At 56.4% G+C, this 56,905-nt stretch carries 57 protein-coding genes (1 of these 57 cut by a window edge); 46 read left to right on the top strand and 11 right to left on the bottom strand.

Going from position 1 to position 56,905, the window contains the following annotated elements; translation table 11 throughout:
- The 7 genes from AQ981_RS09060 to AQ981_RS09030 all read left to right on the top strand — a co-directional run.
- A protein-coding gene (locus AQ981_RS09060; RefSeq protein WP_058911426.1) for a hypothetical protein crosses the window boundary here: on the top strand, positions 1-241 show its 3' portion. The gene continues 353 nt to the left of window position 1, outside the view; the window shows 241 of its 594 coding nt (coding positions 354-594); the start codon falls outside the window, past its left edge; the stop codon is at positions 239-241.
- Positions 242-1,198: 957 nt separating this feature from the next.
- On the top strand, positions 1,199-1,795 hold the full coding sequence (locus tag AQ981_RS09055) for a hypothetical protein (protein WP_058911425.1): 597 nt from the start codon (positions 1,199-1,201) through the stop codon (positions 1,793-1,795).
- A gap of 111 nt (positions 1,796-1,906) precedes the next feature.
- On the top strand, positions 1,907-2,446 hold the full coding sequence (locus AQ981_RS09050) for a fimbrial protein (protein WP_476701393.1): 540 nt from the start codon (positions 1,907-1,909) through the stop codon (positions 2,444-2,446).
- 58 nt (positions 2,447-2,504) lie between these two features.
- A complete protein-coding gene (locus tag AQ981_RS09045; RefSeq protein WP_058911424.1) occupies positions 2,505-3,263 on the top strand; it encodes a fimbria/pilus periplasmic chaperone in 759 nt (252 codons plus the stop codon).
- A complete protein-coding gene (locus AQ981_RS09040) occupies positions 3,244-5,826 on the top strand; it encodes a fimbrial outer membrane usher protein (RefSeq protein WP_082683169.1) in 2,583 nt (860 codons plus the stop codon). The genes AQ981_RS09045 and AQ981_RS09040 overlap by 20 nt, the downstream gene beginning before the upstream one ends.
- Positions 5,827-5,831: 5 nt before the next feature.
- Positions 5,832-7,169, top strand: coding sequence for a fimbrial usher protein StbD (gene stbD / locus AQ981_RS09035; RefSeq protein ID WP_058911423.1), 1,338 nt, complete (start codon positions 5,832-5,834; stop codon positions 7,167-7,169).
- Positions 7,135-7,914, top strand: a complete 780-nt coding sequence (locus tag AQ981_RS09030) for a fimbria/pilus periplasmic chaperone (protein ID WP_058911422.1) — start codon at positions 7,135-7,137, stop codon at positions 7,912-7,914. The genes stbD and AQ981_RS09030 overlap by 35 nt, the downstream gene beginning before the upstream one ends.
- Positions 7,915-8,004: 90 nt before the next feature.
- Here the strand turns inward: AQ981_RS09030 and AQ981_RS09025 are convergent, their stop codons facing one another.
- Positions 8,005-8,493 carry a MarR family winged helix-turn-helix transcriptional regulator gene (locus AQ981_RS09025; protein ID WP_058911421.1) on the bottom strand — a complete coding sequence of 163 codons (489 nt, stop codon included), beginning with the start codon at positions 8,491-8,493 and terminating at the stop codon, positions 8,005-8,007.
- A 171-nt stretch (positions 8,494-8,664) separates the two neighbouring features.
- Here AQ981_RS09025 and surE point away from each other — a divergent pair, with 171 nt between their 5' ends.
- From surE to hypT, 5 genes are all read left to right on the top strand, one after another.
- A complete protein-coding gene (gene surE / locus AQ981_RS09020) occupies positions 8,665-9,450 on the top strand; it encodes a 5'/3'-nucleotidase SurE (protein ID WP_058911420.1) in 786 nt (261 codons plus the stop codon).
- Positions 9,451-9,828: 378 nt separating this feature from the next.
- Positions 9,829-10,515, top strand: coding sequence for a nucleoside recognition domain-containing protein (locus tag AQ981_RS09015; RefSeq protein WP_058911419.1), 687 nt, complete (start codon positions 9,829-9,831; stop codon positions 10,513-10,515).
- On the top strand, positions 10,512-10,976 hold the full coding sequence (locus tag AQ981_RS09010) for a YjiG family protein (protein ID WP_058911418.1): 465 nt from the start codon (positions 10,512-10,514) through the stop codon (positions 10,974-10,976). Before AQ981_RS09015 ends, AQ981_RS09010 begins: the two co-directional genes overlap by 4 nt.
- 9 nt (positions 10,977-10,985) lie before the next feature.
- A complete protein-coding gene (gene iadA, locus AQ981_RS09005) occupies positions 10,986-12,152 on the top strand; it encodes a beta-aspartyl-peptidase (RefSeq protein ID WP_058911417.1) in 1,167 nt (388 codons plus the stop codon).
- 71 nt (positions 12,153-12,223) lie between these two features.
- Positions 12,224-13,132, top strand: a complete 909-nt coding sequence (gene hypT, locus AQ981_RS09000; RefSeq protein WP_058911416.1) for a hypochlorite stress DNA-binding transcriptional regulator HypT — start codon at positions 12,224-12,226, stop codon at positions 13,130-13,132.
- Here the strand turns inward: hypT and cuyB are convergent.
- Complete coding sequence (cuyB, locus tag AQ981_RS08995; protein ID WP_082683168.1) at positions 13,117-13,881, bottom strand: cysteate racemase; 765 nt, start codon at positions 13,879-13,881, stop codon at positions 13,117-13,119. The genes hypT and cuyB overlap by 16 nt on opposite strands.
- 236 nt (positions 13,882-14,117) lie before the next feature.
- Here cuyB and AQ981_RS08990 point away from each other — a divergent pair, with 236 nt between their 5' ends.
- From AQ981_RS08990 to AQ981_RS08970, 5 genes are all read left to right on the top strand, one after another.
- Positions 14,118-15,263 (top strand): transglutaminase-like domain-containing protein, encoded by a 1,146-nt coding sequence (locus AQ981_RS08990; protein ID WP_058911415.1) that lies wholly within the window; start codon positions 14,118-14,120, stop codon positions 15,261-15,263.
- The gene (locus AQ981_RS08985; RefSeq protein WP_249226294.1) at positions 15,241-15,597 is read left to right on the top strand and encodes a hypothetical protein; all 357 of its coding nucleotides are present in this window, start codon (positions 15,241-15,243) and stop codon (positions 15,595-15,597) included. Before AQ981_RS08990 ends, AQ981_RS08985 begins: the two co-directional genes overlap by 23 nt.
- Positions 15,594-15,878: a heavy-metal-associated domain-containing protein gene (locus AQ981_RS08980; RefSeq protein WP_058911414.1), complete on the top strand. Its 285-nt coding sequence runs from the start codon at positions 15,594-15,596 to the stop codon at positions 15,876-15,878. The genes AQ981_RS08985 and AQ981_RS08980 overlap by 4 nt, the downstream gene beginning before the upstream one ends.
- A gap of 125 nt (positions 15,879-16,003) precedes the next feature.
- Positions 16,004-17,392: a M24 family metallopeptidase gene (locus AQ981_RS08975; RefSeq protein ID WP_058911413.1), complete on the top strand. Its 1,389-nt coding sequence runs from the start codon at positions 16,004-16,006 to the stop codon at positions 17,390-17,392.
- Between the two features lie 178 nt (positions 17,393-17,570).
- Positions 17,571-17,951: a VOC family protein gene (locus AQ981_RS08970; protein ID WP_058911412.1), complete on the top strand. Its 381-nt coding sequence runs from the start codon at positions 17,571-17,573 to the stop codon at positions 17,949-17,951.
- Here AQ981_RS08970 and AQ981_RS08965 read toward each other — a convergent pair.
- On the bottom strand, positions 17,948-18,592 hold the full coding sequence (locus AQ981_RS08965) for a helix-turn-helix domain-containing protein (RefSeq protein ID WP_058911411.1): 645 nt from the start codon (positions 18,590-18,592) through the stop codon (positions 17,948-17,950). The two genes, AQ981_RS08970 and AQ981_RS08965, sit on opposite strands and share 4 nt — an antisense overlap.
- Positions 18,593-19,334: 742 nt before the next feature.
- Here AQ981_RS08965 and acpS point away from each other — a divergent pair.
- From acpS to AQ981_RS08925, 8 genes are all read left to right on the top strand, one after another.
- Complete coding sequence (acpS, locus tag AQ981_RS08960; RefSeq protein ID WP_058911410.1) at positions 19,335-19,703, top strand: holo-ACP synthase; 369 nt, start codon at positions 19,335-19,337, stop codon at positions 19,701-19,703.
- Between the two features lie 22 nt (positions 19,704-19,725).
- Positions 19,726-20,484 (top strand): SDR family oxidoreductase, encoded by a 759-nt coding sequence (locus tag AQ981_RS08955; RefSeq protein ID WP_058911409.1) that lies wholly within the window; start codon positions 19,726-19,728, stop codon positions 20,482-20,484.
- Between the two features lie 17 nt (positions 20,485-20,501).
- Positions 20,502-21,098, top strand: a complete 597-nt coding sequence (locus tag AQ981_RS08950; RefSeq protein ID WP_071608848.1) for a 3-hydroxyacyl-ACP dehydratase FabZ family protein — start codon at positions 20,502-20,504, stop codon at positions 21,096-21,098.
- Between the two features lie 18 nt (positions 21,099-21,116).
- Positions 21,117-21,440, top strand: coding sequence for a phosphopantetheine-binding protein (locus AQ981_RS08945; protein WP_058911408.1), 324 nt, complete (start codon positions 21,117-21,119; stop codon positions 21,438-21,440).
- Positions 21,437-22,648 carry an aminomethyl transferase family protein gene (locus AQ981_RS08940; protein WP_058911407.1) on the top strand — a complete coding sequence of 404 codons (1,212 nt, stop codon included), beginning with the start codon at positions 21,437-21,439 and terminating at the stop codon, positions 22,646-22,648. Before AQ981_RS08945 ends, AQ981_RS08940 begins: the two co-directional genes overlap by 4 nt.
- Before the next feature lie 84 nt (positions 22,649-22,732).
- Positions 22,733-25,297, top strand: a complete 2,565-nt coding sequence (locus AQ981_RS08935) for a beta-ketoacyl-[acyl-carrier-protein] synthase family protein (protein ID WP_058911406.1) — start codon at positions 22,733-22,735, stop codon at positions 25,295-25,297.
- Entirely contained in the window at positions 25,294-26,511 is a 1,218-nt protein-coding gene (locus AQ981_RS08930; protein WP_058911405.1) for a beta-ketoacyl synthase N-terminal-like domain-containing protein, read from the top strand. Before AQ981_RS08935 ends, AQ981_RS08930 begins: the two co-directional genes overlap by 4 nt.
- Positions 26,501-27,553 carry a hypothetical protein gene (locus AQ981_RS08925; protein ID WP_058911404.1) on the top strand — a complete coding sequence of 351 codons (1,053 nt, stop codon included), beginning with the start codon at positions 26,501-26,503 and terminating at the stop codon, positions 27,551-27,553. Before AQ981_RS08930 ends, AQ981_RS08925 begins: the two co-directional genes overlap by 11 nt.
- 29 nt (positions 27,554-27,582) lie before the next feature.
- Here the strand turns inward: AQ981_RS08925 and AQ981_RS08920 are convergent, their stop codons facing one another.
- Positions 27,583-27,771 carry a hypothetical protein gene (locus AQ981_RS08920; RefSeq protein WP_058911403.1) on the bottom strand — a complete coding sequence of 63 codons (189 nt, stop codon included), beginning with the start codon at positions 27,769-27,771 and terminating at the stop codon, positions 27,583-27,585.
- Positions 27,772-27,800: 29 nt separating this feature from the next.
- Here AQ981_RS08920 and AQ981_RS08915 point away from each other — a divergent pair, with 29 nt between their 5' ends.
- The 8 genes from AQ981_RS08915 to AQ981_RS08880 are packed head-to-tail and all read left to right on the top strand — an operon-like array spanning position 27,801 to position 35,481.
- Positions 27,801-28,511: an ABC transporter ATP-binding protein gene (locus tag AQ981_RS08915; RefSeq protein ID WP_058911402.1), complete on the top strand. Its 711-nt coding sequence runs from the start codon at positions 27,801-27,803 to the stop codon at positions 28,509-28,511.
- Complete coding sequence (locus AQ981_RS08910) at positions 28,492-29,157, top strand: hypothetical protein (protein ID WP_058911401.1); 666 nt, start codon at positions 28,492-28,494, stop codon at positions 29,155-29,157. Before AQ981_RS08915 ends, AQ981_RS08910 begins: the two co-directional genes overlap by 20 nt.
- Complete coding sequence (locus AQ981_RS08905; RefSeq protein WP_058911400.1) at positions 29,154-30,479, top strand: ABC transporter permease; 1,326 nt, start codon at positions 29,154-29,156, stop codon at positions 30,477-30,479. The genes AQ981_RS08910 and AQ981_RS08905 overlap by 4 nt, the downstream gene beginning before the upstream one ends.
- Positions 30,480-30,498: 19 nt before the next feature.
- Positions 30,499-31,251, top strand: a complete 753-nt coding sequence (locus tag AQ981_RS08900; protein WP_058911399.1) for an SDR family oxidoreductase — start codon at positions 30,499-30,501, stop codon at positions 31,249-31,251.
- 19 nt (positions 31,252-31,270) lie between these two features.
- Complete coding sequence (locus tag AQ981_RS08895; RefSeq protein ID WP_058911631.1) at positions 31,271-32,086, top strand: outer membrane lipoprotein-sorting protein; 816 nt, start codon at positions 31,271-31,273, stop codon at positions 32,084-32,086.
- Positions 32,083-33,480 (top strand): hypothetical protein, encoded by a 1,398-nt coding sequence (locus AQ981_RS08890; RefSeq protein WP_058911398.1) that lies wholly within the window; start codon positions 32,083-32,085, stop codon positions 33,478-33,480. The genes AQ981_RS08895 and AQ981_RS08890 overlap by 4 nt, the downstream gene beginning before the upstream one ends.
- Positions 33,455-34,447: an ACP S-malonyltransferase gene (locus tag AQ981_RS08885; RefSeq protein WP_058911397.1), complete on the top strand. Its 993-nt coding sequence runs from the start codon at positions 33,455-33,457 to the stop codon at positions 34,445-34,447. The genes AQ981_RS08890 and AQ981_RS08885 overlap by 26 nt, the downstream gene beginning before the upstream one ends.
- Positions 34,444-35,481 (top strand): hypothetical protein, encoded by a 1,038-nt coding sequence (locus AQ981_RS08880; RefSeq protein ID WP_058911396.1) that lies wholly within the window; start codon positions 34,444-34,446, stop codon positions 35,479-35,481. The genes AQ981_RS08885 and AQ981_RS08880 overlap by 4 nt, the downstream gene beginning before the upstream one ends.
- A gap of 65 nt (positions 35,482-35,546) precedes the next feature.
- On the opposite strand, the gene AQ981_RS08875 is transcribed toward AQ981_RS08880, so the two are convergent.
- Both AQ981_RS08875 and AQ981_RS08870 read right to left on the bottom strand, forming a co-directional pair.
- On the bottom strand, positions 35,547-36,437 hold the full coding sequence (locus AQ981_RS08875) for a siderophore-interacting protein (RefSeq protein ID WP_058911395.1): 891 nt from the start codon (positions 36,435-36,437) through the stop codon (positions 35,547-35,549).
- 8 nt (positions 36,438-36,445) lie between these two features.
- Positions 36,446-37,651, bottom strand: a complete 1,206-nt coding sequence (locus AQ981_RS08870) for an MFS transporter (protein ID WP_121500636.1) — start codon at positions 37,649-37,651, stop codon at positions 36,446-36,448.
- Between the two features lie 132 nt (positions 37,652-37,783).
- Between AQ981_RS08870 and iucA the strand changes: the two genes are divergently transcribed.
- The 6 genes from iucA (at position 37,784) to AQ981_RS08840 (ending at position 47,094) form a co-directional block, all read left to right on the top strand.
- Complete coding sequence (gene iucA, locus AQ981_RS08865; protein ID WP_058911394.1) at positions 37,784-39,505, top strand: aerobactin synthase IucA; 1,722 nt, start codon at positions 37,784-37,786, stop codon at positions 39,503-39,505.
- Positions 39,506-40,453: a GNAT family N-acetyltransferase gene (locus AQ981_RS08860; protein ID WP_058911393.1), complete on the top strand. Its 948-nt coding sequence runs from the start codon at positions 39,506-39,508 to the stop codon at positions 40,451-40,453.
- Positions 40,450-42,186 carry an aerobactin synthase IucC gene (gene iucC, locus AQ981_RS08855; RefSeq protein WP_058911392.1) on the top strand — a complete coding sequence of 579 codons (1,737 nt, stop codon included), beginning with the start codon at positions 40,450-40,452 and terminating at the stop codon, positions 42,184-42,186. The genes AQ981_RS08860 and iucC overlap by 4 nt, the downstream gene beginning before the upstream one ends.
- Positions 42,187-42,189: 3 nt before the next feature.
- Positions 42,190-43,524, top strand: coding sequence for an NADPH-dependent L-lysine N(6)-monooxygenase (gene iucD / locus AQ981_RS08850; protein ID WP_058911391.1), 1,335 nt, complete (start codon positions 42,190-42,192; stop codon positions 43,522-43,524).
- 28 nt (positions 43,525-43,552) lie between these two features.
- Complete coding sequence (gene iutA, locus AQ981_RS08845) at positions 43,553-45,748, top strand: ferric aerobactin receptor IutA (RefSeq protein ID WP_058911390.1); 2,196 nt, start codon at positions 43,553-43,555, stop codon at positions 45,746-45,748.
- A gap of 380 nt (positions 45,749-46,128) precedes the next feature.
- Positions 46,129-47,094, top strand: a complete 966-nt coding sequence (locus AQ981_RS08840; RefSeq protein WP_058911389.1) for a sugar-binding transcriptional regulator — start codon at positions 46,129-46,131, stop codon at positions 47,092-47,094.
- 134 nt (positions 47,095-47,228) lie between these two features.
- Here the strand turns inward: AQ981_RS08840 and AQ981_RS08835 are convergent, their stop codons facing one another.
- The 4 genes from AQ981_RS08835 to AQ981_RS08820 are packed head-to-tail and all read right to left on the bottom strand — an operon-like array spanning position 47,229 to position 49,914.
- The gene (locus AQ981_RS08835) at positions 47,229-47,687 is read right to left on the bottom strand and encodes a PTS sugar transporter subunit IIA (protein WP_058911388.1); all 459 of its coding nucleotides are present in this window, start codon (positions 47,685-47,687) and stop codon (positions 47,229-47,231) included.
- Positions 47,688-47,695: 8 nt separating this feature from the next.
- Positions 47,696-47,980 carry a PTS sugar transporter subunit IIB gene (locus AQ981_RS08830; RefSeq protein ID WP_058911387.1) on the bottom strand — a complete coding sequence of 95 codons (285 nt, stop codon included), beginning with the start codon at positions 47,978-47,980 and terminating at the stop codon, positions 47,696-47,698.
- A 23-nt stretch (positions 47,981-48,003) separates the two neighbouring features.
- On the bottom strand, positions 48,004-49,374 hold the full coding sequence (locus tag AQ981_RS08825) for a PTS galactitol transporter subunit IIC (RefSeq protein ID WP_058911386.1): 1,371 nt from the start codon (positions 49,372-49,374) through the stop codon (positions 48,004-48,006).
- A 3-nt stretch (positions 49,375-49,377) separates the two neighbouring features.
- Positions 49,378-49,914 carry an RpiB/LacA/LacB family sugar-phosphate isomerase gene (locus AQ981_RS08820; RefSeq protein ID WP_058911385.1) on the bottom strand — a complete coding sequence of 179 codons (537 nt, stop codon included), beginning with the start codon at positions 49,912-49,914 and terminating at the stop codon, positions 49,378-49,380.
- Between the two features lie 374 nt (positions 49,915-50,288).
- Between AQ981_RS08820 and AQ981_RS08815 the strand changes: the two genes are divergently transcribed.
- The 7 genes from AQ981_RS08815 (at position 50,289) to hxlB (ending at position 55,563) form a co-directional block, all read left to right on the top strand.
- The gene (locus AQ981_RS08815) at positions 50,289-51,044 is read left to right on the top strand and encodes a DeoR/GlpR family DNA-binding transcription regulator (RefSeq protein ID WP_058911384.1); all 756 of its coding nucleotides are present in this window, start codon (positions 50,289-50,291) and stop codon (positions 51,042-51,044) included.
- A gap of 335 nt (positions 51,045-51,379) precedes the next feature.
- Entirely contained in the window at positions 51,380-51,850 is a 471-nt protein-coding gene (gene gatA, locus AQ981_RS08810) for a PTS galactitol transporter subunit IIA (RefSeq protein WP_058911383.1), read from the top strand.
- A 20-nt stretch (positions 51,851-51,870) separates the two neighbouring features.
- A complete protein-coding gene (locus tag AQ981_RS08805) occupies positions 51,871-52,164 on the top strand; it encodes a PTS sugar transporter subunit IIB (RefSeq protein WP_058911382.1) in 294 nt (97 codons plus the stop codon).
- Positions 52,165-52,190: 26 nt separating this feature from the next.
- Positions 52,191-53,444, top strand: a complete 1,254-nt coding sequence (locus AQ981_RS08800) for a PTS transporter subunit IIC (RefSeq protein ID WP_058911381.1) — start codon at positions 52,191-52,193, stop codon at positions 53,442-53,444.
- Positions 53,445-53,469: 25 nt separating this feature from the next.
- Complete coding sequence (gene rpe / locus AQ981_RS08795) at positions 53,470-54,114, top strand: ribulose-phosphate 3-epimerase (protein ID WP_058911380.1); 645 nt, start codon at positions 53,470-53,472, stop codon at positions 54,112-54,114.
- Between the two features lie 120 nt (positions 54,115-54,234).
- Complete coding sequence (locus AQ981_RS08790; RefSeq protein WP_058911379.1) at positions 54,235-54,987, top strand: SDR family NAD(P)-dependent oxidoreductase; 753 nt, start codon at positions 54,235-54,237, stop codon at positions 54,985-54,987.
- Between the two features lie 15 nt (positions 54,988-55,002).
- The gene (hxlB, locus tag AQ981_RS08785) at positions 55,003-55,563 is read left to right on the top strand and encodes a 6-phospho-3-hexuloisomerase (RefSeq protein ID WP_058911378.1); all 561 of its coding nucleotides are present in this window, start codon (positions 55,003-55,005) and stop codon (positions 55,561-55,563) included.
- 613 nt (positions 55,564-56,176) lie between these two features.
- Here the strand turns inward: hxlB and AQ981_RS08775 are convergent.
- On the bottom strand, positions 56,177-56,905 hold a 729-nt coding region (locus tag AQ981_RS08775), incomplete at its 5' end, for a hypothetical protein (RefSeq protein WP_249226293.1).

Genomic DNA, 56,905 nt, shown 5'->3' with positions numbered 1-56,905 from the left:
GCGTATGAAAGACGAGCATCTGTTTATTATGGAGATTTTATGCCGACCGGATTTCCTTGCCGATCTTCAGTTTATCAAAGAGATGACTACCCGAAATTTATCGCAATTAAAAAGAACATTGTTAAAAAAACATGGTTTAAACGACGCTAACTGCCATGGAACATTGCTGTGCCGGGATATTCTTTTTCTGAGAAAACTGCATCAGGAAAAACAAAAACGCCAGGCCGCCAGTCTCCTGTAAGCGTCGCGGTTCCCTCCGCCGCGACCCACCGCGCCGCGGCCTGTTCGCCTGCCCTGCCTCGCCCTGAGACCTCCCCTGGCGGCGGCAGGTCAGATGCTGGTCATATTGCCGTCGCGCAGCGCTATTCTGACAACCGGAGAAAGTGTTGCTCTTCACGGCGCCGCTTACGCGTTCTGTTACCCGCTATCCCGACGCGAGAAAGCAGTTACATAATGAAACATCTCTAACGATTTTCTCTTTGACTGGCCGGCATCCTCAACAAAGTGGACGCAAGCGTCTAAAACGGCGGTTCAAATGACGATAAATCAGGATTTTTCTCCTAAAAAACAATCGGTATTACCGTATCGTTTTCTGCCCCTCCAGATACCTGACCTCTGCGAATCCCCCCTGAATCCCCCTTGATTACTGGACCGATCAGTCAAAACGCATATCAGACAACTTTCGACGCCAGGCTTAAAACTATCGTTACTCCGAAATGTCCAGGAGAATTTTCTTAATTTATTTTGATCTCGATCACCTTCGATTTTTAGGAATAATTTCTGATTTTTTTCCGGCAAACACTCTGATTTACCAGGAAAAATCCTACGAACATACATACATTCTAAGTATTTTAGCATCGAAACCATAAAGTATTAATGATGAATAATCCGTGCTACCATTCAGTCGTAGAGTATCAATTCAGTCAGTTATTGACTTTTGCTCAAAAAACAGACCCGGCACACATTATGAAGAGTGACACAATTAGCGATTATTCTTAACATTGAATTTCCCGATCAATTATCGATTTACGATAGTCAACAGCTATCGCGATAATCATTTCCGATCGTTTTAAACGATTGTCGGGCGCGTATTTAATCTGTGTAAAATCCAGGTTATAGAAAATATACATCATTAGCTTTCGGGGATGGGGAAGCGTTCTGTACTCAAGTAATAGAGAGTGATGTCAAGGAGGAAAGAATGAAGCATTATCTCATTTCGGATGATAGCTATTTTTTGCTGGGCGCTCAGGCAATACTCAGCAATAACTATATCGCAGCAGAAACCATAAATATTAGCCGTCAACCGGTTCGCTCATTGTCGCGCTCACTGTGCCGTGGCGATATTGTTATCATTGCCGTTGATGATGTTTGCATACGCCGAAAATTAATTGAAGCCGCCTCCAGCGTTTCCTGCCGAATCGTCTTCATGCCCGCGTTCTGCCATGTCACCGCCGCCCTTCGGGAACTCCCATGGGTTGTGCCAAGACAAGTGGATGACCAGGATTTCATGCAGATTATTCACCAACTATCCGCCACACCGCTATTTCCCTGGCGTATGAAAGATGAACACTTAATGATCATGGAAAGTTTCTGTCGCCCGGAACTTCCTGCCGGTATTCTGTTCATTAAAAATATGACTACCCGAAATTTATCCCAGCGCAAAAGAGCATTGTTAAAAAAACACGGACTTAGTGAATCTAACTGCCACGGCACATTACTTTGCCGGGATATTTTATTTTTACGCAAAAAATATCAGGATAAACAGCAATCACCGCAAGCTGCTTATTTTATTTAAATATATCCTATTCCGACACGCTGCCCATATTTATTCTCTGCGGCCTCGTGCATGGGAACAGCCTGCCTGCGCAGGTAACTATCATCGCTATTAAATGAAAATGGAGTTTTTATGAAAATGAATCGCGCGTTAATTTCTGCTGCTCTGGCGTCTGTTATTTTTTCAGGTAATGCACTGGCATCGGATAATACAATTACATTTATGGGTGAAGTGACCGACGAAACCTGCTCAGTATCGGTAAACGGTACTGACGCAGCGCCAGTCGTCCTGTTGCCGACAGTAACCGCCACTGCGCTCAACGGTAGCCAGACAGCCGGCCAGACCACCTTTGATATTGGCGTCACTGGCTGTACCGGTACCTCGGATCCGGCTGGCGTGCAAATCTCCACGGTCTTCGTCGGCAACAACGTTAGCGCCACCACCGGTAACCTGCTGAATTCCGGCGATGCGGATGACGTAGAGATCCAGATTCTCGACACCAGCGACACTGAAATCGACTTCAGAAACGTGTTTAACGGCGGCGGCGACCTGTCACTGGCCACCGACGAAACCTCGGCAACCGCGACCTATACCGCCCAGTACTATTCTGCCGGCACGGCAACAACCGGTACCGTACAGGCTTCCCTGCAGTACGCGGTTTCTTATCAGTAAGTTGTTTTGCGGCGGGGAATTTTCCCCGCCCTGTTTCATTCATCTTCAGGAGAGTCAGATGAATACCCATAGCCATGGAGCTCAGTTTTTTTATTTCTTCCTTTTCCTGATAGTTGCAGGCTATGGCTGGCAGGCAAACGCCAGCGTAACAATGACCGGCACGCGGATTATTTATAACGGCGCCGCCAAATCCACCGATGTGCAGTTAAAAAATAAAGATAATTTCCCGTATGTGATTACCACCTGGTTTGATAACGGCAATATGAGCGACGGCCCGGAAAAATCCGCCGCGGTCCCCTTTGTCGCCACGCCACCAGTTTTCCGCATTCAGCCCAACGACGGGCAGATTATTCGCCTGGTGTTCACGAACAGTAAATCACTGCCCCAGGACCGCGAATCCTTGTTCTGGTTCAATTTTATGCAGGTACCGCCCGCCAATATCAGCCAGGCGCAAAACGCCGGCGACAAGCCAAACAGCATACTGATCATGCTGCGCAACCGGGTAAAGCTGTTTTATCGCCCCCAGGGACTGAGCGCCAACCCACAAAAAATGCTGGAAAACCTCAGAGTTGCCAGAGTCACTCAGGGCCAGAAGGTCGGTATCTCCATCACCAACGATCAGCCTTACTACGTCACCATCGCCGGGTTAACGCTCACCGGAACCGCCGGCGCCTGGCATCGGGAAACCGATATGATCGCCCCTTTTAGCAGCGAAAGCTTCTTTTTCTCAGGGGCCAGGGCCTCGGGCATGAAAAGTGTGCGGATCACACTGGTCAACGATCAGGGAGCGAGAATAAGTGAAGACTATCCGCTATAAACCGCAGACGGCGTTAATCCCCGGGAAACTGCGTGTGCTGGTTATCGCTGCGCTACTTCCCCTGCCGGCCAGCGCTGAATATTATTTCGATCCTTCGCTATTGCAGGGTTCCCGCTACAGCAAAGGTCTGGATCTGAGCCACTTTAACCAGCCGGAAAACACCCTGCTGGCCGGAAAATATGTGCTGGATATCTACCTTAACGGCCAGTTGATCCGCGCCAAAGAGAGCATCACTCTGGACTCCCCGGCCGCGGGGCCGAAAAGCGCCGAACCCTGCCTGACGCCGGAGTTGATCGAAGCCAGCGCTATCCGGATTAAGCCCCGGGACGGCAACGCCGCCGCCTCCTGCCTGTTCATCAGCGAGCTGGGGCAAAAAATCAGTTGGGAAGTCGATACCGCCAGACTGCGTCTTAACATGGTGATCCCCCAGGCCGGGCTGTACCACACGCCGCGCGGCTATATCCCGGTCTCCGAATGGGATGCCGGCGCCAGCGCGCTGTTTGTACGCCACAACACCAATTTTTACCGCACCGAAAATAGCGCATCGCGCTTTCACTACAACTACCTGTGGAGCAACCTTAACGGCGGCGTCAACCTTGGGCTATGGCAACTGCGCCACCAGGGCAACCTGCGCTACGCCGATAACAGCGCTTCCGGCAGTCAGTACAAATACAATGCGGTAAAAACCTGGGTGCAGCGCCCTATTCCGATTATCAATAGCGTCATTTCCGTCGGCGACAACTATACCAACACCAGTCTGTTCGGCAGCCTGTCCTTTAACGGTATCAAACTGAGCACCGACCAGCGCATGTGGCCGCAGGGCAAACGCGGCTACGCGCCGGAAGTGCGCGGCGTGGCGGCAACATCCGCCCATGTTATCGTGCGCCAGCAGGGGAAGGTGGTCTATGAAACCACCGTCGCCCCCGGCGCCTTTGTCATCAACGATCTCTACAGTACCCGCGGCCAGGGCGATCTGCAGGTCGATGTGGTGGAAGCTAACGGCCAGGTTTCCACCTTTACGGTTCCCTATTCGGCGGTACCGGATTCCGTGCGTCCGGGTAACTGGAACTATGAGCTGGCGCTGGGCCACGTACGTCGCTACTACAGCGTCGAAAACAAATTTATTGAAGGGGTGGTACAACGCGGGATTAACAACACGCTGACCGCCAATATCGGCGCCCGCTTTGCCGAGGACTACCAGGCCGGGCTGTTGGGCGGCGTGGTGGCCACGCCGATGGGGGCTTTCGGTCTTAATACCGTCTACTCCCATGCCAAAGTCGCGAATGAACGCAGCGAGCAAGGCTGGCGCGTGGAAGCCAGCTACAGTAAAACCTTTACCACCGGCACCAACCTGGTGCTGGCGGCTTACCGCTATTCCACCAGCGGCTATCGCGATCTGCAGGACGTGCTGGGAGTGCGCCGCCAGGAAAAAAACCATATCACCTACTATTCAGACACCCTGCATCAGCGCAATAACTTTTCCGCCACCCTCAGCCAGCCAATGGGCGACTGGGGAATGCTCAGTTTCAGCGGCAGCACCGCCGACTACTACGGCGATGCCTCGCGTATCACGCAATTGCAGCTCGGTTACAGCAACAGCTGGCGCAATATCAACTTCAATATCAACATGGCGCGCCAGCGCAGCGTCTATTCCAGCCGCTATTACTCCAGCGTCAACGACGCGGACTACGACACCGACAACAAGCGCAAATACACCGAAAACACCCTTTCGCTGGGGATTTCTATTCCGCTGGACTTCGGCAGTCACCGTTCACAGCTCAACTTCGATATCAACCGCAGCCGCGACAGCCGCTCCGCCACCATGGGCATGAGCGGCACTGTCGGGGAGAGAAGTCACGTTTCTTACTCCATGTATGCCGGTATTGAGCATGACAAAAACGACGGCAACAGCGGTACTTTCGGCGGCAACATAGAGCAGCGCACCCCGGTGGGCTCTTTCCGCGCCTCCGCCTCCCGGGGCCGCGACTATCGCCAGTATGGCGTCGGTATGTCCGGCACTCTGGTGGTACACCGCGGCGGCCTGACCGCCGGCCCCTGGACCAGCGACACTTTCGCGCTGATTGAAGCCCCCGGCGCCCGCGGCGCCGAAGTGCGCAACGGCCAGGGCGCGGCCATCGACCGCTTTGGCTACGCGCTGCTGCCGTCCCTGACGCCCTACCGTTACAACAATATCAGCCTCGACAGCCGCAGGATGAACGCCGATGCCGAACTTCAGGGCGGTAGTAAGCGCGTCGTGCCGTACGCCGGCGCCATTTCCCGGGTCAGGTTCGACACCCTCAGCGGTAAGGCGGCGTTAATCAATACCTCGCTGCCCGATGGCAGCCTGCCGCCGATGGGCGCGGAAGTCGCCGACAGCAATGGTCAGTCGCTGGGAATGGTGGGCCAGGGCGGGCAGATCTATGCGCGCCTGCCGGAACAGTCCGGCGTGCTGTTTGTTCAGTGGGGGAAAAATAAAACCCAGCGCTGCCAGGTCTGGTATCAGTTGCCGGGCAAAACGGACGCGCCGCTTTACCAGTTAACTCTTCCCTGCCGCCAGGAGTGATCAAGATGCAATACAAATTCATTATCTGCGGCCTGCTGCTGGCGGGCCTGGCGCCGGACATCGCCAGCGCGACCTGTAATCGGGTCACCGCAATCAGCGCCCTTTCCCAGGCGGCGCGAGACGCCGGCTACACCGCCAGCTCATGGACCGGCACTACCGACGGACAGGTGCAGGGAAAGCTGGGCTTACCAGGAGTGATTACCTTAAGCAATGGCACCGGATTTCAGCCGGAAGGCACCTTACTGGGCAGCGCTTCCGCGACCTTTGTCCCCAGCGCGCGTACCGCCGGATATACCGCCAACCAAATCCTGTTTAAATGCGACATCAGCGATCTCGGCAGCCTTTATGAGTTCTATGCCACCAACGGCGATGATGCCCGTGGCGGTATGAACGTGGTTCCCGGCATCGAGCAGGCCTACTATACCTATGTCAAAAATGTCGCCGTGCGCCTGACCAATCTGAAAACCGGCGAATATTACTCCCGCTACTGGCAAAGCCGGGCCATTCCCGAGAGCGATGTGTTTAACGACGGCAGCAACATTTATGTTCCCGCCAGCGCCTTCAGCGATGTCTTTGTCGAGTTATTCCGGGTCGATGACGCCAGTATGGGGACCAATGGTGATAATCGCTATGCCTACGGCTATGCAGGTCCGGCGGGTTACATCGCCTTTCAGGGCGGCGGGTACAGCGACAGGCTGGCTGATGGCGAAGACAGCCGCTATAACTACGACGGCTGGTATACCGAGTGGGCCGGGGGATGGAGCCTGACTAACCAGACCGTTTTCGTCAGGGGCGCCGCCTGCCGGATCAGCGATTATCCGGCGATAGTCACCCTGCCCTCTATTACCGTCGCCGAACTGTCCAGCGGCAACACCAGTCAGGCGGGCTTTAGCGTTAATGTAGAGTGCGAGTCAGGCGCCAAATCCGGCACCTCCGCCTCCACCACCTCCAACGCCTGGGTGGCGATGGGTTTTCTGGTCAATAACGCCACGGCGGCCAGCGTTGCCGCCGGTATGGGGTTAACCACCAGCGCCGGCGCTTATACCTGGCTGCTGGACAACCACTATGGCGCCAGCGGCGTCGCCTCCGGCGTGGGTATCCGTATCTACAGCGACAAGCTTTCCGGCCAGGCGCTGAATCTGCTGCCGAATCTGACCGCCACCGCCACCGGCAATAACGGCGGCTGGTATGGTTATCAGCAGTTGACCGACGCCTCCTCTTCTGTGGGCTCCATCTATACCTGGACCGGCGACTTTACCGCCTCTCTGGAAGCTATCCCGGGTAAAACCGTGACATCAGGATCTGTTTATGCGCAACTTCAGGTGGTGGTCAGCTTTCAGTAGCTGGCCGACAGTATGGGCATGGGTGCTGGGAGTACCGCTGCTCTGCCAGCCAGCCCGGGCGGTGGTTAACAGTGAAGTCACCCGACTGATCTTCAACGCCGGGGAAAACAGCGTCTCGCTGGCCCTGTCCAACTCAGAACAGCAGCCCACGCTGGTACAGGTGTGGGCCGACGAAGGCGATCCGCGCGTCGCGCCGGATCAGGTCAAAACGCCGGTGGTGGTTATCCCACCGGTATTTAAAATGCAGCCCGGAGAGCTACGCAGCGTGAAGCTGTTATTGACCCAGCGCGCAGGGTTAGCCAGCGATCGCGAAACACTGTACTGGCTGAATATTTTCCAGATCCCGCCGATGACCAGCGCCGATCAGCAACGCCTGCACAAAGTGGTGTTGCCGCTGCGTATCCGTATGAAACTGTTTATCCGCCCGGATGGCGTAGCGCCGCCAGCGGAAAAGGACGGTGAAAAGCTGCGTTTTACCTTTATGGCCGCCGGACAGCAGCTATTGATTGATAATCCGACGCCCTGGTTCCTGACGCTGAGCCGTGTGCAATGCGGCGCTTACCACGCCGCTGGGCTAATGGTGGCACCCAAATCCCGCCTCCCGGTCGATCTTCAGGGCGCCGGCGGCGACTGCCGGGTAGTAAACTATGAATTGATTAACGATAGCGGCAATGGCTGGTCATACGACGGGCGGCCGGTCAGTCAGTCGCTCGCCAAAAACCCCCGGCGCCCGCCGGTGCGATGATAACCTTACTCAGTCGCGCTTCCTGGCCGCCCGCGAGCGCAGCCGCCGCCGGGCAACAGCGCGTCTGGCATGATGCCAACGGTCCGTCATTCACATTTTCCGCCCCTTCGGGCTGGCCGGCAGTGGCTGTTCGTCCACTCCGGGACTACTGAAACCGGCCAGCTTGTCCATCAGAGTACCGGCGCGGGCAAGCAGCTTTTTTTCTTCCTCGCTGAGCAGGGCATCCATTGCCTGGCACAGCCAGGCATCGCGCAACAGGCGGCTCTCTTCCAGCCGCTTCCGGCCGGCCGGCGTGAGAAATAGCCGTACTTTGCGCCGATCCGCCTGGTCCTGGCGGCGAACGATCAACTGCTGCTGCTCCAGTTGGCGCAATATAGCCGCCAGATTGGAGGACTGGATACGCTCCGTCTCCCCCAGCTCGCCCGGCGTTATCCCCTCTCCCAGCCGATCGATTGCGCTCAGTACCAGCATCGGCGCCCAGGAGTGGGGATCATTCTGCGCCTGCTGGCGCAGGCGGCGGGAAAGCCGGGTTAACTGAACGCGCAGCGCCGCGGCGGTTAAAAACGTTTGATTTTTCATGATACCAGGCAAAAAATATCTATATCGATATAGGTATTATACCCGCGAAGCGGCCAGATATCGCCACCTTGTCAAAACGTCGGCCTGGAATCTGCGATTCTTATGACGGGTGTGCCGGAAATAGCGGCGTTTTTGCCATTAACGCCGCAGTTGTATCATGGAGAGAATGCAATGAATGAAGCCTTTGTGTGCCAGCGAATTCTGCTGACCAATGATGATGGGATTAACGCGCCCGGAATGGCGGTGCTGGAAAAGGTTGCCGCCCGGCTGGCGCCGGAAGTCTGGGTAGTGGCGCCGCTGCACGATCAGAGCGGCACCTCTCACTCCCTGAGTCTGCACCATCCGCTGCGCCTGACTCAGACCGGCGAACGGCGCTTCGCGGTTTCCGGCACGCCGGGCGACTGTGTGGCGCTGGCCTGCGGCCACCTGATGAAAGGTACGCCGCCGGATTTACTGCTCTCTGGCATTAACCGGGGGGCCAACCTCGGTGTCGAGACGATGTTTTCCGGCACCGTGGGCGCCGCAATGACCGGTTTGCTTTCCGGGATCCCGTCCATCGCCCTGAGTCAGGCCTATATCAAGAGAAGCCAGGTTCCCTGGGAGACGGCAGCGGCCGCCGCGCCGCAGGTGATTCGCACTCTGGTAGAGACAGGCTGGCGCCACAATGTCTGCCTGAACGTCAACTTCCCGGCGGTGGCGCCGGACCAGCTACAGCCCCTGACGGTGACCCGCCAGGGCCACGGCTACCTTGAAAATGTGCAGGTTACGCCGCGCACCGATCCGCGCGCTAACGACTATTTCTGGCTGTCGCTCCAGCATACCGATCGCCCGGACTCGCCGCACACTGAAGCGATGGCCCTGTCCCGGGGGCAGATAGCGGTCACGCCGCTGCAGTTCGACAGAACTCATGAAGAGTATTTCAGCGAGCTGCAGCAGAAAATCACCGCCGCCGAATAGCCCGCGGCGCCGGCGTCAGGCGGCATCCACTGCCGCTAAAATCTGGCGCCGCCGCTCCCGACGACGCCTGCGGCGCCAGTCTGATATGTGTCAGCAATTCTGCGCCTGCGCGGCGCCAGCCGTGAAAACATCCGCCGTCAATGGCCACACCGGCTTCCTTACCGTCTATTTATAGACTTTTTATTTCTAAATTATTCATACAAAACAAAAAGATAACCTTTATCATGCAGGAAACGCATAGCGCGATACATTCTTGCATTTTTACTGCATCCCTGCGGCTGTTAAGGTTTTTTAGTTTCTGGCGGCCCTTCACCGCCTGTCATTCACAGTACGACGCTGCGCATTTTAATAAATCAAACACAACACACGGGGAAAACAATGGCACAACAGAGCGAGGCGGCCGCCATACCGCTTGAGTCAACACGGGTCGGCTGGAAAGGGTATTTGTCGTTTATCCTGACGATCCTCTTTTTTTCCGGCGCCTTTTCCGCCAGCGAAGGATGGTGGCGCGTCTTTGATTTCACTGTCCTGAACGGCTCCTTCGGCCACATCAATAGCAGCCTCAACCAGGCCAGCCAGACGTTTCGCGGCAGCGGCGGCGCGGGGGCCAAAGACGGTTTTTTGTTCGCCCTTGAGCTGGCCCCTTCGGTGATCCTCTCTCTGGGTATTATCGCCATCACCGATGGCCTGGGCGGCCTGCGGGCGGCGCAGCAGCTCATGACCCCGATACTGAAGCCCCTGCTCGGCATTCCGGGGATCTGCTCACTGGCGCTGATCGCCAACCTGCAAAATACCGATGCGGCGGCGGGGATGACCAAAGAGCTGGCGCAGGAAGGGGCGATCACCGAACGCGATAAAGTGATCTTCGCCGCCTACCAGACCAGCGGCAGCGCGATCATTACCAACTACTTCTCTTCCGGCGTGGCGGTATTCGCCTTTTTGGGGACCTCGGTGATCGTGCCGCTGGCCGTGATTCTGGTGTTCAAATTTATCGGCGCCAACCTGCTACGGATTTATATCAACCTTGTGGAAGGTCGCCACCCACAGCGAGGAGCCCGCGCATGACGGTTCAGGTACGTAAAAATATCATGGATATGTTCATCGATGGCGCCCGCCGCGGCTTCACCATCGCCACAACCAACCTGCTGCCCAATGTGGTAATGGCATTCGTGATTATCCAGGCGCTGAAAATCACCGGGCTGCTCGACTGGGTAGGAACCATTTGCCAGCCGGTAATGGCGCTCTGGGGGCTGCCCGGCGAAGCGGCGACCGTCCTGCTGGCCTCGCTGATGAGCATGGGCGGAGCGGTAGGCGTTTCCGCCAGTCTGCTGGCGGCCGGCGCCCTTAACGGCCACGATGTCACGGTATTGCTGCCCGCCATCTATCTGATGGGCAACCCGGTGCAGAACGTTGGCCGCTGCCTGGGAACCGCTGAAGTGAACGCCAAATACTACCCGCATATTATCGCCATCTGCGCAATCAATGCCCTGTTGTCGATCTGGGTAATGCAACTCATTGTCCGATAAGGAGCCGTTATGCCTGATTTATCTCCCGCCGCCTTTATCCTGTTGCAGGGGGCGCGCGTCTTCGCCCCGGACGATCTGGGTATCTGCGATGTTCTGCTGGCCGGCGGCAAAATTATCGCCATCGACAGCGCGATACCGGCGGATATTGTTCCCGACTGCCAGCTTGTCGACCTGTCCGGCCGCTGGCTGTGCCCGGGGTTTATCGACCAGCATGTACATCTGATCGGCGGCGGCGGCGAGGCCGGCCCCACCACCCGCGCCCCGGAAGTGGTGCTCAGCCGCCTGACCCGGGCGGGTATCACCACCGTGGTCGGCCTGCTGGGCACCGACTCGGTCACCCGCCACCCGGAATCGCTGCTGGCGAAAACCCGGGCGCTGAACGAAGAAGGGATCACCGCCTGGATGCTGACCGGCGCTTACCATGTCCCCTCCCCGACCATTACCGGCTCGGTGGAGAAAGATGTGGCGCTGATCGACCGGATCCTCGGGGTGAAATGCGCAGTCGCCGACCACCGCTCTGCGGCGCCGGAAAAAGGGCAACTGGCGAGTATGGCGGCGCAGTCGCGGGTAGGCGGGCTGCTGGGCGGCAAACCTGGCGTCACGGTATGCCATATGGGCAGCAGTAAAAAAGGCATGCAGCCGCTTTACGACATTCTGGAAACCAGCGATGTGCCGATCGGTAAACTGTTGCCCACCCACGTCAACCGCAGTGAATATCTGTTTGAACAGGCCATCGAATTTACCCGCAAAGGCGGCGTTATCGATATCACCAGCGGTATTCCGGAGCCGATTCCCCCCGCCCAGGCTATCGACCGGGCAGTACGGGCCGGGGTACCGCTGGCGCAGCTCACCCTCAGTTCCGACGGCAACGGCAGCCAGCCGAAGTTCGACGAGGCGGGGAATCTGGTCGGGATCGGCGTCGCCGGGTTCGAAAGCCTGCTGGAAACCGTGGTGGAACTGGTTAATGGCTACCGGTTCACCCTGCCCGACGCGCTGCGTCCGCTGACCAGCAGCGTGGCGGAGTTCCTCGGTTTTGATAACAAAGGCGCCATCGCGCCGGGTAAAGACGCCGATCTGCTGGTGATGACGCCGGACCTGGTCATCGACAGGGTCTACGCCCGGGGCCGGCTGATGGTCAAAGATGGCGTCGCCTGTGTAAAAGGCACGTTTGAATAGCCGTTGACAGGTGTTATCCGCCCATAGTGACGATAGAATGCCGCTTCGGGCGCCGAACGAGATCAATCCCTATGGCGGTGAGTGGTAACAGTTTGCACAACATCGAAACCAAATGGCTGTATGACTTCCTGACACTGGAAAAATGCCGTAACTTCTCCCAGGCGGCGGTGGTGCGCAATGTTTCGCAGCCGGCGTTCAGCCGCCGCATTCGCGCCCTGGAGCAGGCGGTCGGCGTGGAACTGTTTAACCGCCAGGTCTCGCCGCTCCAGCTCACCGAACAGGGCAAAATCTTCCACTCCCAGATACGCCACCTGTTGCAGCAACTGGAGAGCAACCTGACGGAACTGCGCGGCGGCAGCGACTATACCCGGCATAAAATTAAAATCGCCGCCGCCCACTCGCTCTCTCTCGGGCTGCTGCCGGAAGTCGTGAAAGCGATGCCGCCGCATTTTACCTACGCCGTGGAAGCAATTGATGTCGACAAAGCGGTGGATATGCTGCGCGAAGGGCAGAGCGACTTTATCTTCTCTTATCACGACGAAAACCTGCTGCAGACCCCTTTCGATCATATCCGGCTGTTCGAATCGCGGCTGTTTCCGGTCTGCGCCGCCGGCGATCGTCAGGAGGCGCTGTATAGCCTGACGCAATCCACCTTTCCTCTGCTGACCTACAACCAGAACTCCTACATGGGCCGGCTGGTCAACCGTATGCTGGCGCGCTACCCGGCGCTGCGTTTCAACACCTTTTTCGTATCATCGATGAGCGAGCTGCTCAAAAAAGTGGCGCTGGACGGCTGCGGCATTGCCTGGCTGCCGGAATATGCCATCCGCGAGGATCTGGCGCAGGGGCGACTGATTGCCCTTGATGAAGATGAACTGGTGATCCCGATTCAGGCTTACGCCTACCGGATGAACACCCGCATGACCCAGGTGGCGGAAAGCTTCTGGCGCGATCTACGCCAGCGCTATACGGCGCTGTAGCGCCGGGTGGTGGTCGCACGAGGCGTACTGTGGCGCAGCCAGTCGGCCGGATCGGATAAGCGCCGGGATTCATACCAGCCGATGGCGGCCCGCACCAGTGCGGCGGTGGAGTCGATAAACCGGCAATCCGCCCGGGCCTCTTCACCGGCGACAATCAGTGGAATCTCGGTACAGCCCATAATAATTGCCTGCGCTCCACGATTGATCAGCGCGTGGATCTGCGGAAACAGCAGTTCCACCGCCCGCGGTTTATCGCCGGCCTTCAGGGCATAGATAGCCTGCATGACGCTGGCCTGCCCGGCGCCTTGCGGGTACAGCAGTTCGCGGCCGCGCGCCCGGGCTTTGTGCTGGTACAGACCGGTCGCCAGCGTCGCGTCGGTCGCCAGCAGCCCAACCCGACAAACCGCATCAGGAATTTCGCCGAGCGCGGCATCCAGAATACTGATCATCTCCGCGCGGGCGACGGCGCGCAGATCGTCGAACCAGTAATGGGCGGTATTGCAGGGGATCACGATGCACTCCGCGCCGGCCTGCTCCAGCATGCGCAGGTAGCGTGCCAGATACCGGAAAGGTGAAGGGCCGTCAGCCATCAGGCAGGCAGTGCGATCCGGGATATCCGGAATTGAACTGACGATCAGCGGGATATGCTGCTGATCGCAGTCGGCTTTACGCAGCCGGACAAACTTGTCCAGCATATCCGCCGTGGCTGCCGGCCCCATACCGCCGAGAATGCCGATGGTGTGTTTCATCGCTGTTCCTGTGGTGCGTTATCTAACCTTCCGCGCACACTATCACTCTGATGTCACAGGGAAAAATGCCGTTTTATTCGCAACGATGCATAAAACGCATAATACGGTATAAATTATCGCCATTCCATTCATTGAAATGATTTGTTCCCCACGCTATCGCCACGCATAATACTTCCCGGCCTCCGCAGGTGCGGGGTTAAGCTCCAGCTTTCCCTGGAGACAAAAAGGAATCACGAATGGAAAGACGTCATTTTCTTAAGGGCGCGGCCGCGCTCTCTTCCCTCGGGTTTATCACGCCGGTATGGTCAGAATCCCGCCAGGCTGAGCCGCAGAGCGCCTGCGCCGTTGCAACTCGCCGCCGTTTTCTGATGACCCAGACCTATAACCTGAAGCCGCCCGGCGGCTCAGAGGGTGAGGTAAAGCTGTGGATCCCGGTCCCTGAAGACACGTCTTTTCAACAGTTACAGAAGCTCACCTTTTCCGGCAATTATCAGCAGGCGTACTTAACCGCCAACAACCGCTATGGCGCCAAAACGCTGTTCGCCACCTGGCCGGACTCCAAAGGCCCGATGGAAGTAAAAGTGGAAATGCTGATTGAAACCCAGGATCTGGAGCCGATGAAAAACCACCAGCTCGACGGCTGGCAGATCCCGGAGAGCGACCTGGTATTCCCGCCAGAGGTGAAACCGTATCTGGAAGCCACGCCGCATATCGCCACCGACGGCATCGTCAAAGAGACGGCGATGAAAATCGTCGGCAGCGAAAAATCACCGCTTAAACAGGCAAAACTGATTTATGACTGGGTGAAAACCCATATGCATCGCGACGATTCGGTTATCGGCTGCGGTACCGGCGATGTCGGCCAGATCCTCAAAGAAGGCAAACTGGGCGGTAAATGCACCGACATTAACTCGGTATTTGTCGCGCTGTGCCGCGCCACGGGGATCCCGGCGCGTGAAATGTTCGGTATTCGCCTCGGGGCGACGCGCAAACTGGCGGCTTACTCCGCAAAAGCGTTCGGCAGCGCCGATGCCCGGGGGGTCGCGAAAATCAGCGGCGCCCAGCACTGCCGGGCCATGTTCTGGCTGGCGGGCTACGGCTGGCTACCGGCAGATCCCGCCGATGTCACCAAAATGCGTCTGGCCGAAGACAAGGAGAATGGCGATCCGGCGGTAGAGGCGGTGAGCGATTATCTGTTTGGCAACCAGGAGATGAACTGGGTGGGTTTCAACCACGGTCGCGATTTTGCCCTGTCGCCGGCGGCGGAACAGGGGGATATCAACAACTTCGGCTACCCTTATGCCGAGGTGGATGGCGATCCGCTCAACTTCTACGATCCGGCAGTGTTCAGCTATGACTATGTCGCCGTCGAACAGCGTTAAGAAAAGCGTCGCCATGCTGCTGGCGGCGCTGTTTGCCGCCTTAGCCTCGACATTGTGCTGTATCGGGCCGCTGCTGTATCTGCTGTTCGGGATTTCCGCCGCCGGATTTATCGGCATCGCAGCGTTCGCCTGGCTGCAGATTCCGATGACTATCGTGTCGGTGGGGCTGATGGCGGCGGGCTTCTGGCGACTGTATCTGTCGCCGCGCCCGGTGTGCGTCAACGTGGTCAGTCGCCGTACGCTGCTGTGGCTTTACTGGCTGGCGTTGCCGCTGGTCATCGCGCTGCTGAGCTGGCCGTATGTTTTATCCTGGCTGTGGGAGCTGATGGAATGAAAAAATGTCTGTGTCTGTTACTGGTGCTATTCACCCCGCTGGCCTGGTCTGCCAACAAGAAGGTCACCATTGATGTCGAGCAGATGACCTGCTCGCTGTGCGTGATTTCAATCAACCAGGCGCTGCGCACTACCGATGGCGTCATCAAAGCCAAAGCGTCGCTGAAAACGCGTCAGGCGGAAGTGATCGTCCCGGCGGATTTTGACGACCAGCGGCTGCTGGGCGCCATTGCCAAAACCGGCTATACCGGCAAAATCCACGACGTCGCGGCGCTGGAATGACAGAAGGCGCCGTCGTACAACGGCGCCATGGCCGCTTTGGTTACTGCTCTGCTGCCGGATAAAAGGCTGCAGAAAATCAATGTTGCGCTCATCGCAACGCCCAGTGAAAAGGAGATTCTCCCCGCATGACCACCCGAATGATTACCCTGAAAACGGTTGATTCTCCGGAAAAACAGTTAAACGTCCCGCCAGTGTTGTTAAGCGATGAAACAATCCGCGAACGCCTCAACAAAGTGCTGGCCGGGATGCAGCGTGAAGGTTTTGATGCGCTGGTCATCTATGCCGATAAAGAGCACGGCGGCAACTTCGAGTATTTGACCGGGTTTATCCCGCGGTTTGAAGAGGCCGTGCTGGTGCTGGAGGATTCAGGCGCCGCCACCGCTATCCTCGGTAACGAAAACATGAAAATGGCCAACTTTTCACGTATTCCGGTGACCGCCGCTCACTGCCCTTTCTTCTCATTACCCAATCAACCGATGGATAATGAAAGACCGCTGGCGGACATTTTCAGCGCCGCCGGTCTGGGCAGCAAACACAAAATCGGTCTGGTGGGCTGGAAGATGTTTACTCCAACCGCATCGTCGGGTAAGCGCTATTTTGATTTACCGTGGTTTATTGTCGACGCCATCCAACAGTCCACGGCAGGCGCCACGCTGGAAAATGCCGCGCACCTGTTCATCGGCGGCGCCGATGGCGCGCGGGTCACCAACAACGAAAACGAGATTGCCCACTACGAGTACGGCGCGAATCTGTCATCCAACTGTATTTTAGACGCCATGGACGCGGTCGAACCCGGGGTCATGGAGTGCCAGTTAGGCGCCCGTTTATCCGCAGAGGGCCAGTACCACTCGGTTGTCACCATCGCCGCTACCGGGCAACGTTTTGAAAAGGCCAACCTTTATCCGACCACAAAAAAAGTTCAGCGCGGCGATCCGCTGTCACTGACGGTTGGCTTTAAGGGTGGGCTTTCCAGCCGCTGCGGTTTCGTTATTGCCGATCGCAGCGAGCTGCCGCAGGGCCAGCAGGACTATCTGGAGCGCATCGCCGGTCCCTATTTCGGCGCCGTAGTGGCCTGGCTGGAAAATATTCATGTCGGCATGCCCGGCGGCCAGTTGTACGATACTATCGAGCAGGTCTTCCCGAAAGCGCGCTATGGCTGGCACCTCAACCCCGGCCACCTGGTAGCGGATGAGGAGTGGATGTCCTCGCCGGTCTATAACGGCTCTGTGGAAACGCTGAAAAGCGGCATGATTCTGCAGATTGACATCATCCCTTCGGTCGCTGGCTATACCGGCGCCAGCGCGGAGGAGTGCGTGGCGCTGGCGGATGGCGCCCTGCGGCAGAAAATTAGCCAGCACTATCCGCAGTTGTGGCAACGCATCACCGCCCGCCGCCAGTATCTTCGGCAGACCCTGAATATTCAGCTCAGCGACGACGTACTGCCGCTGTCGAATAGCGTGGCGTATTTGCGGCCCTTCTATCTGGCCAAACATCAGGCGTTCGCCGTTGCCTGACCCTGCGTCAGCTTCAAAACAGAGTCATCGCCCGCCCCGGATGGCTCTGTATCCCCTCTCTGGCAATCCCCTTCAGGCGCGCCTCGCGCTATCTCTTTCCCCTGTCGTTTTTATCCAATACCGGCACCCCGCCCGGCGCTATAACTAACGTGACACAGAGCCAACGGGAGTAACTGATATGCAATTTGCCTGGACCATTCTATATGTCGATGACGTACCACAGATGCTGGATTTTTATCACCGCGCGTTTGGTTTTGAGATCCGCTATTTACACGATGATAAAAACTGGGGAGAGCTGGACACTGGCGCGACGCGGCTGGCATTCTGCTCCAGAAAGCTCCTGGCGCAGTCAGGGATCGCTGCGGGGCGCAGCGATTATCGCCACCCGACGTTTGAACTGGCCTTCACCACCGATGATGTTGCGGCGGCCCTGAACCAGGCCCTGGAGGCCGGAGCCCACACGGTTTCCGGAATTGAGACCGCGGCATGGGGACAAACGCTATGCTACGTCGCGGATCCGGAACATAACCTCGTGGAGATTTGCACCCCCCTGAATTAATCGTAGCCTTTAACAAACGCCTGCTGCCAGCGCGTATCAGTACGCAAAGCGGCGGGCGTTATTCCCAGCCACAGCCGGAACTCGCGGTTCATATGCGACTGGTCGCAATAGCCGCCATCCAGCGCCACCTCTGACAGCGCGCTCCCGGAAGCCGCCAGCATGGCCGCGGTTCGCCTCATACGTAACAAACGCAGCCAGAACAGCGGACTCTTGCCGGTTTTACTTTTTACCAGCCGCTCAAAGGTGCGCCCGCTAACCCCCAGCAGTTGACTTGCCCCGGACAGATCGCCGATTTCCTGTAGCGCCTGCAATGCCTCGGCAAGTTGCCCGTCGACGCTGACCGTATCGTGGATAATCGACATCAGCCGCGGATGGTCCGGCGTCAGGCGCGGATCATCAAGATAACGGCGCAATCGACCGCCATCGATCACACAGTCCGGCCGCAGGCGAAACCCTTCATAACGATCCCCGGCGGCGCCTTCTACCCGATAAGCACAGCTATCGAGCTCAGTGAGCGTTAACTTCCGGCGCCACTCGCCATGGTGGAAAAAAATGATATCCCGACAACCGTCCGGAACCACCACGCCACGGGCCGCTTCCCGGTAGTGCACCCGCCAGTGCTCCACAATCAGCTGCTGCATGTTTTCTTGCCCCCGCCTTTCCCCTGCTCCTGGTATTCTGACTCTGTCACCCCGCGATGAAAAGCGATCGCCAGCACGGAAATCATCCTGCCCTACGGTTTATTTTGTCCGCAACGTGCCCCGGAGCCTGGGCCGCCAGGCCCCGCCACTGCGCAGGCCTGGCTCACCGGGAAAATTCCCGCGATTCCGCGATCGCCGCTCCTGACACCGGCCATCCCATGACGCAAACTAAAATAACTCGCGAACCGGGATATTCACAGAGCACTATCAGGAAAATACATCCCCGGTAAAAATATAATCTTTAGATTAGCGAAAAATACCGTTTCTTTCGCGAGATATTACTGCGTAATTTTTTTAAGAATATTCATCAAACCAGATAAAATGAACTGAAAAATGACAAATCAATCAATACACAATAAATGCTTTTCAGATGTTTCTAAATATTTGTCAGGTTGCCATTCACATTCATCATGCTAATAATAAAAGAACACACAGCATAAGAACTAATAAATAAAGGATTTAAAAAGTGAACATCTTCAGTCGAAAAATTAAACACGGACTACCCTGATCTGGTTTTTCATCCTCTATCGACGCCGTTTTTTTATACGCGCAATACTATTTGAAGATCCGGCTATCGATATTGATATATTTAATTTACATCTTCTCAAATAACGTGCCAGATAAAATCTCACGGCGTGAATGCGTATTATCTGAGAAATATCATAATCAGGGATAAGTGCGAATGAATATTGGCGTGGATATTATCGAAATCGATCGCGTTGCCAGCGCATTGCAACGTAGCGGCACCCCATTAATTGAACGCCTGTTGACCCCACGGGAGCGCACGGAAATCGGCGATCTCAGCGCCAATTGCGAACGACTGGCCGGATTCTGGGCCGCCAAAGAGGCCGCCGTCAAAGCCCTCGGCACCGGATTTCGTCTCGGCATCGCTTTTCATGATATTGAAATACGCCACGATGAACTCGGCGGCCCGTATTATCAGTTTACCAGCCAGTTCGCCAGACTCATGCTGGAGCGCCATTTAACTCATGCGTCCCTGAGTATCTCCCATTGTAAATCACACGCGATTGCCATGGCGGCATTCAACTAAACTCACCAGGAAAAGGCGTATTATGCGGTATATATACCCGGAACTGAGCGGAAAAAACGTGCTAATTACCGGCGCCAGCGGAGATATCGGTTTAGCCATATGTGAGAATTATCTCAATCAGGGTGCGCAGGTGTATGCCATTTATCATCACGACAGTAGCCGGCTGGAAAATTTAAAATCCAGCCATACTGAAGGTAACGCTTTACATCTCATCTCATGCGATATTAGCGATAATAATGCAGTTGGTGAGATGATCAGAAAATTAGAGCAGCATACCCACGCAATTCACGTTCTTATCAATAATGCCGGTATCTATAAAGACAACATTTTCTCTGCGATGAGCTATGAGGAATTCGACCGGGTTATTCAGGTAAATCTCTACGGCACATTTAATGTCACCCGGCAATTACTGCCGCTGCTGCGCCACGCGCGCGGCGCCAGCGTGGTCAATATCTCTTCCGTCTCCGGCGTGACCTCCAGTTTTGGGCAGACCAACTACAGCGCCGCGAAGGCCGGAATTATCGGCTTTACGCGCACATTAGCCAATGAAATGGCCAGTAAGGGAATTCGGGTGAACGCGGTAGCGCCCGGGATGATCGAATCGCGGATGGTCAAAAAGGTCCCGCGCCAGACGGTACGCACCGTGTTATCCGCTATCCCGCTGAAGCGACTCGGCCAGGCCGATGAGATTGCCAACGTGGTGGCATTTTTAAGTTCCGACGCCTCCAGCTACATCGTCGGCCAGACCCTGGTCGCCGATGGTGGTCTGGTAATGCGTTGATTGATAAGGGATGTTCAATGGCTAATTACACTAAAACTCTGGTTTCCCCGTCGCTGCTTTTGCGTATCGGCGCCTGGCGCGCGCCAATTTTTATGGTCGATCGTATCGTCGATTTCACGCCGGGAGAGCGCGGTTCCATCACGGTGATCAAACACGTCACCTTCAATGAACCCTACATTCCCGGGCATTTCCCGGATAACCCGGTGATGCCTGGCGTAATGATCGCCGAGATCTTCGGCCAGGCCAGCGAATACTTCTCGCTACTGTGCGACTACTGCCAGCGCCACGAAAAAGACACCGGTACGGCGCTGAAGCGCTTTGACGATATCGCCCGTTCGCTGGTTCAGCCGGAAGGTGTGGAGCGGATAGTCGAAGAGCGCGAGCGCGTCGGCGGCTTCCTGGCATCGCAGGATCTGAAGTTCCGCCATGTCGTCACCCCGGGCGATACCGTCGAAGTCTGCAGCCGGCTGGTGATGGCCGATGTCAACGGCTTCCACCATTACGATGTGGAAGCGCGCGTCGGTCGGCATGTCGCCAGCTCCGGACGTATCGTCAATTTCCGTATCGATCGCGAACTGGCGAAAAGCAAAGGCACCCCTACCCCCATTCACTGATTCAAAGAGAACGCCACCATGAACAATGGACTTATTAGCGCAATCGATAAACGCAAAGCGGTACTGGAAAGCATCAAAACCGGGCTTATCGAACGCCTCAATCTTTACCAGAACAGCCAACAAATTGATGACGACACACCGCTATTTGGCAGTGGACTGAAGCTTGACTCCGTCGACGCCACCGAGGTGATCGTACTGCTGGATGAAACCTTTGGTATTCGCGTCAAAGAGGGCGATGACCCTTCCTGGATGCGCAGCGTCAACACGCTGACATCATTTGTCATTGAAAGACAACAAGCCATGGCACTGGACCAGCACAGCGAAGGAATGGAAAACGCATGAAACTCAATACACTACATCAACAACGCGGCGCCACCCTCGGTGAACGTAACGGTGTCGCAATCCCGTTACGCTATTCAGATGCCGCAACGGAACACAACGCGCTGCGTAAACACATCCTGCTGGCCGATTATTCGCACTTTGGCATTGCCGCCATTAACGGCGAAAGCGCCTGGGAATTGCTCAACCAGGTGGTGTCCGGCGATGTCTCTTCCATCCGCGACGAACAGGCTATGTACAGCCTGCTGCTTGACGACGACGGCCAGGTTAGCGCCGATATGTATATCGCCTGCGATGATGAACGCTTTCTGTTGATCAGTGAATGGATGACCGGCGAGGCGCTGTGCGAGGTACTGCGCAATCAGTTGGCCGGCAACGAAGAGACCTTCGAAGACATTGAGTCGATCGAATCGCTGAGCCCGCAGTGGGGCATCCTCCACTTCGAAGGTCCCTACGCCTGGGAGTTGCTGGCGGAAGTCTACGGTATGGACGTGATCGGCCTGCCCTTCCAGGAGCATATGCACGTCGATAACGACCTGATTCTGCTGCGCAGCGGCAAACACGGCGAATACTCCTACAAACTCATTGGCCCGCGCGACGAGCTGGCGGAGGTCTGGGAACAGATGCTGGAGGCCGGCGCCAAATACGATCTACAGCCCGGCGGGCTGGATTATCAGGTCCAGGCGCGACTGGAAAACCCGTGCTGGGAACCCGGGATGTTTAACGACTACACCCGTTGCCCCATCGAACTTCAGATGCAGTGGGCGCTGCGCTACGACAAAGAAACCTTTATCGGCCTAGATGCCGTCGCCCGCCGGGTGGAACAGGGTCCGGGCGCGCGGGTGGTGGGGATGAGCCTGCCGGGCAGGCCCGCCGCCAGCCTACCGCAGCGCGGCGACCAGGTGCTCCTCGACGGTCAGCCGATCGGCAGTGTGATTACCTGCGGCTACTCGGCGGATCTCGACGCCTGCATTGGCCGGGTGCTGTTGCAGGACGCCTGGGCCTGGGCGGATATTGACGCCTACCAGATCCAGACCGCCGACGGGATTATCGCCTTTAACACCTGCGCGGTGCCCTTCGTGCGTAACTACAGCTTCCTGATCAATCCCTCTGAGCACAGCTATGTCGACAGCGCCCGGCCGCGGGATCTGTTACAGCAAATGGAATGGCAGCAACAAAAGGCGCAGCAAAGCGGTAGCGAGAGCGAATAACCGCCGTCGCTGCACCCCGGGTGCGCCGCGGCGTACCCGTCTTCACCTTCTTTGACCTCTGGTTGGCCGACACGGAAAAAACTCATGACTGTTACTCGCAAACGCGTGGTGATCACCGGGATGGGGCACCTCTCTTCCATTGCCAGCAATGTGCCTGAATTCAGGCAGGCGCTGTTTAATAAAACCTGCGGCATCAAACCCAGCAAAAAATATTTGCAGTGGTTTGAAGACGCCAACGCCTCAGAGGTACTCCAGCCCCTGAGCTGGCCGGATCTGAGTGACGAAACCGCCGCCTCGCTGGATAACGCCGCCCTGTGGGCCTACAAGGTGGGCCATGAGGCCCTCGCCCAGGCCGATATCCCGCGCGGCGCGCTGCGCGATGGCACTGCGCTGATCATCGGCGTCTCTTCCGCCGGCACCGAAGCCTTTATGCCGCTGATCGAGCGCCAGATGGAAAAGTTTTCGCTGGAGAAAGCCATCGTCTCCGGCAGTTTTGCCTCCTGTAGCGCCATCGTCTCATCGCTGCTAGGGCTGAAAGGGGGCTTCGAACTGGTAGCCACCGCCTGTACCGCCAGCACCAACGCCATGGGGATCGGCTATGACCTGATTCAGAACGGCAAAAACGCCACCGTGCTGGTGGTCGGTACCGAGCCTATCTACCTGCCGACCTTCGCCGGTTTTTATGCCCTGCACGCCATGAAGCGCACCCCCACCAGCCCCTTTTCCGGCACGCCCGGTATGTCGATCGGCGAAGGCGCCGGCGCCCTGATGCTTGAAGAGTATGAGCACGCCGTAGCGCGCGGCGCCACGATTTACGGCGAAATGGTCTCCTATGCCACCTCCGGCGACGCCTGGCACGAAACCGCGCCGGACCCGCGCGGCGAAGGGGCGGTACAGGTCATGCGCCACGCGCTGCGCAACGCCGGCATCGGCCCCGAAGATATTGATTACATCAACGCCCACGGTACCGGTACCGAAGCCAACGATCGCTGCGAAACCCTGGCGATGAAAAAGGTGTTTCCGGACATCATGAATATTCCCGTCAGCTCCACCAAAGCTTATGTCGGGCACAATATCGGTTCGGCGGGAATCATCGAGATGATCGCCTGCTTCCTGACCCTGCCGGAAGGCAAAATTTTACCCACGCTCAATTTCACCACGCCGCGCCCCAACTGCGATCTCAACTACGTACCCAACGACTTCCTCGAAAAGGACGTCAGGCTGTTCATGAAGAACAACTATGCGTTCGGCGGCAACAACTGCTGCATTATCGCCAGCATCAAACCGCAGCAAAGCCCGCCCAGCCACTACCAGGCCAGGCGAGTCGCGATCACCGGCATGGGGGCGGTGACGGCCGTCGGACATACCCTCCGAGAGATGCTGGACACCATGTGGGCGCAGCAGGTGCCGCAAAATACCGCGCTGCACACCCTGCCGCTGGATGAAGAGATGCGCCGCGATCTACGGGAAATTCTCGAACGCATCAACCATAACCGGGACACCCGGGAATATCTGCATCGCCGTTTCGGCGGCATGGATATTGACGCTGAACTGGAGAAAACCGGCGGTAACCACCAGATTAGCGGTCTCGATCCGCGCAAGGTTTTGCGCCGTTTCGATCCGCGCAAAGCCGATCTGATCAGCACCTTCGCCCTGCTGGCCCTGACCCAGGCGATGGCCGACGCGGGACGTAAAATTAAGCGCGACGGCCAGACGCTGGGCATGATTTTTGGGATGGCCAAAGGGCCGCAGTCCACGGTCGATCGCTACCTGAAAAGCCTGTTTCCCGATCCCACCAAAGTGCGCACCTCGGAGTTTCCCGGTTCACTGATGAACGTGATAGCCACCTTCTGTTCGATCTCCGAAAGCATTAAAGGCTATAACACCTCGCTGGCCACCGGGATCAACGCCGGCCTCGGCGCCTTAACGTATGGCTATGAACTGGTGCGCCAGGCATTGCAGCCGCAGGTGATTGTCGGCGGCGCCGATGAAAACATGGGGCCGTTTACTCTGTATATGCAGGCCCTCAGCAGCCCGCTGCAACTGACGCACGACGCCAGCGCCTTCCAGGTGTACAGCGCCCAGCCGCAGGGCTATATCCCCGGCGAAGGCGCCGGAATGCTGATGCTCGAAGACCTCAGCCACGCTCAGGCCAGAGGCGCCGCTGTTCACGCGGAAATCATCGGCTACGGCAAAGCCAACGATGGCTGTTTCTTCCAGCAGCACGATATCACCGGCCGCGCCGCCGCCCAGGCGACCGCTATCCGCCAGGCCCTGCAGGAGGCCCGGCTCGCGCCGCACGAAGTGGATCTGATCTGCGGCACCAGCGATGGTTCAGCCATCGGCAACGGCGCGGAAATCGCCGCGATACGCGATGTCTTCGGAGAGACGGCGCGCAGCGTGCCATTCGTGAACTACAACGCCTGGTTCGGCCTGGTGGAGTCCTGTATCGGCATTCTCAATATCGCGGTCGTGGTGGAAACCATGAAACGCGGAGAAATTCTGCCGATCCCGTGGACCCACCATTTCAGCGCCGACGATATCGCTTTCGTGACCGCGCCGCTGAAGAAAACCGTGCGCACCGCGCTGGTACTTGGCGCCACCGAGGGCGGCAACTACTACAGCATACTGCTGAGGAATGCCGCGTGAACCACACCGTTACCGCCAGCGGCTGGGCGGTGGCCAGCGGTTATGCGCCGGATTTCCCGGCGCTGATCGCCGGTCTGGAGAGCGGGAAACTGGCCTGCGGTTCCCCGTGGTTCAGCGACGACGCCTGGCAGACCATGCGTCTGAAGGTCAACCCTCACGTGGTCGCCGATGCCCGGCCGCGCCCGGCGCCTTTCGATCGCCTGCGCAAGGTTATCGATCGGGCGCTGGCCATGGCGTCGCTGCCGGCAACCGCTCTGGCCGGCCAGCGGGTACGGGTCTATGTCACCGGCAGCGGCGTACGCCCCGATATCGGCGATTTTCTCGGTTATCAGGATCGCAACGACAGCGAAGATTTACTGTTTTTCCCGCAGATCAAACGGCTGCATGCCGACAGCTACGGCCAGGATCTGCTGGCTGATGCGCTGCTCAGGCGCTATCGTCTGAGCTGGCCCCCGGTAGCGCTGTACAGCGCCAGTAACTCGTCGCTGTCGGCGCTGCATCTGGCGCGTACCACCCTCGCCGCCGGCCAGGCCGATCTGGCGCTGGTGCTCGGCTGGAATGAAATGTTGCTCCAGGACATTCTGTTCCTCGGCGGTCAGGACATGCTGGGGGATGGTCAGTCGCAGCCGTTCAGCGCCGCGGACAGCAGCGTTCTGCCCGCCAGCGGCGCCGTCGCGCTGGTGCTGGAAAGCGCGCGGCACGCCCGCCAGCGCGGACTGACGCCACGCCTGGTACTGCACCCGTCGGTCTGCTGCCAGAGCGGCGGCGGCAGCGCTTTTACCGCCGATTTCCGCTCCATCGCCCAGACCCTCGAACAGGCGCTGCGGGCCGCCAGTCTGGCGCCTGACGATATCAGCGCCGTTCTGCCCCACGGCAACGGCATCATCGCCAGCGACAAAGCGGAGGCGATGGCTATCAAAAAAATCTGGGGCCGCCAGGGGATTCCGGTGGTCAGTTACAAAGGGCAGATCGGCTATATCTCGACCTGCAGCGGAGTACAGGACTTGATGATCGCCGCCGACGCGCTATTGCAGCGGCGTCTGCTGGCGCTCACCAGCCGCAGCCAGCCGGACGCCAGCCTTGATATCCGCCTGCACGCCGACGCCGCGCCGTTGCCGCTGGACCGGCCGCATCTGCTGAAATACGGCGCCGGGCTGGATGGTTCGGTGATTGCGCTGGCGATCTCCGCCTGCCGGGAGGTGGATGATGACTAACGCGCGCCCGCCGCTGCCGGAAGATGCCATCTGGCTGGCCGGCTTTGCCCTGTCGGAGGCGAATTCCCCGCTGCTGCGCTTCACCCCGGGCTGGTTCAACGTCTGGGAAGCGGCGCTGTATAACAAAGCGCTGGCCCGCAGCGGCGGCCGCCACTGGCTGTTCCGCCGTTTCGGTACCGAAAGCGATGTGCTGGCGGGCGAAGCGCTGCGCAAAGCCAGCTACCGCGCCTGGCTGAACAGCATGAGCGAAACCTGCGCCCGGGCGGTGTCGCACTGCGGATCACGCGGCGACTTCCGTCTGCGTCACGAACGCAATGCGCTGATTTACGCCGACTCGTGGGGTGAAAGCTCCACCTTTGAAGGGGTCAACAGCTGGCGCGACGCCCTGAGCGTCGACATTCTGCCGAAAAACATTGTCCGTGATTACGCTATCCGCCATTTCACCTGCAAGCTGCGCGGCGAACGCAACGGCCTGCTGGCGGCCCTGCGCGTCGCCCAGGACTGCCTGAACAGCGACATGGCCGACAACGTGATTATCTGCGGGATATTCCGCAGCTTCCCGGCCCTGACCTTCTCCGAGATGCAGCGCTATCCCGCCCCGGGCTACCCCCGCCGCGCCCTGGCCGACTGCCAGGTCAGCGTCGAACGCACCGGCTGCCTGATCCTGCGAAAAACCCCCGGCCCGGGAATTACGCTGCGCCTCAGCCGCTACCAGACGCTGCCGTCGGCGCCGCGCCCCGCGGCGGCGCAGCTCGCCGCGCTGTGGCGCAGCCATCTGGACGCTGACAGCCGCGAAGTGCTCAGCGTCGCGCCGCCCGCTCTGACGATGCATGAGATACAGCGCCGGGCGCTGGCCGCGCTGCCTGGCGGGGTCGGCGGCGTGGCGCTGGCTGACATTTATGGCGACAGCGGCTGCATGAATCCGGCGCTGGCCTGGCAGCACCAGTTGCGATCCGCCGCCCGGCCCGGCCACCGGTTGTTGAGCGTGCTCGACGGCAAAGGCGTCTGGCTGCTGGATAACTGGCTACAGGAAAGCGCGTGATGAAACCTGCCGTTACCGCACTCACCAGATCACTGGCGCCCCGGGCAGTCAGGCCCGCCGCGGATGCGGCACGCTGCCCGATCCGCCTCACGGGCAGCAATACGCCCGCAGGAGAAAATGGTCTCAGCCAGCGCGGGTACGCCGCAGAAAGCCCCGGGCGGCGCAGCGCCACGCTTGCGGAATACCCGACGGGGCGGCGAGTACCGCCAGACGGACATTTACCTTCCCGGGTTGAGGAGAATCGACCATGACGCTACACGACGCCCGCCCGCTGCCGGTGGTCTCTCTGCAACAGGCCAGTAAGCGCTTTGGTAAAGGTCCCGGCGCCATTAGCGCGCTGGAATCCATCACCACTGATATTTACGACGGCGAATTTATCGCCCTGTGCGGGCCATCCGGCAGCGGCAAAAGCACCCTGCTCAACCTGATGGCCGGTATCGACTACCCCACCGGCGGGCATGTGTATTTACTGGGAAACGACCTGGCGACCCTTGACGATACCCGCAGCGCCCGCCTGCGCGCCGACGCCATCGGTTTTGTGTTCCAGTTTTTCAACCTGCTGCCGGTACTGAGCGTGTTTGACAACGTCTATTACCCGATGATGCTCAACGGCTTCAGCCGCCGGGTAGCCCACGATCAGGTCATGGAGATGATCGAAAAAGTCGGGCTGACCGCCCACTACAAACGTCCGCCGACGGCGCTGTCCGGCGGCCAGCAGCAGCGGGTGGCGATTGCCCGGGCGCTGGTTAAACGCCCGCGGCTGATCGTCGCCGATGAACCCACCGGTAATCTCGATACCCGCACCGGCCAGGAGATTATCGATCTGCTGTTATCCATGAATCAGGAACTGAAGACCACGTTCGTTATCTCCACCCACTCACACCAGCTACGGGACTGCGCGCGCCGGGTTCTGGAGATTGAAGACGGGAAATTAAAAAATGATGTTCACCACCTTTAAACGCGCCGCCGCCCTGTTGCTGCTGGGGGCCGCCGCCGCGCAGGCGAATCCGCCGCCAGACGCCGCCGCGCTACCTCTGACGCCGCTGATTCAGGCTATCACCAGCCGGGCGACGCTGAGCGCCCTCGAAGATAGCGTCGCGCAGCTCAAAGCCGAAGCGCAGCGCCATCCGCAACGCCGGATCGCCGCGATGTTTTATGGCTACGGGCAGTTGTTTATCGCCGAACACTACCTGGCGAAGAAAAATTATCTGCGCGCCGCGGAAGCCTCCAAGCAGGGCTTTTTCTCTATTGATGAAGCGGCGGAAAGCGACGAAAACGACTGGCGCATGCGCTTTCTGCGCGCGCGTATGGACGCCTTCGTACCGCAGAACACGGGGCGCTGCGTTGTGGCGCTGGAAGATACCGCCGCGCTGCAACAAGCGCGCGCGCTTCCGGCCTCCCTGCAGCCGATGGTGACGCTGATGCGCGTCCGGGCGCTGGCGGCCTGCGGCAAAACCCACGAAGCCGACGCCGCGCGCCAGGCGCTGGCCGCGTCGGGAGAAGAAGGCGAACGGCTGGCGGCCCTCGGCAACCAGCCGGTTGTCGGCTGGTCGGCGGCGGAGATGGATAACGTCATTCTGCCGCTGGCGGAGGTGAACCAATGAGCAATGCGCTGTTCTGGATATCGAATGCCATTATTGCTTACGCGCTGCTGGTCGTGCTGATCACGGCAGTGCGCAAACCCACCGATATCCGCTACACCTTTCTGAACCTGTTCCGCCAGCGCCGCCGTTCCGGGATTACGCTGCTGGCGATCACCCTCGGCGGCGTGGCGGTATTTATCTTCGGCGGGTTCGTCGATTATTCGTTCTGGGCGCTGCGCGAACAGACCATCCGCACCAATCTCGGACATATCCAGCTCTATCAGCAGGGCTATCTGGACAACAGCGCCGGTAATTCGCTGCAATACACCATCCGCGACTACGCGGCTATCCGCCAGCGGCTGCTCGCCGATCCGCAGATTGCCGCCGATATCAGTACCATCACCGGGCAGTTAACCTTTACCGGCATTATCTCGCGCTACGATACCGGCACCTCAACCTTCTTCACCGGCACCGGGATCGAACCGGAAACCTCGCTGGTGCTCGGCTCGTTCGACACCATTGTTTCCGGTAGCGATCTGTCGCGGGTCAGGCCGCAGGAGATAACCCTCGGCGCCGGGGTCGGCAACGCCCTCTCCGCCGGCTACGGCGACTGGGTGGATATGCTGGTGGTCAACCCGGAAGGGGGGCAGAACGCCATGTCTTCCCGGGTACGCGGCATTTTTCAGTCCGGTATCAAAGAGTATGACGACACCACCATCAAGATGCCGCTACAGACCGCTCAGCGCCTGCTGCAAACCGATGATGTCAGCAAAATCATCATCATGCTCAACGATACCAACCGTACCCCGCAGGTGCTGGCGCGCATTAATCAGTTGATCCAGCAGGAGCGTCTACCGCTGGAAGCCCGCTCCTGGGACGATCTGGCGATCTTCTACCACCAGGTGGTCAATCTGTTTGAAGGGATCTTCTTGTTTATCAAGTCGATAGTCAGCGTCATCGTGGTATTTATGATAGGCAATACCCTGATGATGAATGTGGTGGAACGCACCCGCGAAATAGCCACCCTGCGCGCGCTCGGCCTGAACCGCGGCTATATCGGGCGGCTGTTCGTCCTTGAAGGGATCATCACCGGTATTCTCGGCTCCATTCTCAGCGTCAGCCTCGGCATCCTGATCGCCAGCATTATCAATATCAACGGGATCCCGATGCCCCCGTCCCCCGGTTATACCCAGGGTTACCTGGCCTTTGTGATGTGGGATCAGGATATCCATCTGTTCTGGTTTTCCTGCGCCCTGCCGCTGGTGACGTCGCTGATCGCCTCGATTATTCCGGCACGCCGTGCCTCAAGACTTGTTATTGCCGAAGCGTTCCGCTTCGTGTGACCGCTCAGGGAGAATTGATATGTCAAAGGAACAAACTGTTTTTATCACCGGCGCCGGTCGCGGTATCGGCATGGCGATTGCCGAAACGCTGGCGGCGGACGGCTACGACCTGATCCTCAATTACCGCAAGGAGCAGGGGAAAAGCGCCGCCAATCTGCAGCGCTTTGTCGCCAGCACCCGCAATGTCAACGTACGCCTGGCGCGCGGGGATATCTCTGAACCCCGGGATATCCAGGAGATGATGAAAAAACTCCGCGCCGACGGCGTTGAGCGCATCGATCATCTGGTGCTCAATGCCGCATCCGCGCCGTTCAAACACTTTATGGAGATGACGCGCAACGACTGGAAACTGCTGTTCAACACCAATCTGTCGGGCAACGTCACCTGCGTCCAGGAGATAGTACCGCTGATGCCGAAAGGCAGCACCATCTGCGCCATCTCCAGCCTCGGCAGCCGCCGGGTGCTGGCGAAATATCCGCTGGGGATCGCCAAATCGGCGCTGGAAAACCTCGTCAGCTACCTGGAGGTCGAGCTTTACGATCGCGATATCCGGGTTAACGGCGTGTGTGCCGGCATTGTGGATACCGATATGGCGCCGTTTCTCCAGGAGCTGTGGCCGCAGATGCACCAGCGCTATGAAAACCAGCCGCGCCGCTGGCTGCTGGAACCCCGGGAGGTGGCGGATATCGCGGCGTTTCTGATTTCGCCCCGCTCCCGCGCCCTGCGCGGAACGTCAATCGTCGCCGATCTCGGCATGTTGCTGGAAGCCTGATGCTCAGGGAATGAAAATCATGAAAAAACTATCAATGACCTTGCTGCTGGCCGGCGCTCTCGCTTCCCCGGCTCAGGCGAATACCCTCGATCGCCAGAATCTGGATAACCTGTCCCAGGAAGATCAGCAGGCGCGGACCATTATCCGCCAGGCCGATCGCGCCCGGGCGCCGGACGAGCCCTTCCGCTATACCCTGACGCTGGTCGAGCATAAAGATGGCCGCGATATCACCGAAAACCAGCAGGTGCTGGATGTGTCGATGCGCTTTTATAAACCCTCGGAACAGCGCGAAAAAGGCGACGCCCGGGCGCTGGTGCGTTTCGTTCAGCCGGTCCGGGATAAGGGCAAAGCGCTACTCTCCGATATGGATAAAATGTGGTACTACGCCCCGGATTTACGGCGCCCGATCCCGATTTCGCGTCAGCAGCGCCTGATAGGCCAGGTGGCCAATGGCGATGTGGTGGCCGCGGATTTCGACTACTCCTATATCTCCACCCTGGTCGGCGAAGAACCCTGTGATGGCCGGACCTGTTACAAGCTCTCCCTGGAGCGCCGCTGGCCGTATGTGACCTACCCGGCGATTCATTACTGGGTCGACAAACAGACCGGTAACCCGCAGCGCGCCGATTTTCTTTCCGCGGAAGGGGTGCTGATTAAGCGCTCTTACTACCGCGACTATCAACAGGTGCTGGGGCGCCAGCGCCCGACCACCATTGTGGTGGAAGATGCGCTGCGCAAGGATAATTACACCACCATGCGCTACAGCAACGTGCGTCTGGAATCGCTGCCGGAAAGCCATTTCCAGAAAGAATACCTGCTGAGACTCGGCGAATGAGGAGCCCGGGCGCTCTTCTGGCCGGCGGTATTATCGCGCTGACCAGCGGCTACCCCGGCGCGCAGGCCGCCGAATGCCAGGTGTTGCGCGGCTTCGCCGGCGCGGAGGGGGTCGGCAGCTTCGTTTCCGGCTCCCTGTGGCGCTTCGACACGCCGGCATTTCGCAATAACGCCATGGTCAATGGCTATCTGTCGCTGGTCGGGCGCTGCTCGCTCGGCGATACCCTGAGTATCAAGACGCAGGGCAACGCGGCGTATACCCTCCAGGGGCGGCGCCCCGGCGCGCTGGAGGATCGGCAGAATCAGGGGGTCTGGCTGCTCAATGATCTGGTCGCCAGCTGGCAGGCGCGCGAAAACCTGTATGTCGATGCCGGTAAAATCCGCAAAAACAGCGGCTATCTGTTCTCCTCCGCCCCCCTCGATCTGCTTAACAATCCCCTCGGTAACCTGCGCAGCGCGCGGGTATTCGCCCAGGGCGATCGCTGGCGTAACTTTTACGATGAAGGGGCCTGGGGGCTGGACACCACGCTCTACCGCACCGCGGGGGCTTTCAGCCTCACCGCCATGCCGCGCCTGCGGCGCAACAATCAATGGTTTCGCTCCGCGGCGCAGTGGGATGCGCTACGGCGGACCAATCACAGCGATCGCTACCTTGCCAGCTATACCGCGTCGGGCCTCAATGATTTCAACCCCACGGTTTCGCTGCTGCTCGGTAGCCAGAAGACGCTGGCGCTCGGGGCCAGCGGTAATCTAACGGATAACCTGATCCTTAATCTGGAGGGATCGCTGTCGCACGGGGAAACCTGGCGCCACCTCGACAGCATTGCGTCGCGCCGTATCCGCCAGTATCAGTATGTCGCCGACCCTTACCGCCTGCATTCACGCGGTATCCAGGGCGACCTGGGCATCGGGCTACGCTACGCCACCGCCGATCGCCGTGAATATGGCATTGAATACTACGGCCAGAGCCAGGGCTACAGCCGCAGCGAATGGCGCAACCATTTCGATACCCTGCGCTTTATCAACGGGGGTTACGCCAGCGCCCTGCCGGCGGTATCAGCCGCGGCGCTGCAAAGCGGCTACCAGCAATACGCGCGCCAGATGGCGGCCGGTATCGATAACACCAGCCGCTCCGGCCAACTGTTCGGCAAGCATTATCTCACCCTGTACTTCCGCACTTCCCGGGAACAGGTCGGTAGCATCGACTACGCCGTTTCCACCATCACCAACCTTATCGATCACAGCTCGGTGCTCAGTTTGCATCTCAGTACGCCGTTAAAACCCAACCTTGAGGTGTACAGCGGCGTCTCCGCCACCTTCGGCAGCCAGGAGAGCGAATTCGGCACCTTTGGAAAAAAAGGAAATATCTATGCAGGCATGCGAATTACCTGGTAATCCAGCGTTTACTTCTCCGTTATCCCTGGGCTGGATGGTGCTCTTTTCCGGGCAGGGCTCGCCGGCGATTGGGATGGGCAGCGATGCCTGCGACGTCTCCCCGGGCACCCGTCGGGTGTGGGACTGCGCCAGCGACGTCGCCGGCTTTGATGTGCGTAAACTGTGCCAGAAAGGACCAATGACCCGCCTCACCCGCACGCTGTACCAGCAGGTGGCCGTCACCACGGTCAATGTGGCGATGCTGACGCGGCTGCGCGAACTGTCTCCGGTGCCGGAAACCGGCTATGCCGGGCACAGCGCGGGAGAATACGCGGCGCTATACGCCGCCGGCGTCATGGATCTGGAAACGCTATTCCGGGCCATCAGCCAGCGCGCCGCCATCATGCAACAACTGGCAGAACAGCGCAAAGGCGCCATGTATGCGATCAAACCCTGTAGTTACAGCCAGTTACGGGAATTAATCGACGCACTGCAATTAACGGAACACCTCAACGTCTGCTGCGATAACGGCAATCATCAACAGGTGGTAGGCGGCTGCGTGTCGGCGCTGAAAATACTGATTAACGCCCTGGCGCGCCAGGGCATCAGCGCCATTAAGCTGGGCGTGAACGGCGCCTGGCATTCGCCGCTGATGGCCGACGGCGTCGCCCTGATGCGCAGCGCGCTGGCGCCGCTCGACTTCAGCTCGCCACGCAGCCCGGTAGTGATGAACAGCAGCGGCCTGGCGGAATATAGCGTGGCGCGCATTAAAGAAAACCTGGCGCTGCATCTCACTCATACCGTGCGCTGGCGCGACAGTATGAACCAGTGGACGCTGATGGGTTACCGCAATTACCTGGAAGTCAGCAATAAGAAGGTATTGCACCACCTGTTGCATGACCATTATGCGCACAGCGAAGATCATCAGGTAAGCCACTACTATCATCTGATGCGTGAAAACAGTCCGCTGGAAGAGGCCTGCGGATGATCCCGGATATCCGCACCTTCACCCGTAAATACCTGCTCGCGGCATGGCTGTCCGTGGCCGGCGTCAGCGCCGTACTGACCTCATCGCTGATCCGCAACGTCCCGGATATCATGCTTTGGGAGGTCATCGCCGGGCTGGGGGCCATTTGTCTGTCGATTGTCTGGGGTATGATGCGCGACGGGCCGGGTTACTGGGCCTATTCGGTTTATACGCTGCGGATGTCGGTGCCCTCCCGGCAGCAGGCCGCCCCCCGACGCCAGCCGGGAGGGATAGCGCAAATTTACTTTCGCCCGCTGTGGGCCAGCGCGGCGACGCTGATTGCCGTGACGCTGCTGAGCTGCGCCATCTGGCCCTTTGGTCCGGCATGGCGCTATTGGTTTATTGCGCTTCTCGGGGTGCTGGTATTGCCGGCGCTGATGATCTGGCTGCTGTCCCGGGCCCTGCCCTGGTGGATCTCGGCACTGGCGGAACCGCGCCCGACGCAGCGCACCCGCACTCTGGCGGATTACCTGCGCGAAGATCTGTTTTTCAGCCTGCTGATTAATTTCGCCCTGGTATTGCCGATCGCCCGCAAGCCGGCCTTCAGCCTGGCGCAGGGCTATGCCAGCCCGGCGTTTATCGTGGCGTTCACCATCCTGCTGTGGGCGGTAATGTTTTTTATGTTCTGCTTTGCCCTGCGCCAGCGCCGCTACGTGATGTTCGGCGAACTGTTGCGGGGCGATATCGACCAGGGCTTTTCCCGGGCGCCGGACTCCGCAACGCGAAGGCGCCGCAAAGGCATCTGGCGGTTATCTGGCTGGATGGTCTTTACCGGACTGTGGAGCCCGACGATCTGTCTGGTATTCAGCGCCCTGTCATTGCCCCCCGATTTTACGTCGCTGTATTTGTGCAGCCTGATCCCGCTGGTCCTGATCTACAGTTATGAACGTTACCAGACGCTGGCCAGCGGCTTGCGGGAAGCGCAGGAGATGCATGGCCGCTATCAGGAGCTGCTGGATATCATGCAGAAAAAGGGCAGCAGTTTTATTAAATAGCCTGCGACGGCCCTCCGTAGCGGAGGGCCCGGCTCCGGGCGGAAAGGGTGAAAACAGCGCGCCGGTTAACGAATCCGCCCCTTTGCCCAGTAGGCCATAAAATTCACCATCCGGCGATCCACGCCGCGCTCTGTAATCAAATAGCGACGCAGCTGTTTGACCGCCGTCGACTCCGCCGCCACCCAGCCATAAAACCGGGTACTGGCGGCGCTGGCTTTATCCCACAACAGCTCCCCTTCCGCCTCTTCCTGCACCGGCTGGCGATGATCGTTTTCCGGCAATCTGGCGTCCGCTTTCAGCGCCTGGATCAGGCATTCGCCATGCTGTGCGCCAACCGGTTTGCGCGCCAGCCAGACCACCTCCGCGAACTGAAATGCGCTCAGGTCGACACAATCCCCGGCCTCCGGTACTTCCAGAAAAACCTGTACCTGCGGCGGGTTATCCTGACCGGCGATCGATTCGAGGATCCCACGGGCGGCGGGCAGCGCGGTTTCGTCGGCGACAATCAGCGCATTGCGCAGCCCGGCGGGAGGCGCCCACTCGTAGCCGCCGCTGTCTGCCGCATATTCGGCATTCGGCGCGACCATCTGCAGCGCCTCCCCGGGTTGGCTATTGACTGCCCACGCCGAAGCCGGGCCGGCGGTCCCGTGGTTAACAAACTCCACCGTCACCTCGCAGCGCTGCCTGTCGATATGGCGCAGCGTATAGGTGCGGATCGTCGGACGCTTCTCTTTCGGCAGCGCCTGAGCTATCGGGTACCAGTGCCCTTCAGCGGGAAGCGACGACGGAGTGCCGTCCGCGGAAGGGAATAACATTTTGATACGCTGATCCGGCGCATCGCACTTCATCTGCGCCACTTCCGGACCGCTGAATACCAGACTCAACAGCGAAGGGGAAATCACCGTTTTGCGCACCAGTCGCACGTTAAACAGACGGTACCCCTGAATCCCAGCCATACGCTTCCTCACTTTTCACTGGCCGGACGGCGGCTGCGCCAGATAACGCCCGACATCCCGCAAAACAGACCGGCTACCAACAACGCTACCGTCAGCAACGCCGACTCGCCATACACTTTCGCCACCAGCGGCACCAGTAGCGCGCATAAGCCATATCCCAGCGTGTGGCTGGTGGCTACCCAGCCGGCGCCAGCGCCATCGGTCAGTTTATCGTTCAGCATCAACTGGTAAGCCGGGGTCGCCAGCGCCGCGCCAAAAGAGAACACCGCGCAGCCGACATAAAACAGCCACAGCGCCGCCGTCATCATCAGCGCCAAACCCGCCGCCATCAGCGCTCCGGCGCTGAGCAACAGCGCCAGCGGCGCCAGTAATTGCCGACGCAGCACGGCAAACTGGGCGGCCAGCGACGCCACAGCCGCGACGCTGAGCAGCCCGGCGACCTGGCGGCTGACCGCCGTCGCGTCGGCGGAAAACTGCTTCACCAGCGCTGGCGACAGGCCCAGTTGCATCAAACTGACCGCCGCGGCCAGCAGTAACGCACACAGCAGATATGGCAGGCAGTCAAAACGTAAACGGGCGCTGTTGCCGCCCGCGCTCTGGCGCGGCGCGCTTCCCGGCAGCGGCAACAACATCACCAATGCCAGCAGCGGCGCAATCATCAGCAGCATCAGCGGCGCCAGCGGATGGAGAGTCAGCATCGCCGCGGCGCACAACGGCCCCGCCAGCCGCCCGGCGCTGAGCCCGGAGCTGATAGTCGCCAGCGCCGCCATCCGCCGCCCCTCCCCGGCCCGCTGCAGCGCCCAGACCTGGCAGGCGGGCACCATCGCCGAAACCGTCAGCCCATACATCACCCGCGCCGCAATCAGTATCCCGAGCCCGACGGGCCCGCTCACCGCCCCCGCCGCCAACAGCGCGCAGCCAACGCCGAGCAGCAGGAAGCTGGCGCCATAGCCCGCCAGCGACCAGAGCACCACCGGTTTACTGCCCAGCCGGGCTATCTGCCTGCCCCACCACGGCGCTGAGGGCAGAAACAGCATCGATCCCAGCGTCAGCAGCGCCGCCCAGACCGACAGACTCAGATGGGTCTGCATCACCAGCACCGGTATCGCCACCAGTAAACCATTCTGACCGATGCCGAGCAGCCCGGCGCTGAGCGCCAGCGGCCAGCAGGATAACGATTTTTGCGTGGTGGTAAGTGGTTCAGAAATCGCCAAAATGTTGAAAACCTGTAGGATTATTGTGTCTATTTGTGAAAAAAATTTTGTCAATTCTAACAATTAACATTGATAATGAGAATCGTTATCGGCATAGTTTGTCAGATCTTTTCTTCGGGAAATTATTTGAAGATGAATTTATCGGGTAAAACACTTGACCAGGATGTTGGCGCCCAGTGCTTCCTGAACGCCCTGATCCGCGAAACCAACGACGGATATCTGAGCGACGATCGGTCAGTACTGGTTATCCCGGTGGATGAGCAGCAGACCATTCACCTCGCTATCGCTTACTGGTCCCCCACTCAGCATCACCGTTTCATCTTTCCGGCCCGCCTGCTCAACGCCGCTGGCAGCCAGATTATCGATTTCGCCGCGCTGGTCGACCTGATTGTCGCTAAGCTGCAACGTCAGCAGGGGTTGTCCGACGCCCACTGCGCGGCGTTCCGCCAGCGGGTACTGGCCAGCCATCACCATACCTGGCAGGCGATTAACGCCCGCCGCGACTGGCCGGCGCTGCGTGAAAAAGCGCTGACCTTCGGCGCTGCGGAACAGGCGCTGCTGGTAGGGCACGCGTTTCATCCGGCGCCGAAATCCCACGAACCTTTCAGCCAGCAGGAGGCGCAGCGCTATCTGCCAGACTTCGCCCCGCGTTTCCCGCTGCGCTGGTTCGCGGTGGACAGCGCGCTGCTGGCCGGCGACAGCCTGCGCCTCAATCTGCAACAGCGCCTGACGCGCTTTGCCGTCCAGAACGCTCCGCAGTTATTGGATGCGTTGAGCGATCGCCAGTGGCTGTTCCCGCTGCACCCATGGCAGGCGAACCACCTGTCAGAACAGGACTGGTGCCAGCAACTGGTCGATAAAGGGCTGGTGAAAGATTGCGGCGAGGCCGGCGCCGCCTGGCTACCGACCACCTCCTCGCGGTCGCTGTACTGCGCCACCAGCCAGGACATGATTAAATTTTCCCTGAGCGTGCGCCTGACCAACTCACTACGCACCCTGTCGCTGAAAGAGGTGCAGCGCGGAATGCGTCTGGCGCGTCTGGCGCAGACCCCGCGCTGGCAGACACTGCAGGCGCGCTTTCCGACCTTTCGCGTGATGCAGGAAGACGGCTGGGCCGGCCTGCGCGATTTGCAGGGCAATATCCGCGCCGAGAGCCTGTTTGCCCTGCGCGAAAACCTGCTGTTCGACCAGCCGGACAGCCAGACCAATGTGCTGGTGTCCCTGACGCAGTCAGCCCCGGACGGCGGCGACTCCCTGCTGGCGGCAACCGTGAAGCGCCTCAGCGCGCGGCTGAATATTTCGCCGCGCCAGGCGGCCCACGCCTGGCTGGATGCTTATTGCCAGCAAGTGCTGAAGCCGCTGTTCAGCGCCGAAGCCGATTACGGCCTGGTACTGCTGGCTCATCAACAAAACATCCTCGTGGAAATGCATCAGGATTTGCCGATCGGCCTGATTTACCGCGACTGTCAGGGCAGCGCCTTTATGCCCCACGCCGCCGGATGGCTGGATGAGACCGGCGAGGCGCAGGCGGAAAACGTCTTCAGCCGCGAACAGTTGCTGCGCTATTTCCCCTACTACCTGCTGGTGAATTCGACCTTTGCGGTCACCGCCGCCCTCGGCGCGGCCGGGATGGACAGCGAGCGCCGCCTGATGGCCCGGGTACGCGATGCGCTGACCGCCCTGCGTCGGGAAGTGACGCATACCACCTGTCTCGACTACGTCCTCGACAGTCCGCTGTGGAATGTGAAAGGCAACTTTTTCTGTTACCTGCACGATCACAACGAAAACACCATCGTCGATCCCAAAGTGATCTACTTCGATTTCAGCAATCCGTTACAGAACCTGGAGGAATAAATGCCGCAGGCAACTATCGTTCATCACGGCCACGGTCTGGGTTGCGAAAAGCTCGGCAAGCCGCTGCAGATGAGCTGGGGTCAGGACAACAGCGCCGTCCTGCACTGGCCGTGTCCGCTGGCCGCGGGCTGGCTGCGCGATGCGCTGGACCAGATGTTTATCGCCGCCCCGGGGCTTTCGGCTATCGTTCTGCCTTACACAGAGTGGCGCGAAGAGCCGCAGGCGCTGGCGCTGTTCGCCGCGCTGCGCGGCAACATCATCCAGCGCGATACGTTCTGGCAACTGCCGCTCTGGCTCAGCGCGCCGCGCCAGCCTGTGGCGGACGAGATGGTGTTTGATGAACAGCGCGATATCTTCATTCCCCGCCGCCCTGCGCGCCCGGACGGCGAAGTGTACCGTCGCTACGATCCGCGCGTGCGCCATACCCTGAGCCTGCGGGTCGCCGACCCGGCGCAGGATGCAGAGCGCTTCACTCGCTGGATGAACGATCCGCGGGTGGCTTTTTTCTGGGAGCAGAGCGGCGCGCTGGAAGTACAGCGGGACTACCTGGAGCGCCAGTTGACCAGCGCCCACGCCTTCCCGCTGATTGGCTGTTTCGACGACCAGCCGTTCGGCTATTTTGAAATCTACTGGGCCGCGGAAGATCGCATTGGCCGCCACTACCCGTGGCAGCCGTTCGACCGCGGCCTGCATTTACTGGTCGGCGAGCAGCAGTGGCGCGGCGCGCACTTTGTGCAAAGCTGGCTGTGCGGCCTGAGCCACTACCTGCTGCTCGACGAGTCGCGCACCCGGCGCCTGGTGCTGGAGCCGCGGATGGACAACCAGCGTCTGTTCCGCCACCTGACGCCGGCGGGTTATCACACCGTAAAAGAGTTCGATTTCCCCCATAAACGCTCGCGCCTGGTGATGACCGATCGCCAGCGCTTTTTCAGCGAGGTGGGCCTGTGAACCATACCGACAACTGGGATTTCGTGAACCGTCGGCTGGTCGCCAAAATGCTGGCAGAGCTGGAGTATGAGCAGGTGTTTCATGCACAGACACAGGACGGTACACGCTACTGTATCAGTCTGCCGGGGGCGGAGTGGCACTTCAGCGCCGAACGCGGGATCTGGGGCTGGCTATGGATCGACGCGCAGTCCCTGTACTGCGCGGATGAACCGGTACGCGCGCAAACGCTGCTGATGCAACTGCAACCGCTGCTGGAAATGAGCGACGCCACCGTCGCTGAGCACCTGCAGGATCTGTATGCCACGCTGCGCGGCGATCTGCGGTTACTTAACGCCCGGCGCGGCCTGAGCGCCGCAGCGCTGATCGCGCTGGATGCCGATCGACTGCAGTGCCTGTTAAGCGGCCACCCGAAGTTTGTCTTCAACAAAGGCCGCCGCGGCTGGGGGCTGGAAGCGCTGGAACGCTACGCGCCGGAGTACGGCAATACGTTCCGCCTGCACTGGCTGGCGGTAAAGCGCGAAGATATGGTGTGGCGCTGCGATAGCCAACTGGATATCCGCCAGTTGTTAGCCGCCGCGCTGGATGACGGCGAACTCGCCCGCTTTCACCAGACCTGGCAGGCCAACGGGCTGGACGATAGCTGGCTGCCGTTGCCGGTGCATCCGTGGCAGTGGCAGCAAAAAATCGCTCCCGACTTTGTCGCCTGCCTGGCCTGCGGGCAAATGGTTTCGTTGGGGGAGTTTGGCGACCAGTGGCTTGCCCAGCAGTCGCTGCGCACGCTGACCAACGCCAGCCGCAAAGGCGGGCTGGATATCAAACTGCCGCTGACCATCTATAACACCTCCTGCTATCGCGGGATTCCGGGTAAATACATCGCCGCCGGGCCGCTGGCCTCCCGCTGGCTGCAACAGATATTCGCCGCCGACAGCACGCTACGCCACAGCGGGGCGGTGATCCTCGGCGAGCCGGCGGCAGGCTATGTCTCCCATCAGGGCTATGCCGCGCTGCCTCATGCCCCCTACCGCTACCAGGAAATGCTCGGCGTTATCTGGCGCGAAAATCCCTCGCGCTGGCTGGCTGACGGCGAGACGCCGATTCTGATGGCCGCCCTGATGGAGTGCGATGAACACGACCAGCCGCTGATTGGCGCGTGGATCGCCCGGTCAGGCCTCAGCGCCGACGATTGGTTAAGCCGGATGTTCCGCGCGGTGGTAGTGCCGCTCTATCACCTGCTGTGCCGCTACGGCGTGGCGCTTATCGCCCACGGGCAAAATATTACCCTCGCCATGAAAGACGGCATACCGCAGCGCGTGTTGTTAAAGGATTTCCAGGGCGATATGCGGCTGGTGAAAGACGATTTTCCGGAAATGGACTCCCTGCCCCAGCAAGTTCGCGATGTGACGGCGCGTCTGGACGCCGATTATTTGATTCATGATTTGCAGACCGGTCACTTTGTGACGGTGCTGCGTTTTATTTCGCCGCTGATGGCGCGCCTCGGCGTCCCTGAGCCGCGCTTTTATCAACTGCTGGCCGCAGTGTTGAGTGATTACATGCAGTCTCATCCGCAACTGGCGGCGCGTTTCGCGCTTTTCTCACTCTTTAAGCCACAGATCATCCGCGTGGTGCTGAACCCGGTAAAACTGACCTGGCCCGATCAGGACAGCGGCAGCCGCATGCTGCCGAATTATCTGGAGAATCTGCAAAACCCGCTGTGGCTGGTCACCAGGAACTGAATCATGACACATACTGTTGATTTTATCGGCGTCGGTATCGGCCCCTTTAACCTGAGCATCGCGGCGCTGGCCCATGAAGCGCCCGGTTTTACCAGCCAGTTCTTTGACAGCCGCCCGGACTTTGCCTGGCATCCGGGGATGCTGGTGCCGGACTGCCATATGCAGACCACGTTTCTCAAAGACCTGGTCAGCGCCGTCGCCCCCACCAGCCGGTTCAGCTTTGTAAACTATCTGGTCAAACGCAAAAAGTTCTACCGTTTTCTCACCACCGAGTTGCGTACCGTTTCGCGCGCGGAATTTTCGGACTACCTGCGCTGGGCGGCCGACGGGATGCATAACCTGCACTTCAATCACACCGTCGAGCGGGTTGAGTTCGACGATCGCCAGAAACGTTTTGTGGCGCATACCAGCGCCGGCGAACACTATGCGCGCCACCTCTGCCTGGGTATCGGCAAGCAGCCGTACCTGCCGCCATGCGTCAAAAGCATTACCCCGACCTGTTTCCACGCCAGTGAGATGAACCTGCGCCAGCCGAACCTGGCCGGAAAACGGGTCGCCGTTATCGGCGGCGGGCAAAGCGGCGCCGATCTGTTCCTCAATGCGCTGCGCGGCGAATGGGGCGAACCGGCGCAGATTAGCTGGGTGTCACGGCGCAATAACTTTAACGCCCTCGATGAAGCCGCGTTCGCCAACGAATATTTTACCCCGGAATATGTCTCGGGCTTCGTCGGACTCGGGGAAAGCGCCCGCCAGAACCTGCTGGCCGAACAAAAAATGACCTCCGACGGCATTACCGCTGACTCGCTGTTGACCATCTACCGCGAACTGTACCACCGCTTTGAGGTGCTCGGGCTGCCGCGCAACGCCCGGTTACTGCCAGGCCGTTCGGTGACGGAGCTGGATAGCCGCGCGCATGGCTGGCAGTTGCAGTTACTCCACCACCTCGACCACGGCTATGACCTGCTGGAATGCGATGTCGTGATCTTCGCCACCGGCTATCGCCCGGCGCTACCGCAAATGCTGGCGCCGCTGGCTCCGCGTCTGACGATGCGCGATGAAGATAACTTCAAAGTGCGCCCGGACTTTACCCTGGAGTGGGATGGTCCCAAAGAGAACCATCTGTTTGCCGTGAACGCCAGTATGCAAACCCACGGTATCGCCGAACCTCAGCTCAGCCTGATGGCCTGGCGTTCGGCCTGCATTATCAATCGCGCCTGCGGGCGTGATGTGTTCGATCTCAGCAGCGCGCCGGCATTCATTGAGTGGCGCAGCGCGAATCGGGAAAAACCGCGGCCAAACGCCGCTTCTTTAACCAACCATTCGACATCTTTGGGGTAGACGTTTCACCCCGCGTGAAGGAACAGTGATGAAGACTCATAAATATCCACTCTGGGCGTTAAATCCGCTGCTTCTGGCCATGGCAGCGCCGGCGCTCGCACAGCAAACCAGCGAAGAAGAGATGGTGATTTCCGCCAACCGTTCCCACCGTACGGTGGCGGAGATGGCGCAAACAACCTGGGTAATCGAAGGTGCCGAACTGGAGCAGCAGATCCAGGGCGGTAAAGAGCTGAAAGACGCGCTGGCGCAATTGATCCCCGGCCTTGATGTCAGCAGCCAGGGACGTACCAACTACGGTATGAATATGCGCGGCCGGGCGATTGTGGTGCTGGTGGACGGCGTGCGCCTGAACTCCTCGCGTACCGATAGTCGCCAGCTGGATTCTATCGATCCCTTTAACATTGAACATATTGAAGTGATCTCCGGCGCCACCTCGCTGTACGGCGGAGGCAGTACCGGCGGACTTATCAATATCGTCACCAAAAAGGGCCAGCCGGAAACCCAACTGGAGTTTGAAACCGGCCTCACCAGCGGTTTTAACAGCAGTAAAGATCATGACGAACGCGTTGCCGCCGCGATCTCCGGCGGCAACGATCGTATTTCCGGGCGCCTGTCCGCCGCATATCAGAAGTTCGGCGGCTGGTACGACGGCAATGGCGACGCCACGCTGCTCGATAACACCCAGACCGGGCTGCAGTATTCCGATCGTCTGGACGTGATGGGCACCGGTACCCTGGATATTGATGACCACCAGCAACTACAACTGGTCACCCAGTTCTATAAAAGCCAGGGGGATGACGACTACGGTCTGAACCTCGGGAAGGATTTCTCGGCGGTAACCGGCAACGGCCAGGCTTACACCAGCAAGGGGCTGAACTCCGATCGAATTCCGGGTACCGAGCGCCACCTGATTAGTATGCAATATTCCAGTACCGATTTTCTCGGTCAGGAACTGGTGGGCCAGATCTATTATCGCGACGAGTCGTTGACCTTCTATCCGTTTCCTACCGTTTCCGGGGGCCGGGTCACCAGCCTGTCCTCGTCACAGCAGGATACCGACCAGTATGGCGCTAAGCTGACGCTTAACAGTAAACCACTGGACGGGCTACAGCTCACCTACGGGCTGGACGCCGACCATGAACGTTTTACCTCCAACCAGATGTTCTTCGATCTGGCCACCTCCGGCGCGTCCGGCGGCCTGAACAATCAGAGCATTTATAGCACCGGGCGCTATCCGGGATACGACATTACCAACCTGGCGGCGTTCCTGCAGGCCAACTATGACATCAACGATCTGTTCACCCTGAGCGGCGGGGTGCGCTACCAGTACACCGAAAACAAGGTGGATGATTTCATCGGCTATACCCAGCAGCAGGCGATCGCCGCCGGTAGAGCCAGCTCCGCCGATGCCATCCCCGGCGGTTCGACCGACTATGACAACTTCCTGTATAACGCCGGGATCCTGATGCACATTACCGAGCGGCAGCAGGCGTGGTTTAACTTCTCGCAGGGCGTGGAGCTGCCGGATCCGGGTAAATACTACGGTAACGGCACCTATCGTCTGGTCAACGGCCACTATCAACTGGTGAACAGCGTGAATGTCGGGCAGTCCCGGCTACAGGGGATCAAAGTGGACTCCTACGAGCTGGGCTGGCGCTATACCGGAGATGCGCTGCGCACTCAGCTTGCCGCCTATTACTCGCTGTCTGATAAATCCATCACGGTTAACCGCAGCGATATGACGATTAGCGTCAATGACGATAAGCGGCGTATCTACGGGCTGGAAGGGGCGGTGGATTACTTTATTCCGGACACCGCGTGGAGCGCCGGCGTCAACTTTAACGTTATCAAGTCTGAGACAAAAGTTGATGGTCAATGGCGCAAATGGGATGTGATTTACGCCAGCCCGTCGAAAGCGACGGCGTATGTCGGATGGGCGCCGGACCCGTGGAGCCTGCGCGTGCAGAGTACCCAGTCCTTCGATTTGAGCGACGCCGGCGGCAATAAGATTGACGGCTACAACACCGTGGATTTTATCGGCAGCTACCAGTTGCCGGTGGGCAAGCTGAGTTTCAGCATCGCCAACCTGCTGGACGAAGATTACACTACCGTCTGGGGCCAGCGGGCGCCATTATTCTACAGCCCAACCTATGGTTCCCCGGCGCTGTATGACTATAAAGGCCGCGGCCGCACCTTTGGGGTGAATTACTCACTGCTGTTCTGATTCGTTACCCGGCGGCCCGGTTCATGCCGGGCGCCGTTACGTTTTTCTGGGGCTGGAGGTCCCTTTGAAGAGGTAACATCGGTCCCGACATCCGCTTTCCACCCGGAGAGTCTCGCTATCCATTCGGCCAGCGCTCTTCGCGGTTCCGTTCTCAAAATCAAATTCCCCTGATTGTCACGCAACATGCCGCAGGCAACACCACAAATTGCCATCGACTTACGCTTCCTGCGCCCACTGGTGCGATTAATCACATAACCCAAAGAATCATCTCATCCGTGCATATCTGATGAGCGTAAAAATGTATACTCTTTTGATGATTTTTGAGGTGGCAAACATCTCACGCTGAATGCCGCTGTGACTGAGAGTAAATGGAACGCACTATGCCCAAACAGAAAACAAGCAATCGCTGGAAAAATTATGATCCCCGCTATATCTACAGCCTCGTCGTCAGACGCTATTTCTCTGAAATGAAAACAAAAATTGAGATTGCAGAAGAGCTTGGCGTATCGCGCTTTAAAGTGGCTCGTCTGATTGACGAAGCGATTGCCCAGGACTATGTAAGATTCATTTTTCCAAAACAGCAGGCCATGGATGATGAAATTGCTGGCAACTTACGGGAAAAATATCATCTGGATGATGCGCTGGTTCTTTCGGTCTCTGAATCGTGGTCAACACAGGATGAGTTAAACGATAAATTAGGGGGGCTTAGCGCGAATTATCTCAGTGAAACTCTGAAAGAAGGCATGAAGATTGGTATCGCCTGGGGAAGAGTACTCTCAAGCACCGTCAGTAAACTGACATCCTTACCTGCCCTGGACGTCGTCCAACTCTCCGGCGTCCACCCGGGCATTGAATTCAGCCAGGGCCCGATAGACTTGATTCACAAACTTGCCGCGATTTCCCATGGTAAAGCGCATCCGATGTATGTGCCGATGTGGGTGGATGATGAGAGCCTGGCGGGAAAGTTGTCAGATGATCAGGCGGTGCTGGATACCCAGCAATATTATTCTCATCTGGATGTGGTCATCACAGGCATTGGGAACTGGAAATCAGGTTCGTCCAGTTTATGCCATATATTCCCGGAGTCATGGCGTAATACCCTGATAAGCCAGGATATTGCGGCTGATGTATGCATCACACTGGTGAATAGCAAAGGAGAGGTTCTCGACAGCCCGATGAACCGTTTGGGGTTTGGTATTTCAACAGAACAACTGCAAAAGACCAAAAAAGTGATTGGCGTTGCTGGCGGCGAGGAAAAATATGAAGGAATTGTTGCTTCGCTTAAATCAGGCCTTTTGAATGTACTAATTACTGATTTTGATACAGCAATTAAACTGCTGGATTAATTATCGCGATTAATTCACCCGCTGCCGGTATTATTTCATATCGGCGCGCTCTTGTTCCAGGTCAGTTATTTTTCATCACCACCAGGATGTAGTGATGAAAAAGGGCAGATACCCTGGTATCTGCCCGCAAAGTTTCAGGATGCGGCAAGCATCTTCGCAACATATTGCCCAACGTCATTTGCCGGCAGGTTCCGACACGACTCGATAAAAGGCATATCCTGGAAGAGTGTGAAGAGGCGGCGTAAAACAGACATATGCTGATCGCTGGTCGCGAACGCAAGATTAAACATGATGCTGCATTCCACCGTTAAGTCGGCATCTTCCATCTGGCCAAACGCGACACCGCGATCAAAACGCACAATGCTGATACTGTTGGTTTTAACCAACGTGTAATCCGCATGGGGAATGGCAATCCCCTGTCCGTTGGCCATTAACAGGCCAGTAGGATAAGTTTTCTCACGCTCCAGACAAGCCTGAATATACTCCGCCGTGATATAGCCTTTCTCCAGCAGTTTATTACCCGCAAATTCAATGGCTGCACGACAGTCTGTAATAGCCCCGTCAACGTCGTTTACAAGGATTTCCAGTTTCATCACCCACCCTACTTCAGCATTTCTTCTTTAACAGCAGCGAAGATTTCGTCTTCTCCCAGGCCAGTCAGCAGACCGGCGCCAACGATAACGCGGGTCGTGATCCCCGGATTATCCAGCTTAGTGGAAGAAACAACCAGGTCGTAACTGTTAAACGTATCAGTGGTGCAAGCCATCAGAGAAGACTTATCAACCTGTGCTTCAATCCCCTGCTCTTTCAGATAATCCTGCAGGACAGAAACCATGATCGATGAGGAGGCAATACCATTTCCACATACCACTAAGATCTTTTTCATTTTTTAATTCCTTAATAAATGGTTTAAGCCGCTTTTTCAGTTTCAGCCTTTAACTGGCGACGTGATTTCTGTTTAAGTAAGTATCCGACAGACAGCAGCAGGACACCAGCCAGCACATAGCCCACAATCCCCACATGGCTGAGCCCGGCAAACAGACCGGTGAATGGGTTTGCTGAAGGGTTAAGCGAGGAGTACATCACGCTCGCATCCGGGTTGGTACCAAACTTCTGGAAGACTTCGTTAGTTGCCGGCGCCATCCAGGAAGCGATATATAAACCACCGCCAAACAGAATAATGGAGGTCACCCAGGTACGAATGATGTTGCCTTTGAAAACCGGCACCATACAGGCAATGAAGAACACAAACTGGGACAGATCGCCCAACGGCATGACGCGGTTACCGGGCAGAACCACCGCCAGGATGACAATGACCGGAATCAGCAGTAATGCAGGTGCTATCACCGAAGGATGACCGACAATCAACGCAGTATCCATACCGACAGTAATCTCGCGGTCCGGAAAGCGTTTGACCAGTTTCTTACGCGCAACGTTAGACAGCGGTACCAGCCCTTCCATCATGATAGAGGTCATACGCGGCAGCAGCAGCATCACCGCCGCAAGGTACATCCCCAGTTGCAGGCTGGCGATAACGGTGTGGTACGGGGACTCCCAGCCATAACCACAGAAGCCAAGTAAAATACCAATGATAAAACCCACCATTGTCGGATCGCCGAGAATGCCAAAACGTTTCTGGATGCTTTCAGCCGTAACATTCAGATTACGGAACCCCGGGATACGATCGTAAACCCAGTTAAACGGGTAGGCGAAAAGCAAATAGGTGTTTGCGACCGGGTGAGAAATAGCCACACCTTTTGGCAAATTGAAAAACTTCTCGTTATTCTTCGCGCCGAGATCGGCGGCGATAAGCGCCCAAACGTGGAATAACGCAGCGGTCAGGACGCCATACAGGAAACTGCCGGAATAGACGCCGACGATAGCCCCCATGGAAGCATTCTGGTGCAGGTTAAATACATCGACATTCACACAGTCAGTAAGCCGGGCCACCAGCATGGCAATGTTAACCGCCACGCACAGCGGAATGATGATGGCGCCCATGCTGGAGCCAAAGCCCATAACAGCGGTAGCCGCGCCACCCACATCGATAGCGCTAAGCGAAGAGCCGGTCGCCTCGGCAAGTCCGGTGACGGCAGGCTGCATCTTCTCAAGCATTAGCTTGATAGTCATTGTCAACGCAATGAAACCAATGCCAACTTTGATAGCCGACGAAATACATTCGGACAATGGGCGTCCGAGGATTTTCATCAGTACAAGGAAAATGACAGGGATAAAGATAAAGTTACCCAGGTCATTGATAAACTGTGTGATCAGTTCCATTTTTTAGCCCTCAGATTTTGCATCATCTGGTCTGAATCCCATATTCCAGCGGATATCATCTGGTTTTGTCAGCAGCGCGTTATCACTACGCTCGGCTTCCAGGAGGTTCTTTTTGGAATTCTCTCTTGCGGTGGCAAAGTCGAATGCGTTGTCATACCACGCATCGACGATCATTTTTGTGTATTCAAGATCATTAACCCGGCAACCGAGCCCAATAACCTGAGCATTATTGCTGAGCCTTGCTCGCTTAGCAGAGTACGGGTTAGTCACAGCAACAGCCCGGATTCCCCAGTGTTTGTTGATCTGACAAGTAAAGCCAATACCTGTTCCGCAGATGTAAATTCCCAGGCGGCACTCATCACGCTGGATGACGCCGGCCATTTCATCTGCAAGGCGGGCAAAGTTGTTGGCTCCGTCTTCTCTGCGTTTTACCGGATCGTATACGACCTCTGCATTTTTCTCTTCCTCAAGGTATTTTTTTATCTCCTCCTTACGTTCGAAACCAATGTCGTCACATGCGATTGCAATTTTCGTTTTCATCTCAACCAACCTGTCATTTAACACTTAAAGCCAAGTATGATGTTGGTAAATGTTGGTTGTCAATTGAGATCCAAATCACAAAATATGTAATACCTTGATTTTAAATAAATTAAAAACCAATAAAAACAAATAAAAGCTAACAAGGATCAATCCAGCGTTGCTCGATGAGCAATTTTCCCTCAGATAAAAATGTAGACAATAAAATAAAATTAAAACTTTAAAATCAAATTGTTACATTAAAATCCGTACTTTTTTCTTCTTTCAGAACTATCGGCGTCGTTCCCTTGTCTCTGTGATAGGGTTTGTTTTAGTTTGCACCTTCTGTGGTATGATTTGGCCATACTGATCATACGTAACCGTTTTCCGGAGGAAGGATGTATCTGATCGATGAAAGGAGAAAATTGATTCTGGAGGAGCTTATTTCAGCAGGTACAGTGTATGTCAGCGACCTTGCCCGAAAGTATGAAGTCACTTATGAGACGATAAGAAAAGACCTGACTCACCTTGAGCAGAAAGGATTGTTAATCAAAAGTCATGGAGGGGCAACCCTAAAGCAGGGGGCCATTGAGCACCCTTTCCAGGTCAGAGAAAAAGAAAACAACTCGTTCAAAAAAGCGATAGCCAGAAAAGCGCTGGATTTTATTCCGCCAAACAGTTCGATGATTATTGGCACAGGGAGTTCCAACTTTGAACTGGCAAACCTGCTGTGCATGAAATCCGGATTTAAAATCTTTACCGATTCACTGCCAGTCGCTAGTGTCCTTATTGAGTCGGATAATCAGGTGTTTCTTTTCGGTGGGGAGTTGCGGAGAAAAAGCGCCTCTGTCATCGGCGGTTGGGCAGTCTCAATGATTAATGATATTCACGTCGACTTATGCTTTATCGGGACTGATGGCTTCAGTAACCTGACCGGCCCGTCGACCCCCTCTTCATCTGATGCCTTCATGGACAGAACAATCATTGCCCATTCTGAGAAGAAGTACATCCTTGGCGACTATACAAAGTTCCAGCGTAGCAGCCTGTTTAAAATCTGCGACTGGTCAGAAATCACAGCGTTGATCACCAATGATATCGCCGATAAAGAAGGTATCGCAGAGGTGGCGAAACACACCACCGTAGTAACGTGTTAATTTAACATCAAATAAGCCCTTACCAATACCGGCGCTGCTCTGCGCCACATGCTGCGCCTTCGTATCTCAACGCCCACCGACGCTCATGTGAGCAAATCATTTTATTCATCAAAAACAATCCCATAAAACACAATAAATAAAAAATAACCAAAATTCATAGAGATAAAATCAACCTCGTTGGTTTCTAAAAACAAAAAACATCATATGAGCAAAAAATAATGTGCGCTAATGATGTTTTGTGTGATCGAAGTATAATTTTTTAAAGCTGCTTATTTTCGGACATTATGGATGTGCTATAAATGCTCATATGATTCAGTAATTCGCTCACATGAGCAATGATTTGTAAGGAGAAAGTAGTGAGTAAAATTGCTATTGATGTTGCAGATGGAGCGGCGTTCCAGAACTACGACGACGTGCTGAAGCATATTCACGAAAAACACAGCGCAGAGGGGATTGTTAAGGAGACCTACCTGGATGCGCTTCGTGAGCGAGAGTCCGATTACCCGACAGGGATCTTGCTGGATGGTTATTCTGTGGCGATCCCACATTGCGACAGTCGGCATGCCAACACTCCCGCGATTTACATCATCCGATTACCGCAAGCCATTCAGGTGAATCAGGCAGACGGTGATGAAAAATTATGGGTGAGACTTGTAGTCAATCTGGTCGTTACCGACCCATCCGATCAGCTAACGCTACTGAAGGCCCTGTTTAACCATCTTCAGATAGCCGATTTTTACCACCAGATGCTGGAGCTTCCTGCTGGAGAAGCAAAAGCGTTGTTCATTAACACAATAATTAAATAACGATTATCCGGAGTTTTATTATGATTACTATCCTCGTAGCCTGCGGAAGCGGTGTAGCAACCTCCACCTTAGCTGCTGATGAAGTGAAATCAGTCTGTTCAGAATATGGCATTACCAGTTTCAAAATTAATAAATGCAGCATGTCGGAGCTCGCTTCGGAGATGCAACATGCGGATGTGGTATTAACAACCAATAACTACAAAGGGGATATTGGTAAACCACATATGAGCGTCGCCGGGTTTGTCACCGGAATTAATGAAGCTGCGCTACGCAAAAAATTAGGCGAACTGTTAACTGAAATAGCGAAGAACTAAGGTCTGGAAAGACAGGGGATGGCTAAATGGACATGTTAAAAAGCATAATGTTTACAATAACAAGTATGGGGGCAACCGCCATATTGCCGCTTGTTATTTTCCTTTTGGGTTTAGTTTTCCGCATGAAAGTTGGCGCCGCCATTAAATCAGGTATCACGGTAGGTATCGGTTTTATTGGCTTAGGTCTGGTGGTTGGCTTATTAAATGCGTCTCTTCAACCGGCAATCACTTATTATTCAGAAATCGGCAGTGGTTTTACTGTTGCGGATATAGGATGGCCGGCAGTAGGCGCGGCGGCATGGGTAGCGCCATTTGCGGCCCTGGTTATTCCAATCGGCATCATTTTAAACCTGCTTTTAGTACGCATGAAACTGACCAAAACCCTGAACGTCGACATCTGGAACTACATGCACTTTTTAGTGCCCGGGGCATTGGCTTACTTTGTTTTTGACAGTTTTTTCCTGGGGCTGGGGGTAGCTGTGGCTCTCAGCGTCGCCGCATTGTTTATTGGTGACTTAATTGCTCCGCGCTGGCAAAAATATTACGGCCTGGAGGGAACCACTTGCACCACAATGATTCATATCGGCTGGACATTACCCTTCGCATGGGCAGTTAATAAGATTATCGACTTCATTCCCGGGTTGAATAAGCTGGACCTCGATTTAGAAAGCGTTCAGAAGCGCCTTGGGGTATTTGGCGAACCCGCTATTATCGGAGTCATCGTCGGCTGTCTGCTCGGTGTATTAACCAAACAGGACATTACTAAAATTGTTCCTATGGCAATGGGCGTAGCTGGTGTAATGGTACTGTTGCCTAAAGTGGTCGGCGTCCTGATGGAAGGGCTTAACCCGATCGGCAAGAGCGCTAAAGAAATTATGCAAAAGCAAATGGGTAAAGATGCCGAACTCAATATCGGGATGGACTGTGCGCTGGCGCTGGGCGATCCGGCTACCGTCACAGTAACGGTTATCACAATTCCTTTGACCATGCTCTGCGCCCTTGTTTTACCGGGCATTCAGATTTTCCCCATCGGCGTGTTGATGTCGATTATTTATATGACCACTATGACGGTCATGGTCAGTAACGGTAATGTGATCCGCTCCATTATCTCAACACTACTCTTCTGTGTGGTTGTTATGTATCTGGGCGGCTATGTCGCGCCGGGCGCAACACAGTTCCTGACCGGCGCTGGGGTTGGCCTGAATGGCCAGGGCACAGACTTTGTTTTAACCGGGCCATGGGAAATACTAACTTACTGGCTGAGTACCATAACTCACTAATTAGCAAAGCAGGAGGCTAATTAAAATGGCACAGATTTTACCTTCAGTTTTTGGCGCAAACCTTCTCCGTTTGCAGGACGAGATTCAGTTTCTTGAAAACGAACAAACAGAGATACTGCATGTCGATTTAATGGACGGTACTTATGTCAGTAATATTGCATTTGGACCCAACCAAATTGCCGCGATGAAAAAAGCGAGCACTATGACGTTCGATGTGCACATGATGCTGGCAAACCCGGAAAGACATATTGATGATGTTATTAAAACCGGGGCTGAGATGATTTCCGTACATTATGAATCTACCCCACATGTTCACTTCATTTTGCAGAAAATCAAGAAAGCCGGCAGAAAAGCCGGCGTGGTTCTCAATCCTGGTACACCCGAAAGCGTCCTGGAATATCTGCTGGATGATATTGATTACATTCTAATCATGACCATTAATCCCGGACAACCAGGCCAGACATTTATTGAGAAAAGTATCGAGAAGATAAAAAATACTAAAAAAATGATCGCCGGACGCAACATTAAAATTGAAGTAGACGGCGGCGTCAATATTGATATTGCGAAAAAAGTCAAACAGGCAGGCGCCGATCTGATTGTAGTTGGCGGCGCCTTATTTAATGATACGCCGCAGGAAAGTTATCGGGCACTAAAAAGTGCAATTCAGTAACTTAACGGCCATAAATATATTTACCAGCACCTGCCGCAGCCGTATTTAATATCATTGAGATTGTCAACGTGGGGAGTTGGCGCTCCCCCTTTGTTATAAAAAATTAAGGAGTAGAGTAAAATGAGTAATTTTGCAGGTAAAGTTGCGTTAGTCACAGGCGGGGCTCACGGCATTGGCAAAGGTATTGCTAAGCAATTTGCTGAACTAGGCGCCCATACTGTCATTGTCGATTATAACGAAGAAAACGGTATAAACACCGCCAGAGAGCTCACCTTCGGCAATGTGAAGTCTTTATTTGTTAAAACAGATGTCTCTGATCCTAAAGCACTGGAGAATGTTCGCGGTAAAGTTTTTGAAACGTTCGGGCGTATTGATATTCTGGTTCTGAACGCCGGCGTGGCTTTCGCCAACAAAGTTAACAACATTTCTTTTGAAGAATGGAATAAAACATTAGCCATTAATCTGACTGGCTTATTCAATACCGTAAAAGCATTCTATAATGATTTCTTAACTAATCAGGGGTCAATCGTTTACATTTCATCAGGTTCAGCGCTTTCGGGTACCGGCGGCGGGGTGAGCTATCCGGCCAGCAAAGCTGGCGGAGAGGGTTTAATTCGCGGGCTGGCAAAAGAACTGGGACCCAAAGGTGTCAACGTGAATGCTATTGCCCCACGGTTAATCGACACCGGCGAAATGATGCGCGTCAACTATCCCACCCAGGCAGATTTGGATGCTGTTCTGGAAAAAATTCCGGTACGTCGCCTGGGAACCATTGACGATGTAGCAAATTTAGCTATTTTTCTGGCAGACAAATCTAATTCCTACATTCAGGGTCAAACAATTTTGATGGACGGCGGACGCACGATCGCATAACAAGGGAGAAAAATAATGGGCATTCAGCAAAATACAATTAACATTCTAAATGAATTACAACAAAACGCGTTAAAAATTGACAATATTCAGGCCGGGAATTTTATTGATCAAATAAAAAACGCGAAACATATTTTTTTGCAGGGCGCTGGCCGTAGCGGGATTGCTATCCGTGGTTTTGCAAACCGCTTATTACATCTGGGTTTTTCAGTGAGTATGGTCGGTGAAATTTCCTCTCCGCATACCAAACCAGGCGATCTGGTCATTATTGGTTCCGGGAGTGGAGAGACGGGGAGTCTGGTGAGCCTGGCGCAAAAAGCCGTGGCCAGTGGCGTGGATGTGGCGCTGGTAACCATGAAAACTGACTCCACGATCGGTAAACTGGCTAAAAGCGTTCTGGTTTTACCCGGAACGGTTAAAGAAGAAAATGACCGCAAGGAGGGCGTTTTCTCCCAGCCAATGGGGTCAGCGTTTGAACAGCTGTGTTTCATCACTTATGACGCGATAGTGCTTGAACTGATGGCCCAACTTGGCGAGACCAGCGACAGCATGTTTAAAAGACACGCCGACCTTGAGTAAATACCGGGGAACGCCTCCGACGAGGCGTTCCCTGCCCGTCAGTTTCTGAACCAACTTGTGTTCTGTCTCGTCGGACAGCAGGCCTGTGATCATTCTTTTTATGTTTTATGTTTTATGTTACCGGAATAAAACAGAATTTCTGAATCGCGCCGACACCAATAATACGTTTAGTCAAGCGTACTCGCCTCACGTTTACCGTTATTATCCCACAGAGTGAAGTCAACACCGTAGATACGACTGGCAGGGACCACACCTCTTACCGAATAGCTATATGCATTGCCTGTCTGAAAATGATAACTGAAATTGGGCAGGTATTAATCAGATACCACCATAAAAACATCATCATACCAGAAGCGTTCCCGTTTATTCTCTGGCTTACCCACTTAGACAATAATCAGACTAATAAGCTCTTCATCGCCCCAGGCTGGACCATTATGCAGATGTTATCCGCAACCGTTGTGACAGAAGCCCGGTAATGCTTTGCCCGGGGGATCGCCGACATGCAGACAACCCGTCAGCGACGTAGTAAGCACACTGATCAGAAAATCCGTTTCATCGTCTTACCTTTGCTGCAGAATCAGATTATACCAATCCCCTGATTATTATTTATCCGCTAAGACACAATTTCTGAATGCTTTTCAGATAAAATCTGGAACTGACAATGAGGGGCATTCAAACGAATAGCATCAAAAATTAGATTCAAATTTTTGCTATACACATTTTCATCCATTATTTTACTTTGCTTTGGAATTAAATGACATAAACCCAGCTTATTATGTAGTTTGGTTGCTATTTGGTAGAATGCTTCAGTTTCTTTGATACTCATAATCTTAGTTACAGTAAGCCTAATCTGCTTACGACTCGGACCAGTAATAACCAATTCATTATCTTTAAGACATACATGATGCTGGCCTTCAAGTCGAGAAAATTCTTTTTTTATTAAAAATGTAAAAAAACCAATCATTCTATTTCTGATAACCTTTCGAAAACCAGAACTGGATATACGTGACAGGAGATGTTTTATAAAAACATCCCCATAACGATGCCAGAGTATAGCATAAAGAGCAATAACTATAGTTGACACAACAACCGTATTGAGCAGTGGATTTTCTCTGGGAGCCACAATGCCTAATTCAGGAAGATAATAATAAGAAATGATAGTAAGCAGCGGAACAACATATTTAAAAACAAAGGGAATGAAAGGAGTATAAGCAGAATCTATTTTCGTTAGTCGCTTATCATAGTTAGCTATCTCATAATTTTTCCTTTTTTCCACCAGAGAAAGAATACTTTCTTTATCTGTATTAGTCGCGACTTGATCTGACATATGACCTTGAAAGGT

Origin of the sequence: Entomohabitans teleogrylli (assembly GCF_001484765.1) — a bacterium.
Lineage (GTDB): Bacteria > Pseudomonadota > Gammaproteobacteria > Enterobacterales > Enterobacteriaceae > Entomohabitans > Entomohabitans teleogrylli.
Note: the sequence above shows the minus strand (reverse complement) of the source record. Positions and strands in the feature narration are given on the sequence as shown.

What these genes read in the sequence shown, in the direction of transcription:
- AQ981_RS09055 (WP_058911425.1), top strand. Translation starts at nt 1,199, where the DNA reads ATGAAGCATTATCTCATTTCGGATGATAGCTATTTTTTGCTGGGCGCT.
- AQ981_RS09050 (WP_476701393.1), top strand. Translation starts at nt 1,907, where the DNA reads ATGAAAATGAATCGCGCGTTAATTTCTGCTGCTCTGGCGTCTGTTATT.
- AQ981_RS09045 (WP_058911424.1), top strand. Translation starts at nt 2,505, where the DNA reads ATGAATACCCATAGCCATGGAGCTCAGTTTTTTTATTTCTTCCTTTTC.
- stbD (WP_058911423.1), top strand. Translation starts at nt 5,832, where the DNA reads ATGCAATACAAATTCATTATCTGCGGCCTGCTGCTGGCGGGCCTGGCG.
- AQ981_RS09030 (WP_058911422.1), top strand. Translation starts at nt 7,135, where the DNA reads ATGCGCAACTTCAGGTGGTGGTCAGCTTTCAGTAGCTGGCCGACAGTA.
- AQ981_RS09025 (WP_058911421.1), bottom strand. Translation starts at nt 8,493, where the DNA reads ATGAAAAATCAAACGTTTTTAACCGCCGCGGCGCTGCGCGTTCAGTTA.
- surE (WP_058911420.1), top strand. Translation starts at nt 8,665, where the DNA reads ATGAATGAAGCCTTTGTGTGCCAGCGAATTCTGCTGACCAATGATGAT.
- AQ981_RS09015 (WP_058911419.1), top strand. Translation starts at nt 9,829, where the DNA reads ATGGCACAACAGAGCGAGGCGGCCGCCATACCGCTTGAGTCAACACGG.
- AQ981_RS09010 (WP_058911418.1), top strand. Translation starts at nt 10,512, where the DNA reads ATGACGGTTCAGGTACGTAAAAATATCATGGATATGTTCATCGATGGC.
- iadA (WP_058911417.1), top strand. Translation starts at nt 10,986, where the DNA reads ATGCCTGATTTATCTCCCGCCGCCTTTATCCTGTTGCAGGGGGCGCGC.
- hypT (WP_058911416.1), top strand. Translation starts at nt 12,224, where the DNA reads ATGGCGGTGAGTGGTAACAGTTTGCACAACATCGAAACCAAATGGCTG.
- cuyB (WP_082683168.1), bottom strand. Translation starts at nt 13,881, where the DNA reads ATGAAACACACCATCGGCATTCTCGGCGGTATGGGGCCGGCAGCCACG.
- AQ981_RS08990 (WP_058911415.1), top strand. Translation starts at nt 14,118, where the DNA reads ATGGAAAGACGTCATTTTCTTAAGGGCGCGGCCGCGCTCTCTTCCCTC.
- AQ981_RS08985 (WP_249226294.1), top strand. Translation starts at nt 15,241, where the DNA reads ATGTCGCCGTCGAACAGCGTTAAGAAAAGCGTCGCCATGCTGCTGGCG.
- AQ981_RS08980 (WP_058911414.1), top strand. Translation starts at nt 15,594, where the DNA reads ATGAAAAAATGTCTGTGTCTGTTACTGGTGCTATTCACCCCGCTGGCC.
- AQ981_RS08975 (WP_058911413.1), top strand. Translation starts at nt 16,004, where the DNA reads ATGACCACCCGAATGATTACCCTGAAAACGGTTGATTCTCCGGAAAAA.
- AQ981_RS08970 (WP_058911412.1), top strand. Translation starts at nt 17,571, where the DNA reads ATGCAATTTGCCTGGACCATTCTATATGTCGATGACGTACCACAGATG.
- AQ981_RS08965 (WP_058911411.1), bottom strand. Translation starts at nt 18,592, where the DNA reads ATGCAGCAGCTGATTGTGGAGCACTGGCGGGTGCACTACCGGGAAGCG.
- acpS (WP_058911410.1), top strand. Translation starts at nt 19,335, where the DNA reads ATGAATATTGGCGTGGATATTATCGAAATCGATCGCGTTGCCAGCGCA.
- AQ981_RS08955 (WP_058911409.1), top strand. Translation starts at nt 19,726, where the DNA reads ATGCGGTATATATACCCGGAACTGAGCGGAAAAAACGTGCTAATTACC.
- AQ981_RS08950 (WP_071608848.1), top strand. Translation starts at nt 20,502, where the DNA reads ATGGCTAATTACACTAAAACTCTGGTTTCCCCGTCGCTGCTTTTGCGT.
- AQ981_RS08945 (WP_058911408.1), top strand. Translation starts at nt 21,117, where the DNA reads ATGAACAATGGACTTATTAGCGCAATCGATAAACGCAAAGCGGTACTG.
- AQ981_RS08940 (WP_058911407.1), top strand. Translation starts at nt 21,437, where the DNA reads ATGAAACTCAATACACTACATCAACAACGCGGCGCCACCCTCGGTGAA.
- AQ981_RS08935 (WP_058911406.1), top strand. Translation starts at nt 22,733, where the DNA reads ATGACTGTTACTCGCAAACGCGTGGTGATCACCGGGATGGGGCACCTC.
- AQ981_RS08925 (WP_058911404.1), top strand. Translation starts at nt 26,501, where the DNA reads ATGATGACTAACGCGCGCCCGCCGCTGCCGGAAGATGCCATCTGGCTG.
- AQ981_RS08920 (WP_058911403.1), bottom strand. Translation starts at nt 27,771, where the DNA reads ATGTCCGTCTGGCGGTACTCGCCGCCCCGTCGGGTATTCCGCAAGCGT.
- AQ981_RS08915 (WP_058911402.1), top strand. Translation starts at nt 27,801, where the DNA reads ATGACGCTACACGACGCCCGCCCGCTGCCGGTGGTCTCTCTGCAACAG.
- AQ981_RS08910 (WP_058911401.1), top strand. Translation starts at nt 28,492, where the DNA reads ATGATGTTCACCACCTTTAAACGCGCCGCCGCCCTGTTGCTGCTGGGG.
- AQ981_RS08905 (WP_058911400.1), top strand. Translation starts at nt 29,154, where the DNA reads ATGAGCAATGCGCTGTTCTGGATATCGAATGCCATTATTGCTTACGCG.
- AQ981_RS08900 (WP_058911399.1), top strand. Translation starts at nt 30,499, where the DNA reads ATGTCAAAGGAACAAACTGTTTTTATCACCGGCGCCGGTCGCGGTATC.
- AQ981_RS08895 (WP_058911631.1), top strand. Translation starts at nt 31,271, where the DNA reads ATGAAAAAACTATCAATGACCTTGCTGCTGGCCGGCGCTCTCGCTTCC.
- AQ981_RS08890 (WP_058911398.1), top strand. Translation starts at nt 32,083, where the DNA reads ATGAGGAGCCCGGGCGCTCTTCTGGCCGGCGGTATTATCGCGCTGACC.
- AQ981_RS08885 (WP_058911397.1), top strand. Translation starts at nt 33,455, where the DNA reads ATGCAGGCATGCGAATTACCTGGTAATCCAGCGTTTACTTCTCCGTTA.
- AQ981_RS08880 (WP_058911396.1), top strand. Translation starts at nt 34,444, where the DNA reads ATGATCCCGGATATCCGCACCTTCACCCGTAAATACCTGCTCGCGGCA.
- AQ981_RS08875 (WP_058911395.1), bottom strand. Translation starts at nt 36,437, where the DNA reads ATGGCTGGGATTCAGGGGTACCGTCTGTTTAACGTGCGACTGGTGCGC.
- iucA (WP_058911394.1), top strand. Translation starts at nt 37,784, where the DNA reads ATGAATTTATCGGGTAAAACACTTGACCAGGATGTTGGCGCCCAGTGC.
- AQ981_RS08860 (WP_058911393.1), top strand. Translation starts at nt 39,506, where the DNA reads ATGCCGCAGGCAACTATCGTTCATCACGGCCACGGTCTGGGTTGCGAA.
- iucD (WP_058911391.1), top strand. Translation starts at nt 42,190, where the DNA reads ATGACACATACTGTTGATTTTATCGGCGTCGGTATCGGCCCCTTTAAC.
- iutA (WP_058911390.1), top strand. Translation starts at nt 43,553, where the DNA reads ATGAAGACTCATAAATATCCACTCTGGGCGTTAAATCCGCTGCTTCTG.
- AQ981_RS08840 (WP_058911389.1), top strand. Translation starts at nt 46,129, where the DNA reads ATGCCCAAACAGAAAACAAGCAATCGCTGGAAAAATTATGATCCCCGC.
- AQ981_RS08835 (WP_058911388.1), bottom strand. Translation starts at nt 47,687, where the DNA reads ATGAAACTGGAAATCCTTGTAAACGACGTTGACGGGGCTATTACAGAC.
- AQ981_RS08830 (WP_058911387.1), bottom strand. Translation starts at nt 47,980, where the DNA reads ATGAAAAAGATCTTAGTGGTATGTGGAAATGGTATTGCCTCCTCATCG.
- AQ981_RS08825 (WP_058911386.1), bottom strand. Translation starts at nt 49,374, where the DNA reads ATGGAACTGATCACACAGTTTATCAATGACCTGGGTAACTTTATCTTT.
- AQ981_RS08820 (WP_058911385.1), bottom strand. Translation starts at nt 49,914, where the DNA reads ATGAAAACGAAAATTGCAATCGCATGTGACGACATTGGTTTCGAACGT.
- AQ981_RS08815 (WP_058911384.1), top strand. Translation starts at nt 50,289, where the DNA reads ATGTATCTGATCGATGAAAGGAGAAAATTGATTCTGGAGGAGCTTATT.
- gatA (WP_058911383.1), top strand. Translation starts at nt 51,380, where the DNA reads ATGATTTGTAAGGAGAAAGTAGTGAGTAAAATTGCTATTGATGTTGCA.
- AQ981_RS08805 (WP_058911382.1), top strand. Translation starts at nt 51,871, where the DNA reads ATGATTACTATCCTCGTAGCCTGCGGAAGCGGTGTAGCAACCTCCACC.
- AQ981_RS08800 (WP_058911381.1), top strand. Translation starts at nt 52,191, where the DNA reads ATGGACATGTTAAAAAGCATAATGTTTACAATAACAAGTATGGGGGCA.
- rpe (WP_058911380.1), top strand. Translation starts at nt 53,470, where the DNA reads ATGGCACAGATTTTACCTTCAGTTTTTGGCGCAAACCTTCTCCGTTTG.
- AQ981_RS08790 (WP_058911379.1), top strand. Translation starts at nt 54,235, where the DNA reads ATGAGTAATTTTGCAGGTAAAGTTGCGTTAGTCACAGGCGGGGCTCAC.
- hxlB (WP_058911378.1), top strand. Translation starts at nt 55,003, where the DNA reads ATGGGCATTCAGCAAAATACAATTAACATTCTAAATGAATTACAACAA.